Below are 57,100 nucleotides of genomic sequence, written 5' to 3'. Positions count from 1 at the left end.
CTGTGAGAGTAGGACGCCGCCAAGCCATTTAAAAAGATCAGCCATCCGGCTGGTCTTTTTTTGCATAATGCAAAGAAAAATCATTGGATATAAAGGGATTATCAATTATGGAAACTTTTATAAAGACATACACGTATTGAAATTCTTCATCATACATTGTTAAAAGCATCCCCGGTTCTCTTAAACTATTTAAATTAATGTATGCGAACAATGGTTTTTGGGGAGAATGCAGGTATGGAGGTGGAGATGTTGGGGACAACAACAACCAAAACGACGGCAGGGGAAACGTGCGCGGTTTGTGAACAAATAAAAGGGATGGGTATACATTTATATACGACTTTTATTTGTGAGGAATGTGAAAGGGATATGATCAGGACGGATACGAACGATCCCAAGTACCAATATTACTTAAAGCAATTAAGAAAAATCACTAATCCTGAAATATTATCATGAAAAAATAGTATGTGGAGAGTTAAAGAGTCAGAGAAAAAAGAAATGATGTGTTTCTTTAATCTCTGATTCTTTTTTTTGTACTTTAGAAGAATGCTTGGCAACATGCTCCAGTATTTCTGTATGTTCCCTCTAAACAGACTGTTCGGAGACGCATAATTGCCTTTCAGCCGACGCAATATGAGATAAAATTGAACTAATTTGATAAAATGAAAAAATACTATGTTATGAGGGAAGAGAAAAATGAATCAATCACAGACACCGTTGTTCGATGCACTGAGTGCTTTTTATAAAAAAAGCCCAATATCTCTGCATGTCCCAGGGCATAAGAATGGATGGGTGTTTAATAAAAAGGGCCAAGCCTTATACAATCCCCTTCTTGGTATTGATGCCACGGAGATAAGCGGTTTAGATGACCTGCATGCTCCAGAGGGCGCCATTTTACAGTCCGAGCAACTACTCTCTGACCTATATGGGGTAAAGCGGAGTTATTTTTTGGTTAATGGTTCCACCGTAGGCAACATTGCCATGATTCTTGCTACCTGCCGGGAAGGTGATAAGGTCCTTGTCCAAAGAAACTGCCATAAATCAATTTTACATGGATTGATGTTAGCGAATGTACAACCGATCTTTTTACAACCAGCTTATTATGAGAAATGGGGCATTGCTGGCGGTGTGGGATCGGAACTAATTGAAGAAGCCTTGAGTGTACATCCAGATGTAAAAGCCATCATTGTTACCTATCCTAATTATTATGGTCTTGGTGAAGACTTGACGGAAATGGTAAGACTCGCACATCAAAAGGGGATCCCTGTGTTGGTGGACGAGGCACATGGCGCTCATTTTCAGTTAGGAAGCCCGTTTCCTAAGCCAGCAATTTTGGCAGGGGCAGATGCCGTTGTCCATTCAGCGCATAAAACACTGCCGGCTATGACGATGGGGTCATTTCTTCATGTGGATTCATCCTTAGTTGATGTCGATCAAGTATCATTCTATTTACAAATGCTTCAGTCGAGCAGTCCATCTTACCCAATTATGGGATCGCTGGACTTAGCTAGGGCCTACTTAGCCGCTTTTACATCAGAAGATAAAATATCCCTTATTGAAAAGATATCAGACTTCAGGTGGGAATTAGGTGCCCTGCAAACAGTAAGGGTGCTGGAGGCCCCACTAGGCACCTTGGCAGACCCGTTGAAAGTGGTCATTCAATCAACAAATGGTTTAAGCGGGTTTGAGTTACAGCAGCTATGTGAAGCCGAAGGCATTTTTACGGAATTGGCTGACCCTGATAATTTATTAATGATTTTACCCTTATTAAAAATGGGTACCGAATTTCCTTTTTATGAAATCGTTCAAACTATAAAAAGTGCCACTGAAGACAGAACTGGAAACAAGGAATCAAATCTTGGGGTCCTATGGCCTGATGGAAGATCAATGACAGGACTTGAAATGCCATACTCCGCCATGAAGCATAGTAAATCCAAATCTGTAACATTACAGAAAGCAGTGGGTGAGGTATCTGCCGAGATGGTCATTCCTTATCCGCCGGGCATCCCTTTAATTATGTCCGGGGAAATGATTACTCCTGAGCATATATTCAATCTGAGGAGACTGCTAGAACTGGGATCAAGGTTTCATGGAGGTTCCTCCCTCTCAAACGGAGAATTGATCGTTTATGAAAGCGGGCATTAAAATGATATACTACAAACAAAGAACCTTGGAGGTACATCGATGAAACGTGGTATTTTTATAACAATGGAAGGGCCTGAGGGTGCCGGGAAAACAACAATTACCCAAATGCTTGGCAAGGCCCTGCAACAAGAAGGCTATCAAGTCCTATTAACGCGTGAGCCGGGGGGAGTTCCCATTTCGGAGCAAATTAGGGAAGTGATCCTTAATAAAGATAATACAGCCATGGACTCGAGAACAGAGGCTTTATTATACGCAGCAGCAAGGCGTCAGCATTTAGTGGAAGTGGTCATGCCTGAGTTGGAACGAGGGGGAATTGTCCTCTGTGACCGATTCATAGATAGCTCGTTAGCCTATCAGGGTCATGCAAGGGGCTTGGATATAGAAGAAGTTTATAATATCAATAAATTCGCAATTGGAGATATGATGCCAGATGCCACGTTCTTTTTTGATATAGACCCAGAAGAGGGATTGAGACGTATCCAGTCCAATGGGGAACGGGAAGTGAACCGTCTGGATCTTGAAGCCCTCGACTTCCATAAAAAAGTTCGTGAGGGGTATCAGTTCATTATAAATAGATGGAAAGACCGTTTCATTATCGTGGATGCAGGCCGGACAATAGATGAAGTCCTTGAGGAAACGAAAGCCAGCTTGCTGAAATTTTTAGCGAAAGCAGGAAACTAAATATACAGGTTTCCATAATATTCAACCAATACTATTCCAGACAAGGACTAGTTGATATAATGGAGTTAGTAAAAATTCAGAGTAACCGGAGGATGATGAGAATGAAAATGATCATTGCTGTCGTTCAAGACAAGGATAGTCATCGCCTGCTGAATGAATTAGTGGAAAATAATTTCGGAACGACCAAGCTAGCCAGCACTGGCGGGTTTTTAAAATCAGGCAATACGACTTTTATGATTGGCACAGAGGATGAACGTGTTGACAAAGCCATCCAGATCATCAAACAGAATTGTCAGTCGCGATCCCAATTAGTATCACCGGTTTCACCGATGGGCGGGAATGCCGAGTCCTATGTACCTTACCCAGTGGAGATTCAAGTAGGCGGTGCGACCATTTTTGTTCTGCCGGTTGAAAACTTTTTACAATTTTAACGGTTAGTTTTAGGGAGGTTCATTATGAAAATCAACCATGATATCCCTATTAAGCTGGATAAATCGCGTCAGGATGCCAAGCAGTTTCAAACTGGAAATGGCAGATTTCAGCAAATGGTCCAGACACAGGATCAAAAGATGCAAATCCAAACATTAAACCGTTTGATTGGCGATATTGAAGGGGCGGGTCAGCGTTTAGTAAGGTCACGCACTTTTAGGGAATTGGCAAAATATAAAGCATTGGTGAAACGGTTTGTTAAAGAAGCGGTTGAATATGGACTGGAACTGAAGCAATCCACGAGCTGGAACGAATATGGACAGAGCAGGCCGTTGAAAACCGTGGAAACGATAGATGTAAGATTAGTTGAGTTAAGTGAGGAAATTCTTAATAAAGAGAAAAGCTCGCTTGAAATATTGGAAATGATAGGCGAGATTAAAGGTCTTCTGATTAATTTATATACTTAAGTGAGTTGATGGTTTTGGATAAAACATGGCAGGAAATGAGTCAAATTCAGCCGCAGGTAATGACGATGCTGCAAAATAGCATAACGAAGAAAAGGGTGGCTCATGCATATTTATTTGAAGGGGAAAAAGGGACAGGTAAGCAAGAGATAAGCAATGCCTTTGCCAAAAGCTTACTATGTGAAGCCCCGACAACAGGTTATGAGCCATGCGAACTTTGTCGGAATTGCAAACGGATTTCAAGTGGGAATCATCCTGATGTCCATTTGATAGAAAGAGACGGTCTCTCAATAAAGAAAGAGCAAATTAAGGGTCTTCAGGAAGAATTTTCTAAAAAAAGTGTAGAGGCGGATCGGAAGGTTTATATGATTGCCGATGCTGACAAAATGTCGGTGGGGGCAGCCAACAGTCTATTGAAATTTTTAGAAGAACCTTCGGCTGATACTGTAGCAATATTGATGACCGAACAGCTTCAGAGGATTCTGCCGACTATATTATCAAGGTGCCAAGTGATTTCGTTCAAGCCATTATCTCCTGAAAATGTGAAACGGAAGCTGATGGAACAGGATGTAGAACCACAGCTGGCTTCGGTTATTGTACACATAACACAGAATGTGGAAGCTGGAATCGGGCTTAGTCATGATGAATGGTTTGTACAAGCTCAAAAAATAGTGGTAAAATTATATGAAGTGTTAAAACTTAATTCCTTGAAGGCATTGCTGTACCTTCAGACGGATTGGTTCACACACTTTAAAGAAAGAGAACAGGTTGACAGAGGTCTTGATTTGTTACTTCTTATATATAAGGATTTATTATACATTCAGTTGGACAAAAAGGACTTCGTTGTGTTCCAAAATAAACTGAAGGAATTTGAAACTCACGCTCTTCATCTTTCCCCAAGACGCCTTGCTGAACATATGGGTTGCATTTTGGAAGCAAAAAGGAAGCTGATGTCCAACACGAATCCACAGCTGTTGATGGAACAGCTTGTGCTGAATTTGCAGGAGGGATCATGATTTGTATGATGTTGTAGGTGTCCGTTTTAAAAAGGCGGGCAAAATATACTACTTCGATCCGGGTGAATTCGCTATTCCTAAGGACGATTTTGTAATAGTGGAGACTGTCCGCGGTGTTGAATTCGGTAAAGTCGTTACAGCCCGAAAACAAGTAGATGAAAACGATGTTGTCCTGCCATTGAAAAAAGTACTTCGGGTCGCTGATGCAAAGGATAAGCTGATTGTAGACGAGAACAAGGCGGCTGCAGAAGAGGCTTACTCTATATGTTGTCAAAAGGTTGTGGAGCATAAGCTGGATATGAAGCTTGTTGATGTGTCATATACTTTCGACAGAAATAAAGTCGTGTTTTATTTTACAGCGGATGGTCGCGTGGATTTCCGTGATTTAGTCAAAGATTTAGCTGCCATATTCAGAACTCGCATAGAACTGCGCCAAATTGGGGTAAGGGATGAGGCAAAGATGCTTGGTGGCATCGGGCCTTGTGGCAGAATGCTTTGCTGCTCCACATTTCTTGGGGATTTTGAACCGGTTTCCATCAAAATGGCGAAGGATCAGAATTTATCATTAAACCCTACAAAAATCTCAGGTTTATGCGGTCGATTGATGTGCTGTCTGAAATATGAAAATGATGAGTATGAAAGTGCGAAGGAAATGCTTCCTGATTTAGGTGAAATGATTAATACGCCTGGTGGCAAAGGCAAGGTAGTGGGGCTTAATATTCTAGAACGCGTACTTCAGATTGAACTAATCGAGCAAGAAAGAGTATTAGAGTATACTCTAGATGAGATTCTAAAAGAGGGAGCCGTTTCTATTCAAGCCACAGATTATTAAGGTGGTGGGAGAGCGTGGATAAGAAAGATATTTTTGAGTCGGTGACCAATATGGAAACCCAGATAGGCCAATTATATAAGCAGCTTGGAGAATTGAAGCAGAACTTAGCTGAAATCCTTGAGGAAAATCAGTCGCTCAAGCTGGAGAAAGAGCATTTGCGCCATCGGTTGGGCCTTGTGGAAGTCGAAAGTGCGCCTGCTGCAGTAAAGGTCAAACAAAAAGTGAAAAACCGTACCGCAAGTACGGACAAGGTTATGGATATCGGGGAAGGCTATGATAATTTAGCCCGTATCTATCAAGAAGGCTTTCATATTTGTAATCTGCATTTTGGCAGTTTACGAAAAGAAGGGGATTGCCTGTTCTGTTTATCTTTTTTAAACAAGAAGTGATAAAGGAATAATATAAAAGATGTTTCTTTTACGTGATAGATAGACCGTTTACAATATATAGTGATTCGGGGTCTGACGCATACTATGAGTCAGACCCCTTTTTGTACGATAGTAATGTAGAAGCATGGTCCCTAAACATGCTTTTTCGATACATGATTAGGAGGGTAACAGCAATGGTAGAACTTAAAGGCGATGAGCGCCTGGATTATCTATTGGCTGAGAATTTAAGGATCATCCAGAGCCCATCGGTGTTCTCTTTTTCATTAGATGCCGTTTTATTATCAAGGTTCGTAAATGTACCGATCCAAAAAGGGAAAATCGTAGATCTTTGCTCAGGTAATGGGGTCGTACCTTTGCTGCTGAGTACAAGAACGAAAGGAACAATTACCGGTGTTGAAATTCAAGAGCGGTTATATGACATGGCCCAGAGGAGCATGGACTATAATGGCGTATCCTCCCAAATCGAGATGATTCATGGGGATATAAAGGAAATTCCAAAACAGATGGGGTATAGCAAATATGATGTCGTTACTTGCAATCCACCCTATTTCCCGACGCCATCGATCGAGGAAATTAACAAGAATGAGCACTTTGCAATTGCCCGACATGAAATAATGTGTAATCTTGAGGACGTCATGCGTGTTTCAAGCCAGTTGCTGCGTCAAGGTGGGAAGGCTGCATTCGTTCATAGACCGGGCCGTCTGATGGATATCCTGCATTTCATGAGGATGTACAGAATTGAACCGAAGCGACTGCAATTCGTTTATCCTAAGAGTTCAAAAGAAGCGAATACGATTCTTATAGAAGGGATAAAGGACGGCAACCCTGATTTGAAGATTCTTCCTCCACTTGTTGTATATAATGATCAGAATGAGTATAATCCGGAAATCAGAAGGATTCTATATGGAGAGGAATAAGCATTATTTTTATGTTTTGAAATGCAGGGACGGCAGCTATTATGCCGGATATACAAATAATTTGCACCGTAGGGTTGATGCTCATAATAATGGCAGGGGTGCAAAGTATACACGAGGCCGGACCCCGGTTGAACTGATTTATCATGAAATATTCGAAACACGGACATTGGCCATGCAGGCTGAATATAAATTTAAGCAATTAACAAGAAAACAAAAGCAAAAGTGGATGGCAAAGGAGGATACATGATATGTGGCAGCAAAAGAGTTTTGAAAAAGAAGGATTGGAGCCAGCTCTATATCTGGTTCCTACACCAATAGGAAACCTTGAGGATATGAGTTTCCGGGCTTTAAGAATCTTAAAGGAAGCGGATGTCATTGCTGCTGAGGACACGCGAAATACGAAGAAGTTATGCAACTACTTTGAAATTTCGACACCTATCGTCAGTTACCATGAACATAATAAGGAATATAGCGGGAAGCAAATGCTAGAGAGGCTTCGATCTGGAGAGGTCATCGCATTGGTGAGTGATGCTGGCTTGCCGACGATATCCGACCCGGGATATGAACTGGTCAAAGATGCCATTGCCGAACAGTTTAAAGTCATCCCGTTGCCGGGGGCAAATGCTGCATTAACTGCATTGATCGCATCTGGACTGATTCCGCAGCCTTTTTACTTTTATGGCTTTCTACAACGGGGAGCAAAAGAAAAAAAGCAGGAGCTGGAAAAATTAAAAAAAATGGAATCGACTTGGATCGTTTATGAATCGCCACATCGATTGAAAGAAACATTGAAACATATGCATGAAATTTTAGGTGACCGCCGTATAGTATTATGCCGCGAATTAACCAAGAAATTCGAAGAGTTCATTCGAGGGACTGTGAGTGAAGCATTGACGTGGGCGATGGAATCTGAAATTCGCGGTGAGTTCTGTTTAATAATTGAAGGTGGGCAATGGTCGGAAGAGGAACCTGAAGAAGCTTGGTGGATGGCCCTTGATATCGTCGGTCATGTTAATCATTATATAGAAACCAAGCAGTTCACTTCAAAGGATGCAATCAAGCAGGTCGCAAAAGATCGCAATATGCAAAAACGTGATGTATATCAAGCGTATCACATTGATATACAATAATAATAAACATAAAAAAAAACTTCCGATGATCGGAAGTTTTTTTATCATTTATTTAGAAGCAGTGAAGTTTTGTTGAATTTCTTGAATAAGTAATTCTGCACCTTCACGACTAAGGATCAATTTACCATTAGCAAGTGTAAGGTTGTTATCGGAAACTTCACCTGTAACTTGGCAAGTCATGTTTGGTTTGTATTTTTTCAAGATGATGCGCTCATCATCAACATAGATTTCAAGAGCGTCTTTCTCAGCGATACCCAATGTACGACGAAGTTCGATTGGAATAACCACCCGGCCTAACTCATCAACTTTACGAACAATACCTGTAGATTTCATTTTAAAAATTCTCCTCTCAGTTACAATCTAGTACCCTATTTCTATTTTTTTCGCCATTATTCGACAAATTTTTTTATAAATTTATAATACCAGCCATTCCCAAATTCGTCAATGATTTATTTTCATTTTTTTGTAAGAAATAGCATGCCTCTTTTCGTGTAACAAAAAGGCTTTTAAAGAGGAAAAATCGGTTATATCTTTAAAAGTGAAGAAATAGCAGGATACAAAGAACTACTCACTTCACCACATTTCGACAAAGTATGCATATAAAAAACACACTTCACTATTATATGATTAAATATAATTTAGTTTCAAAACAAAAGTTCTGAATTAAGGATAATTTTCTGGAAAAGTTTACGAATATGTGAGTTGTTGCACAAAAAAAGAAATTTAGGTATATTTTGTTGAGGTAAGAGGTAATGCTGTCATAAGGGAAGTTCACTTCCAGTACCCTTATTGTTAAAATGAGATTTACTTATATTTTTTTATTCTATTAACATGATGATTAGATTAGTGATTATTGTCGCGCAGAATTGTATATAGCGTTAAAATAGAGATAATAGCTTAAAATATATTCTTATAGCTTGGGCCAGTCCTATAGCCGGTTTTTCAAATGATGAGGAGGGAACGAAGTGCAAGATAAATTAAAAACATTCTATATCACGACACCCATATATTATCCGAGTGGTAATTTACATATAGGGCACGCGTATACGACAGTGGCAGGGGATGCCATGGCTCGTTATAAAAGGATGCGTGGCTTCGATGTCATGTATTTAACAGGAACTGATGAACATGGTCAAAAAATCCAGCGTAAAGCGGCTGAGGAAGGAGTCACTCCTCAGCAATATGTAGATAATATCGTATCGGGGATTAAAGAGCTCTGGGAAAAGCTTGATATTTCATATGATGATTTCATCAGGACGACGGATGATCGCCATAAAGAGGTCGTAGCCAAGATTTTCAAAAGGCTATTGGACCAGGGTGATATATATTTGGACCAATATGAAGGATTATATTGTACACCATGCGAATCTTTCTTCACGGAACGTCAGGTGGAAGAAAGTAATGGAAATTGTCCTGATTGCGGCAGGCCTGTTGAAAAGGTGAAAGAGGAATCTTATTTCTTTAAGATGAGTAAATATGCGGATCGGTTACTGAAATTTTATGAGGAGAACCCGGATTTCATTCAACCGGAATCGCGCAAAAACGAAATGATCAATAACTTCATCAAGCCTGGATTGGAAGACCTGGCCGTTTCCCGTACTACTTTCGATTGGGGCATCAAGGTGCCGGGAGATCCAAAGCATGTTATTTATGTATGGATTGATGCATTGACCAATTATATAACGGCATTAGGGTATGGAACGGATAATGATTCTAAATACTTGAATTATTGGCCTGCCGATGTACATCTGGTCGGAAAGGAAATCGTTCGTTTCCATACAATATATTGGCCGATCATGTTAATGGCCCTTGACGTGCCGCTTCCAAAGAAAGTCTTTGCCCACGGATGGCTTCTCATGAAAGATGGTAAAATGTCCAAATCAAAAGGGAATGTAGTAGATCCCGTTACATTGATTGATCGTTACGGTTTGGATTCTTTACGCTACTACTTATTGCGTGAAGTACCATTTGGTTCAGATGGAGTATTTACACCGGAAGGGTTTGTGGAACGGATCAATTTTGACCTGGCAAATGATTTAGGGAATTTATTAAATCGAACAGTTGCAATGGTCAATAAGTATTTTGATGGTGTGATTCCAAATTACGGAGGATCCAATGGCGAATTCGAAAAGGCTTTGCTTGAAATGAACCAAGATACGGTAGGTAAGTATGAGGAAGCAATGGAAAACATGGAATTTTCAGTTGCACTAACATCCATTTGGCAACTCGTGAGCAGAACTAATAAATTCATTGATGAGACCCAGCCATGGACTCTTGCTAAAGATGAATCAAGGAAGGAAGACCTTGCTAGTGTCATGGTTCATTTGGCGGAATCATTACGCAGGACGGCAATCCTTTTGAAACCGTTCTTGACGCAAACACCGGAAAAAATCTTTGCTCAGCTTAGCATCAAAGATGATGTGTTAAAATCCTGGGACAGTTTAGCGGAATTCGGTCAAATTCCTGCTGAAACAAAAGTCTTGAAGGGAGAGCCGATCTTCCCTCGTCTGGATATGGAAGAGGAAGTTTTATATATTAAAGATCAAATGCAGGGCGGCGCCCCCAAGGCCGAGGAAAAAGTGGAAGAGACGATTCCCGAAGTTGATGAAATCACTATTGATGACTTTACAAAAGTGGAGCTTCGTGTTGCTCAGGTCATGGAAGTTGAGCCTGTTAAGAAGGCGGATAAGCTTCTTAAACTTCAGCTTGATTTGGGTTATGAGAAACGCCAAGTCGTATCAGGCATTGCACAGCACTATAAACCTGAAGATTTAGTAGGCAAAAAAGTGATATGCGTAACAAATTTGAAACCTGTTAAACTTCGTGGCGAGCTCTCTCAAGGAATGATTTTGGCGGGAAGCCAGGATGGAGTGCTCTCAGTCGCTACAATAGATTCATCGATTCCTAATGGTTCAAAGGTGAAATAAACCGATGAAAACATAAAGGTGTTTCATATGAAACATTTTTATGTTTTTTTCTTTATGCTTTTGGAAAAAGTAATTTAAAACAGGTTTAGTTTTTTGTTCTGCATTTATTTGTTGGGCATATAGGATCCTTTGTAATCTTTTTGTTACCTAAATGTGAAACATAAAACTTTCATTTTTTTATAAAATAGTGCTAGAAAGGAAGAAAAATAATGTTATTTGATACACACGTACATGTTAATGCGGAACAATTCGACGAGGATCTCGAAGACGTAATAGACAGAGCTAAGGAAGCAGGAGTCAATAATATGGTAGTCGTTGGTTTTGACCGGCCTACTATTATAAGGGCAATGGAATTAATAGAAGCTTATGATTTCATGTATGCCGCGGTCGGATGGCATCCTGTGGATGCTATAGATATGACAGAAGAGGACTTACAATGGATCGAGGAATTATCCAATCATCCAAAGGTTGTGGCCATTGGTGAGATGGGCCTGGATTATCATTGGGATAAATCGCCGAAAGATGTTCAAATGGAGGTGTTCAGGAAGCAAATCCGATTGGCAAAAAAGGTGGGTCTGCCCATTATCATCCATAATCGGGAAGCGACCGCGGATATCGTGAACATCCTCAAGGAAGAAGAGGCATCAAGGGTTGGGGGCATCATGCATTGCTTTAGCGGAAGTGCAGAAACGGCTTTGGAATGCATCAATATGAACTTTTATATTTCATTGGGTGGCCCTGTGACCTTCAAGAATGCAAAAAAACCAAAGGAAGTGGCAGCCGCCGTACCATTAGACCGTTTACTGATAGAGACCGATTGTCCATACTTGGCTCCCCATCCTTATAGAGGAAAGCGTAATGAACCTTCGTATGTGAAGCTTGTTGCTGAACAAATTGCAGAAATCAAACAACTCACATTAGAAGAAGTTTCCCAGGCAACAACGGAAAATGCCAAGAAATTATTCGGCATTAACTGACATTTTTTTTTACAATATCCCCCGGGGTTCACTAGCTAAAATTGAATTTTTTTAAGGTTTCTACAAATTTCACTCCAACTATAGGCTTATTATGTCGAGAAGTCACCCTTTCCTTTTCAATATGAAATATGCATAATAGGTAGTAATTTCCTGAATGAGAAGTGAATGGGTTGACAGCTTGATAACTAAGTCTATATAATCACCGGGAGGAAGGAGGAGTTTTTCATTCTATTAAAAACTATGAAAAACCTTATTCCCAAACCTTTTGGGAAGAAGAGAATGGCAATTGCCATTTGCAGTGCTATTCTTGTTTCTACAGCATTGGGAATACTGATATATCAAGGAACAAAGGATACAGTAACAATTATGCTAGACGGAAAAAAAGAGGTAGTGCGTACACACGCGGCTACTGTAAATGATATGTTGGAAGATTTAGAGATTACCGTTAAAGCTGCAGACTATGTCCACCCATCTAGAGCCACCGAGGTTGATGATGATTTAGAGGTGGTTTGGAAGCCTGCACAAAAAATCGTCATGGTACAGGATGGTAAGACGAAGGATGTTTGGTCTACCGCCGATACGGTAGACGAACTTTTAAAAGACCAAAATCTTAGTGTGAAGGAACAGGATAAGATCACCCCTTCGAAAAATACGAAGCTGAAAGCGAATATGGAAGTTGCCATAGACAAAGCCTTTTCACTGAAATTAGTGGTAGGTGGAGACGAAAAGCAGGTATGGTCAACTTCGACTACTGTCGCTGACTTTTTAAAGCAACAAGGAGTAAAACTCAATGATTTGGATCGAGTTGAGCCAGAATTAACCGAAAAAGTTGAAGCTGAGAATACGGTAAACGTAGTTCGAATTGAAAAAGTCACCGATGTAGTGGAAGAACCAGTTGACTTTGCTGTCATAACTAAAAAAGATGACTCTTTATCAAAAGGGAAAGAGAAAATTGTCAAAGAAGGAAAAGACGGACTCATTTCCAAGGAATATGAAGTTATTAAAGAAAATGGCAAAGAGGTTAAAAGAGAATTACTTTCAGAAAAAGTAGTTAATAAAAAGCAGGATAAAGTTGTAACGGTCGGAACCCGAACGACGGTTGCCCAGGCATCACGCGGAGTAACTAACGTTAGTTCCTCAAGTGGAAAAGAAATATACGTATCATCAACAGCTTATACTGCCAGTTGTAAGGGCTGTTCCGGTGTCACGTCCACAGGCGTGGATCTAAAGAGTAATCCGGGTGCGAAAATCATCGCTGTCGATCCAAACCTAATTCCTATGGGCTCTAAAGTATATGTGGATGGCTATGGCTATGCAGTGGCTGCTGACAAAGGCGGAGCAATAAAGGGAAATAGGATTGACGTCTTCTTTTCCTCAAAAAATGATGCCTATCGCTGGGGTGTAAAGAGGGTAAAGGTTCGTGTATTGGACTAATAAGGTTTCTCTCGCAGGAGATGAATTCGTCTCCTGTTTTTTGCGTTTTATTTTCTGTTTGTTGAAAAACCCTATGTAAAACTGTTTTAATAAGATAGACGTCTCACTATTCCATAAGATTTAATATATGCGTGTGAACTTCATAAATGATCTTGACTGGATTCTCTATCCAGAAAATTTTACGGGGGACCGGTTACGTTTATCCAAGAGCTAATCAAAGCGCTTGCGCTTTTCTGTATGGAGGAAACCATGAAAAAGATTAAAGAAATTATTGTTGTAGAAGGAAAAGACGATACGGTAGCGATAAAAAGGGCTGTTAATGCTGATACAATAGAAACCAACGGTTCCGCGGTGAATGAGTCTTGTATTGAGCAGGTGAGGCTTGCCCAAAAGACACGTGGAGCCATCATTTTCACAGACCCTGATTTTCCTGGTCAAAAAATCAGGAATATAATTTCTGAACAAGTAAAAGGCTGTAAACACGCCTTTTTAACGAAGAAAGAAGCCCTTCCTAAGTCAGGTAGAGGAATTGGTGTGGAACACGCTTCTCCTGAGGCAATTCGTAATGCTTTAAAGGACGCCCAATTAATGGATGAAGAGGCTTCAGAAGAGATTTCACAGCAGGATTTAATAGATGCAGGTTTAATCGGGGGATCCGGTGCCAAGGAACGAAGGGAAAAACTTGGATCTATTTTAAAAATCGGGTTTACCAATGGTAAACAGTTATATAAGAGACTAAAAATGTTCCAAATATCAACTGAGGCTTTTGAGAAAGCGATGGTACAGATAATTCAGGAGGAAAAAAATGAATAAGGATATTGCAACCCCTGTCAGAACGAAAGAAATATTAAAGAAATATGGATTCTCCTTTAAAAAGAGCTTAGGCCAGAACTTTTTAATCGATACGAATATCTTGAAACGTATTGTCGAACATGCCAATTTGACAGAGGAAAGCGGCGCCATCGAAATTGGGCCGGGAATCGGGGCATTGACGGAACAACTAGCGAAAAGCAGCAAAAAGGTTGCGGCCTTTGAGATTGATCAGCGTCTGCTGCCCATCTTATCGGATACACTCTCTCCCTATAGCAATGTAAACATCATTCACGGGGATGTTCTCAAGGCTGATGTCAAGAAGGTCATCGAGGAGGAATTTGCTGGCTTTTCGGACCTGATGGTTGTTGCAAATCTGCCATACTATGTCACGACTCCCATCATTTTAAAGCTATTGTCCGAGGACCTGCCGATTAGAGGCATCGTGTGCATGCTGCAAAAGGAAGTAGCCGATCGAATTGCCGCAAAACCTGGGACAAAGGAATACGGTTCTTTATCCATTGCCATTCAATATTATACTGAAGCCGAAACAGTGATGATAGTACCCAAAACGGTATTCATGCCTCAGCCTAATGTTGATTCAGCTGTAATCCGCCTTACAAAGCGCGTGAAGCCGATCGTCGAGGTAATGGATGAGGATTTCTTATTCACTGTGACCCGGGCGAGCTTTGCACAGCGTCGGAAAACGATTCTAAATAACTTAACCAGTCAGCTGCCAGATGGTAAATCGAAAAAAGAACTTATACTTGCTGCTCTCGAAGCCGCGGAAGTGGATCCTTCCAGACGGGGGGAAACACTGAGCATCAAAGAATTTGGCCGCTTAAGTGATGCATTATTGCCGAATTTCAAATAAAGGGAAATGTGAAGGATTCAAGTCGGAATGGGGTCAATCCCAACTTCCGGCTTTTTTTATTTTGAATTTGGCCAACCATGAGGGAACGTATCCGAAAGTGTAATTAATCCCCACTTTTCACCATTCAAGAATGGTTCGCATAACTTAAGAATGAAAATAAACTAGGGCGGGCTGAAAATAAGTCTTCTCATGGGGTGGGGCCATGAATATTCAAATAAACGATATTGTTGGTCGGGTTTCTTATAAATGCGACGTGGTGTTCCGGGTAATTGATATCCGTGATATTGACGGAAGGCGTCAAGCTGTTCTTTATGGGGAAGATATCCGACTGATTGCAGATGCACCTTTTCAAGATTTAATGATCATTAATGATAATGAAAGAAATGATCGACAAAGGTCGAATGAGGTACTTCAAGAACAATCTTACCGCTTATTAACACAAGATCTAGAGCTGCAACAACAAAAAAATGGCTATCAATCCAGTAATGGTTATCGGTACAGCGGTGAATATTTTCAGATACCAGGGAGAGTCCTCCATGTTGATGGGGATGCATCTTACTTAAGGAAATGCATGGATCTATATCAGAAATTCAGTATTCCGGTCAATGGCATCTATTGCAATGAAAAGGAAATGCCCCAAAGAATCGGGGGGCTGTTGGACCATTATCGGCCGGACATTCTTGTTGTCACCGGTCATGATGCCTATTCAAAATCAAAAGGGCCGATATCCGATATTAATGCCTACCGTCACTCAAAGGATTTTGTACAGACGGTTAGAGAAGCGCGAAGGAGGGTTTCTCATTTAGACCAACTGATTATATTTGCCGGGGCTTGTCAGTCGCATTTTGAATCGCTGATCCAAGCGGGGGCAAATTTTGCAAGTTCTCCTTCCCGTGTTAATATACATGCTCTTGATCCGGTATATATCGTCGGAAAGATAAGCTTTACGCCTTTTTCCGATCATATTCATGTATGGGATGTCCTTCGGAATACATTAACTGGAGAGAAGGGGTTGGGGGGAATTGAGACAAAAGGGGTGTTACGGACCGGGTTGCCTTTCAAGCCATTTCAGGAAGAATGAACGAGCTGCATTTTGAAAGAATGCAGCTTGCTTTTAGTGGGTAAGAATTCGGATATCGTCACAGAAAAACTGGTTTTTTGTTGAGTGATGATAGTAGGTAATGTTTTAATTACGAAAATTCGGCTTAATAGATAATGAAATAGTTCGTTTACATAATTTTTCATTTCCCAGGATATAATAAAATTGTTCGCGATTTTGCCGAATTTCAGATAAAAATATATTGACTACATTTTTAAGTGCTGATATAATTTATTATTTTGTTTGCGTATATTTGTAAATTGTGATATACTTAACTTAGTGAGGTGGACCGAAAATGCCAAAAACTCTAGCTGATATTAAAACTGCACTTGATTCAAACCTAGGTAAAAGATTGCTCTTAAAAGCAAACGGTGGAAGAAGAAAGACTGTAGAACGATTCGGAACTTTGGCGGAAACTTATCCGGCTGTTTTTGTAATTGAGCTCGACCAAGATGAAAATGCGTTTGAAAGAGTATCTTACAGCTATGCGGATGTTTTAACGGAAACCGTAGAACTAACATTTTTAAACAAACAACAAGAGATGTAACTTAGACGAGGCAGCGAACAACTTTGTTTGCTGCTTTTTGTTTTGTATAGAATACCTGTGAGCTCCAATAAAGGCTTAAAAAGGATGTAATGAAATAGCGTATGATGCAAACACTAGGCATGTGACGGCATGTGAAAGGGGTTGCTTCGCTTGAGCAGGAAAAAAGGGATTATGTCAAATGATCTTAAAGAGGAATTGGCTAAAGAACTTGGATTTTACGATGTTGTCCAGAAAGAAGGCTGGGGAGGAATCCGGGCCAGGGACGCAGGTAACATGGTAAAACTTGCTATCGAAAAAGCACAACGTCAATTGGTGAACAAAGAGTAAGATCAAACACTTAATTGAATCATGCCGTCATGTTGAAAGAAGCTGGACTCTTTATACAATGTATAGCTCCATTCATTTTTGCTTACATTGTAGTTAAGGAGTCTGGTTTTTTTATGTATCGGTGAATGCTATATGGATATGTAGCAAGTCTTTTGGGTTGCAGGAAGCAGCTGCTCTCCAATGTGCCTACATGTGTCTATTCTCCTCTAAGGGCCGATCTTAGCTTCATTACATTGAAATTACGATGAAAAAACCTTTAGAATATAAACAAATATGATAGAATAGGACAAGAACTTTTAAGAACGTTAAAGTAGGTGGACATATTGAAGCTTATGGAAAAAGCCCCGGCTAAAATTAATTTGGCTTTGGATGTGCTTTTCAAACGGCCTGATGGGTATCATGAGGTGGAAATGATCATGACGACAGTCGACCTTGCCGATAGAATTGAACTAAAGGAAATAAAGGGAAATCATATTCAAATTCTATCCCATAATCGATTTGTTCCGGATGATCATCGGAATTTAGCTTATCAAGCTGCATTTATTCTAAAGGAACGTTTTGGGATCAAAAAAGGTGTTTCCATAACTATAGAGAAAAATATACCTGTAGCCGCAGGACTTGCTGGTGGAAGCAGTGATGCCGCAGCTACCTTGAGAGGCTTAAATAGACTATGGAAGCTTGGTCTTTCCATGGATGAACTTGCGGAAATAGGAGCTGAAATTGGCTCTGATGTTTCATTTTGTGTATATGGAGGAACGGCATTGGCCAGGGGGCGCGGGGAAAAAATCACGCATCTTCCCGCACCGCCAAAATGCTGGGTCATTTTGGCCAAACCGACGATCGGCGTATCGACGGCAGATATATACAAAAGGCTCCAAACTTCAAAAATGGAGCATCCGGATGTACCTGGAATGATTTCGGCTATTATGGAAAACAATTATCACGATGTATGTGAAGGGTTGGGTAATGTTCTGGAACAAGTGACATTGCAGTTATACCCAGAGGTTGCGAACATTAAAGATCAAATGAAGACATTTGGAGCGGATTCGGTCTTGATGAGCGGAAGTGGTCCGACCGTTTTTGGTTTGGTGGAACATGATTCGCGCATGCAAAGAATTTATAATGGACTTCGCGGATTTTGTGATCAAGTCTATGCGGTCCGTTTACTGGGTGATCGAAACAATCTTGAATAGAAACGTACATTAGTGGTATAGTTGCTATATAATATTCGGAATTCACAAAGGGGGTGTCTCAATGAAATTTCGTCGCAGCGAGAGGCTAGTCGATATGACCAATTATTTATTAGAACATCCAGGGGAACTTGTTTCGCTGACTTATTTTGCTGAAAGATATAGTTCGGCAAAGTCTTCGATCAGTGAAGATTTGACAATCATCAAAGATACCTTCGAACAACGCGGGATAGGATCTTTAACAACCGTTCCAGGTGCGGCCGGTGGAGTGAAATATATTGTTTCCATCAAGGAAGAAGAAGCCAGTGCCTTCATTGACGGATTATGCGATACGATCGCTAGTCCAGAAAGGCTACTTCCTGGCGGTTATCTATATATGACAGACATATTAGGACATCCGCAAACCGTGAATAAGGTTGGAAGGATAATCGCTTCAATGTATGCCAAAAAAAACATCTCAGTCATCATGACAATGGCAACCAAAGGGATATCATTAGCATACGCCGTGGCAAATTATTTGAATGTTCCAGTTGTAATTGTAAGTAGGAATAATAAAGTAACGGAAGGTTCAACAGTGAGCATCAATTATGTTTCAGGCTCTTCAAAGAGGATTCAGACTATGGTACTCTCTAAGAGAAGCTTGGTTGAGGGTTCGAATGTATTAATTGTAGACGATTTCATGAAGGCTGGGGGTACCGTTAATGGTATGATCAGTCTATTGGATGAATTTAAGGCAACAGTTGCCGGAATAGCGGTGCTGGTCGAATCCGAACATACGGAAGAGTGCCTTGTCGAGGACTATGTTTCTTTAATCAAGTTGACGCAGGTGGTCGAAAGAGACAAGAAAATTAATGTAAGCCGTGGGAATTATTTTACGAAAAAGGAATAGGGGGAATCATTTAATGAAAACGATACATACTGATGAAGCACCGGCAGCGATCGGACCATATTCACAAGGCGTGATCGTGGATAAGTTATTTTTCAGTTCAGGACAGATCCCACTTACTGCTTCTGGTGAGATGGTGACTGGGGATGTAAAGGAACAAACACACCAGGTCTTTAAGAATCTCCAAGCCGTATTGAAAGAAGCTGGGGCTTCATTGGAAACTGTCATTAAGGCTACAGTATTCATTAAAAGTATGGATGATTTCGGTTCGATTAATGAAATATACGGAGAATATTTTTCTGCTCACAAACCTGCTCGCTCTTGTGTAGAGGTTGCTCGCCTTCCTAAAGATGCACTAGTGGAAATAGAAGTGGTAGCGCTCGTTAAATAAACGGGCGTTTTTTTTATTTTTTAGGAAATTCGTAATGGGTATTTTCCTGTAATATAAGGATGATTTTTAGTGTTTTTGAAAACTAGGCTGAATTTTCTAAAAAAATTACAGATAATAGAAGGAGTTCACGTTTTTTTGTTGAATATGTACTTTAAGTTTTAACAACAACAAAAAGGGATGGTGAGCTTAAATGGAAGTAACTGACGTAAGATTACGCCGTGTGAATACGGATGGTCGTATGAGAGCTATCGCATCAATTACACTGGATAATGAATTTGTGGTTCATGATATTCGTGTGATCGACGGAAACAATGGTTTATTTGTAGCAATGCCAAGTAAACGAACTCCAGATGGAGAATTCCGGGATATCGCTCATCCAATCAATTCCTCGACACGCGGGAAAATTCAAGAAGCTGTCTTGACAGAATATCATCGATTGGGAGAACTTGAAACTGAATTAGAGGAAGCTGGAGCAGGTGCTTCTTAAAATAACCTTACTTTTAAACTTTAAATTTATAATTTGTGCATCTAGAGCCTACTTCATAAGTAGTGCTCTTTTTTATTTATTCATAAACGGGTAAGTTTAGAACTTATTCGCTCATCATACGGAAATTCGCTTTAAGTATCTAAATTGTAAAATTAAGGGGATATCTTTAGAGTTTAAGTACCCATCCTTTTATTTTTTAAACCTTTTTGTCCATCCTGATATTGAAATTCCTGTAAGCGGGATTTGAGGATACCACTTACTCCATCCATCAAAAGAGCTGAAGATGAATTGAATCGTTAATCTGATTTCGGAATGGAAGTTAACAAAGGGTGCAGTACTTCCAGATGGCTTGTACATAGGTCTAACGCGATCATGGCGATGTTTTGGGATAATGGGGCTTGCTGGTGTTATGAAGGGGAGGAGACATGGTTTCTGTATTATGTCGTTAATGAAAATGACATCGACCATGATTTAAAATAATGCTAAAAGGTCCATTAATAACTTTAGTGAGGCTGTCGGAAATCGAACTTTTTTTAACTAATTGGTTGACAATTATATGTACTTTTAATTGTTACCTTGAAAAGAATCACTATTTGAGATAATATTTTTAGTGGATAAAAAGGTGAAAATGGAGGCCTGTTATGAGTAATCGCTATGCAATAATATTGGCCGCTGGGCAAGGTACTAGGATGAAATCTAAGCTTTATAAGGTTTTGCACCCTGTTTGCGGGAAACCAATGGTACAACATGTTATCGATCAAGTCAATCAACTTCAAATAGAAGATATTGTTACAGTCATCGGCCATGGAGCTGAAAAAGTACAAGAACAACTTGGTGATTCATGCAAGTATGCCTTACAAGAACAGCAATTAGGTACGGCACATGCTGTAATGCAAGCGGAAAGCGTTTTATCCGTAAAAAGTGGAACGACTCTTGTTATTTGCGGTGATACGCCTCTGATTAAAGCGGAAACGATGAAAGAGCTTATAGCATTGCATGAGCAAAGTCAGGCGAAAGCAACAATCTTAACAGCATATGCAGATAACCCTGCTGGTTATGGAAGGGTCCTTCGCGGTGAAGGCGGTCTTGTAGAAAAAATCGTCGAGCATAAGGATGCCACTGATGAAGAAAGATATGTTAAGGAAATAAATACCGGTACATATTGCTTCGATAACCAAGCATTATTTAGCGCGCTGAAAAAAGTTTCAAATGAAAATGTCCAGGGAGAATATTACTTACCGGATGTTATTGAAATCTTAAAAGAGGAAGGCGAAGTGGTGACGGCCTTCCAATCAAGTGATTTCGAGGAGACATTGGGTGTAAATGACCGAGTGGCTTTATCGCAGGCGGAGCAAATTTTGCGGAAACGCATCAATGAAACGCATATGAGGAATGGTGTAACGATCATCGATCCGCTAACTACGTTCATTGAAGCGGACGTACAAATCGGACAGGATACAGTCATTAATCCTGGGTCATTCATTAAAGGAAAAAGTATTATCGGGCAGGATTGCTTGATTGGCCCGAATACGGAAATCAGTAATTGTGAAATTGGTGATGGAACGGAAGTCCTCCAATCGGTTGTACACGAAAGCAGTATTGGAAGGTTTGTTAAAATCGGTCCATTCGCACATGTTAGACCTCAATCAGATATTAAGGATTCCGTTAAGATCGGTAATTTTGTCGAAATTAAAAAGACCGTTTTTGGCGAAGGAAGCAAGGCCTCTCACTTGAGTTATATTGGAGATGCAGAGGTTGGGGAGAATGTTAATATAGGCTGCGGATCTATTACCGTGAATTACGACGGGAAAAATAAACATTTGACGAAGATTGAAGACAATGTCTTCATAGGCTGCAATTCTAATCTGGTTGCACCTGTGACGGTAGGAGAAGGGGCATATGTAGCTGCTGGGTCAACCATCACGCAAGATGTACCGCAGGAAGCCCTATCCGTTGCCCGGGCTCGTCAAGTTAACAAAGAAGATTATGTCAAGAATTTGAAATTTAATAAATAACCGACGGAGGTCATCATGTCAAATCAGTATTTAGATCCTAATTTAAAAGTATTCTCTTTAAATTCAAACTTCGATTTAGCTCAGGAAATTGCTGCTGCAATCGGTGTTGAACTTGGAAAATGTAGCGTAACAAGTTTCAGTGACGGTGAAGTTCAGATTAATATTGAAGAAAGTATTCGTGGCTGTGACGTTTACGTAATCCAATCAACAAGCCAACCAGTCAATGAAAATTTAATGGAACTTTTAATTATGATCGATGCTCTTAAACGTGCTTCAGCTAAAACGATCAATATTGTAATGCCATATTACGGTTATGCCCGACAAGATCGTAAAGCGCGTGCGCGTGAACCGATTACAGCTAAACTTGTCGCAAATCTTTTAGAAACGGCTGGTGCCCACCGTGTTATCACTTTAGATCTTCACGCACCACAAATTCAAGGTTTCTTCGATATTCTGATCGATCACCTTGTTGCTGTTCCGATTTTAGCTGATTTCTTCAAGGAAAAAGATTTAAGTGATATCGTCATCGTTTCCCCAGATCATGGTGGTGTAACACGTGCCCGTAAAATGGCAGATCGCCTAAAAGCACCGATTGCCATTATCGATAAGCGCCGTCCAAGACCGAACGTGGCTGAAGTCATGAACATTATTGGTAATATTGAAGGGAAGACAGCAATACTGATTGATGACATCATCGATACTGCAGGCACTATTACACTAGCGGCCAATGCCCTTGTGGAGAATGGTGCTAAAGCAGTGTATGCTTGTTGTACACACCCAGTCCTTTCAGGTCCTGCCATCGAAAGGATTCAAAATTCAACGATCAAGGAATTGGTCGTGACTAACTCGATTGCCCTATCTGAAGATAAGAAAATCGATAAAATTACTGGACTTTCTGTAGCACCTTTGATTGCAGAGGCGATTATTCGTGTGCATGAGGAACAATCAGTCAGCACATTATTCGATTGATAACAAAATTAATCAAAACACGGCGGGCCTTCGGGCTCGCCGTATTTTTGTTTGAAATTTTCGAAAAACATTAAATTCTTAGTTGACAGATATGAATACTAATAATAAAATGGCTATACAAATTCAATTCATATTCATGGAATGAAAACCTGTACTAACGCAAGTGCATATTGGTTAACGCCGATCGGACTACCGAAGGCTCCTTTTCACTTACCATTGAACATTAGGCATCTTTTTGCCCTATTGTCCTATTGGTGAAGAAAAGGAGCCTTTTATTTTTATATAAATAGTTTAAGAAGGGTGTGCAGAATATGAAGAAAAAACGAAAGATATGGCTGCTGTCCATCTTCAGCATCATCATGCTGATAGTAAGTGCATGCGGGCAGGAAAAGAACAGTTCCACAAGTGCTGATGCAAAAGAATCGGATAAGACCATCCGAATCGGTTATCAAAAATTCGGGACATTAAATATTTTAAAATCAAAAGGGGAGCTGGAAACACATTTAAAGAAAGTGGGATATACAGTCGATTGGACTGAATTCCCTGCAGGACCTCAGCTGCTTGAAGCCTTGAATGTCGGCAGCATTGATTTTGGGCACACAGGGGAGGCACCGCCGATATTTGCACAAGCAGCCAATGCTCCGCTTGTCTATATTGCCAATCAGCCGGCAAACCCATCAGGAGAGGCTATAGTTGTACAAAAGGATTCACCCATTAAAAATGTGAAAGATTTAAAGGGAAAGAAGGTTGGCTTGAATAAAGGTTCCAATGTTCATTATTTATTGGTCAAAGCGTTAGAGGAAGCAGGTCTTACTCTTGATGACATTCAGCCCGTCTACTTGCCACCGGCTGATGCGAGGGCTGCTTTTGAAGGAAACCAAATCGATGCCTGGGTAATATGGGATCCATTTTTATCAGCGGCGGAATTGGAACTTGAAACGAAAACGATTCAGGATGGAGAAGGACTGGTGGCGAATCGGGAATTCTTTTTGGCAACTGATTCATTTGCCGAGAACGAAGAGGCTTTGAAGATTATCAAAGAAGAACTGATAAAAGTTGATAAATGGATTGAAGAAAACCCAAGGGACGTCGCTGAGTTTCTATCTCCGGAAATTGGAATGAGTGTGGAGGCATTGGAAAAAACATTAAATAGAAAAGAATATGGACTTGAGGAGATTTCCAATGGGGTTTTGGATGATCAACAAAAGATTGCCGATACGTTTTACAATCTTAAATTAATCCCAAGCAAGATTAATGTTCTGGATGCATCTGCAGATGTTAAAAAAAATTAAGGGGGAAATGAAAATGAAAGTATTTTGGTTTTTACCATCGCATGGGGAAAGTCGCTATTTAGGATCGACAAAGGGAGGGAGGGCAATCACGCTTCCTTATTTAAAACAAATAGCACAGGCGGTTGATCATTTGGGTTTTGAAGGGGCGTTGCTTCCGACGGGACGGTCTTGTGAGGATGCTTGGGTAGTTGGTTCTTCATTGATTTCCGCAACGGAAAGAATGAAATTTTTAGTTGCGATTCGTCCAGGTTTAATGTCGCCAACCTTAGCTGCCAGGATGGCTTCAAGCTTCGACCGGCTGTCGAATGGCCGTCTTTTGATCAATGTTGTAACTGGGGGGGACCCAGTCGAATTGGCAGGTGATGGCGTGTTTCTGAATCATAAGGAACGCTATGAGCAAACAAATGAATTTCTCGATATCTGGAGAAAGGAAATGTCTGGTGAGAGTGTGGACTATGAAGGGGAGCACCTAAAGGTTGAAGGTGGAAATATTCTGTTGTCACCTGTACAAAAACCGTACCCACCGCTCTATTTCGGAGGTTCATCCGATCCAGCCATCGATATATCGGGAAAGCATATTGATGTGTACTTGACTTGGGGTGAGCCGCCGGTGCAAGTGGCTGAAAAAATTGAAAAGGTACGTAAAAAAGCAGCAGAGTACGGACGTGAAGTCAGATTCGGCATTCGCATGCATGTCATTGTAAGGGAAACGGAAGAAGAAGCTTGGCAGGCAGCGGACGAACTCATTAAATATGTGGATGATGAAATGATTGAAAATTCACAAAATATTTTTGAACGATTTGATTCAGTGGGCCAAAAGCGGATGTCGCAACTCCATAACGGAAACAGGGATTCGCTTGAAATCAGCCCTAACCTTTGGGCAGGAGTAGGTCTAGTGCGCGGGGGAGCCGGTACGGCACTGGTAGGGAGTGCAGAAAATGTTGCTGCCAGAATGAAGGAATATGAAGAAATCGGAATAGAATCCTTTGTTTTATCTGGATACCCTCATCTTGAAGAAGCATACAGAGTTGCGGAATTATTATTCCCTTTACTCCCTGTTGAACGGCTGGAAAGTCCTGTTTCAAAAGCTACGAGCCCATTTGGGGAAATACTGGCAAATGACCACTACCCTACAAAAGGAAGTGAAAATGAAGATGCAGAAAAAATTAAACAAAAAGTTCAATAGGTTCCAACTCATATCTTGGCTTGTGCCCATTCTCCTTTTGGTAACTTGGCAGCTGCTGTCCTTGTGGGGGATTTTGTCGGATCGGATATTGCCTGCCCCGACTGAAGTGTTTCAAGCAGGTGTTGCTTTATTGGAGACAGGTGAACTCATAGATTATATCGGCATCAGTGCTCAGCGTGCCTTCATCGGCTTTTTAATAGGCGGGATCATTGGTTTTGTACTAGGTTTATTAAATGGATTATCATCCATTGCTGAAACCTTATTCGATACCTCGCTTCAGATGTTGCGTAACATTCCGCATTTAGCTTTAATACCGCTGGTGATTTTATGGTTTGGTATAGAAGAAGAAGCGAAAATTTTCCTTGTCGCTTTAGGGGTTCTTTTTCCTATCTATCTAAATACATTTCATGGAGTGAAATCGGTGGATAAGGGATTGATCGAAGCAGCGAGGGTTTATGGGTTAAGTGGTTTTTCTTTATTCTGGAATGTTATTCTCCCTGCCGCCTTTCCATCCATTTTGGTGGGTATCCGCTTCTCTCTTGGAATCATGTGGGTCACATTAATTGTCGCAGAAACAATATCCGCTAATTCCGGAATTGGATATATGGCTATGAATGCCCGGGAATTCATGAGGATGGATATTGTTGTTCTTAGTATTCTCTTATATGCATTATTGGGGAAAATATCGGACGTTGCGGCCAAAATAATCGAAAAAAGATGCTTAAAGTGGCATCCATCATACCAATGAGGAGGTCATTAATATGAAAAATGGAAATTCGTTGGAGTTGCAGGGTATAAGAAAGGATTTTGGGGAGTTTGAAGTATTAAAGGGGATGGACCTCACATTTAAAAAAGGGGAATTCGTAGCCATTGTCGGTAAGAGTGGATGTGGAAAGAGCACCTTGCTTCGTCTTGTGGCAGGACTGGAAAAGCCGACGGGCGGGCAGATACTGGTGAATGGAAAGCCATTGAAAGGATTAAATAAATCTTCACGTACGATGTTTCAGGATGGAAGGCTTTTTCCTTGGAAAAAAATCCTTGGAAATATTGGTATAGGCTTGAAAGGGGATTGGAAGCCAAATGCCATGGAATTACTGGAGCAAGTGGGCCTTGCAGATCGAGCAAGTGATTGGCCGTCCGTTTTATCCGGTGGGCAAAAGCAAAGGGTTGCATTAGCGAGGGCATTGGTGAACCAACCTGACATTCTCCTCTTGGATGAGCCGTTAGGGGCATTGGATGCTTTGACGAGAATTGGCATGCAAAGGCTCATTGAAGAACTATGGAGGAAAAGGGACTTTACTGCCTTGCTTGTTACACATGATGTTGAAGAAGCCGTAATGCTAGCCGACCGAGTCATATTAATCGAAGAAGGCAAAGTCGTCATGAATAAGGAAATCAATCTGCCTAGACCACGGAAAAAGGATAGTATTCAATATTCATCACTAGCAGCACAAATCCTTAACCGAGTGATGCAAGTTGAGGGAGAAATGGAAAAAAAGGCGGTTCACGCTTGAATTAGAGAAAAAAGATTTTGCGGCGAATACCTATGTTTACCATATGTTTATCCCCTTCTTGGTCCCTTCGGATTTTACCTTTCATGTTTAATGATTCGCCATTTAGGGAAATGTTAAATATAGAGAAACTTGCAATTCATATTCAGGAAGGCGGAGGATGTATGAGTAATATATTAGCTGCAAAAGAACGTACGGATTCAAAACACTCTAATTTAAGGAATTTGAGGGAAAACGGCGAGATCCCTGCGATAGTATATGGCAATAAAAATGACAGTACGTCCATTTCAGTCAATAATATCGAGCTTCAAAAGACAATCAAGGAAATAGGCCGTAATGGAATCATTTCTTTGGAATTGGAGGGTGCGAGTTATAAAGTCATGCTCTCTGACTATCAAAAGGATCCAATAAAGAACTCCATTTATCATGCAGACTTTTTAATTGTAGATATGTCCGCTCAATTACAAGCGCAAGTTCGCATTAACCTTGTCGGTGTTTGTAAAGGCGTGAAAGACGGTGGGGTCCTTCAGCAGTCACTTCATGAAGTCACGGTTACGGCTAAACCTAATGACATTCCTGACTCCATCGATGTTGACGTTACCGAACTTCAGGTAGGGGATACAATCTACATATCCGATATCCAAACGAATAAGCAAGTTACAATAGACAATGATGGTGAAGAAGTTGTTGCATCCGTTTTGGCTCCTCGTCAGGAAGAGGAAATCAGTACAGGTGAACAGCAGGATGGCGGTATCCCTGAAAATGAAGAAGGCAGGGAAACCAAGGCATCACCAGAGTCATGATGCCGGGATTAAACAAGTGAATCGTGATATAATAGGCGTAGCTCTTAACGAGTTACGTCTTTTCAATCTCTGGATGCATCAATTTAAACCGGACCATTTTTTGTAATGGATTCCTTTAATTAGGATTTTTCCTAATTAGTTCTCCTGTCGCTTGCAGGCCAGCTTGAAATTAGGGTACTATTTTTCTAAGGCCAAAGATCTTGGAAAAACTTCGTCCCAGCGTAACTCCCTAAATAACCGTAATGACGGAGTGTGAATCATGAAAATTATTGTAGGGTTAGGGAACCCAGGTAAACAGTATGAAAAAACCCGGCATAACGTCGGATTTGAAGTAATAGATGAGTTATCCAAAAGATGGTCGATTCCCCTTGATCAAGCAAAACATAAGGGAATATATGGTGCAGGAATGGTAAAGGGAGAAAAAGTTTTATTGCTTAAACCATTAACCTACATGAATTTGTCAGGAGAATCCATTTCGGCTGTCATGCATTTCTTTAAGGTGGATATCGCGGATGTGGTCATTATATATGATGACCTTGATTTGCCTCCAGGGAAGCTTCGCCTTCGTCAAAAAGGTAGTGCAGGAGGTCATAATGGGATAAAATCTTCAATTGCCCATTTGGGTACGCAAGAATTCAATCGAATCAGAATAGGCATTGGCCGCCCGATTGGCCGCATTCCGGTATCTGATTATGTATTGGGGCGTTTTTCGCCTGAAGAATGGGATCATGTCGGGGCAACGATCGAAAAAAGCGCAGCTTCTTGTGAAGCCTGGATGGAAAAGCCATTTATACAGGTCATGAACGAATATAACCAATAAGCAGAGAGTAGATATAAGTAAAGAATAATACTTCCTGTTTCGCTGAATAAAACCCCTCTACTTTTGTACATACTAACACTATTACTAAAATAGGGGGTTACCAAATGGCTCTCCATTATCGATGCCGACATTGCGGAACTAAGCTGGGCTCAATCGAGGCACACTCACTGAGTACGGAGCAGTTAGGTTTTAATCAACTTACCGATGAAGAGCGACAAGAGATGATCGTTTATGATTCTGAAGGGGATATGCATGTAAGGGCGATATGTGAAGATTGCCATGAATCGCTGCAAAGAAACCCTGATTTATATGAAAACGATTATATTATTCATTAGCGGGAGAGGGCTTTGGACAAAATCCAAAGCATTTTTCCGTTTGTCTGGAATACCAGGGCACATAAAATTGCCGTTAATAAAGAGGACGCTTGGTGAAATGGCCAAGTTCAAATAAAAGGTTTCAAATGGTTTTTCGCACGTTATAGAGAGGGGGGAAAGAAAATGAATGGATTGCAGAACTTGTTCTCCAAACAAGATGATGTTCATTCGTTAATAGCCGGCATCGATGAAGGACTTAAGGAGCAGATCGTCTCTGGTCTGACAGGTTCCTCGAGATCACTATTGCTGGCTTCCGTATATGAAAAGACGAATAGGCCTATTTTATTAGTTACCCATAATTTATTGCAAGCACAAAAATTCCATGAGGACTTATCCAGTTTCATTCCCGAGGAAGAATTATATATATATCCAGCCAATGAATTGATTGCGGCTGATTTGAGTGTTGCCAGCCCGGAATTAAGGGCCCAACGTGTAGAGGCATTGAACTTTTGGGCGGAGGGAAAGAAAGGGATTGTCATTGCGCCAATTCCTGGGGTGCGTCGTGTGCTTCCTCCAAAGGATATTTGGAAGAGGCATCAGCTTATCTTTAATTTAGGGGAAGACATCGAGCTTGAACCAACGCTTAATAAATTCATTGCCATGGGTTATAACCGGTCTGAAATGGTTGCTTCTCCAGGTGAATTCAGTATCAGGGGCGGTATAATCGATATTTATCCGATCACCGAACCTAATCCAATACGAATTGAATTATTCGATACCGAAATAGATTCAATAAGGACCTTTTCAAGCGAAGATCAGCGATCCATAGAGAAACTCAAGAAAGTGACGATTGGTCCCGTCAGTGAGGCTTTGCTAGAGACGGAGCATATCGAAAGAATCATAACAAGGCTCGAGAGCGGATTAAGTAAAAGCTTGAAGAAACTTAAAGACGAGAAAACCAAGGAACAGCTGGTTCAAACGATCAGTTATGAACTTGAACAGCTGAAAATGGGGAATATACCCGACAAAATCTTTAAATACTTAAGTTTAGCGTATGAAGATCCAGCTAGTTTAATAGATTATTTACCGGTAAATGGTTTGGTTTTCTTGGATGAAATCAGTAGAATCCAGGAAATCAATGATTCTTTGGAAAAAGAAGAGGCTGGGTGGTACACGGATCTTTTAAGTCAGGGACAAATTATCCATGACATCAAATTAGCCCATCCCATGCAGGAATTAATAATGAAATCCAGCAGGCCGTTTGTATACCTTTCATTGTTTTTACGGCATGTACCGCATACGAATCCTCAGAATATCCTGAATTTTGCCAGTAAACAAATGCAAAATTTCCATGGACAGATGAATGTATTCAAAGCTGAACTGGAACGTTGGAGAAAAGGGAAATATACAGTCGTCATACTTGGACAGGATGAAGAACGGGTAAAAAAGCTGCATTCGGTTTTAGCCGATTATGATATAGAGGCCGCAGAACTGTTTAATGCGGACAGCATTCTTCCAGGTAAAGTACAGATTTTACGCGGCAGTCTAAATAGTGGCTTTGAATTACCTATGCAAAAATTCAGTATCATTACGGAAACGGAATTGTTTAATAAGAAGTCAAAGAAATCAATACGGAGACAGAAACTATCGAATGCGGAGCGAATCAAGAGTTATTCCGAACTGAAGATCGGTGACTATGTCGTTCATGTTAACCACGGTATCGGTAAATACTTGGGCATTGAAACTCTTACGATAAATGGGGTCCATAAAGATTACCTGAATATTCGTTATCAAGCGGATGACAAATTGTATGTTCCTGTCGACCAAATTGATCTTGTCCAAAAATATGTCGGTTCTGAAGGAAAAGAACCGAAGCTTTATAAGCTAGGCGGAACGGAATGGAAACGTGTCAAAAGTAAGGTTCAATCATCCGTTGAGAACATTGCCGATGATTTAATCAAGTTATACGCAGAAAGGGAAGCGGCAAAGGGCTATGCCTTTTCACCTGATGGTGATATGCAGAGAGAATTCGAAACATCATTCGCTTATAACGAAACGGAAGATCAATTACGTTCCATAGTCGAAATCAAAAAGGATATGGAACGTGAACGGCCAATGGATCGTTTATTATGCGGCGATGTTGGATATGGGAAGACAGAGGTGGCGATCCGGGCCGCTTTTAAAGCCATAATGGATGGCAAGCAGGTAGCATTTCTTGTTCCGACCACAATCCTCGCCCAGCAGCATTATGAAACATTAAGGGAGCGTTTTCAGGATTATCCCATTTCGATTGGTCATATGAGCCGTTTCCGGACTAAAAAACAGCAAACGGAGACGATAAAAGGATTGAAGGCCGGCACGGTGGATATTGTGGTTGGCACACATAGGATTTTATCCAAAGATATCGTGTACCGCGATTTGGGATTGCTTATCATTGATGAAGAACAGCGCTTTGGCGTTACACATAAGGAAAAGATTAAACGGTTAAAAACTAATGTGGATGTACTGACTTTGACTGCGACGCCGATTCCGAGGACCCTTCATATGTCCATGTTGGGCGTGAGGGACCTGTCCGTAATCGAAACACCGCCTGAAAACAGGTTCCCGATCCAAACTTATGTCATGGAGTATAATGGCTCGTTGGTAACGGAAGCCATAGAACGGGAATTGGCCAGGGGGGGTCAGGTTTATTTCCTTTACAATCGGGTAGAGGATATAGCAAGAAAAGCAGAAGAAATTTCCATGCTGGTGCCCGATGCCCGTGTCACCTATGCTCATGGGCAAATGACAGAGCAAGAACTGGAGGCCGTCATGTTCGGCTTTTTAGAAGGCGAATATGATGTTTTGGTAAGTACAACCATTATAGAGACGGGTGTTGATATCCCGAATGTCAATACGCTTATAGTGAATGAAGCGGATAGAATGGGACTTTCACAGCTCTATCAGCTGCGTGGCCGTGTAGGGCGATCCAACCGTGTGGCATATGCATTCTTCACTTATAGGAAAGATAAAGTGTTGACGGAAGTGGCAGAAAAACGCCTTCAATCCATTAAGGAATTTACAGAATTGGGTTCAGGGTTCAAAATCGCAATGCGTGATTTATCCATCAGGGGAGCTGGAAACATTCTAGGGGCTCAACAACATGGCTTCATCGATTCAGTTGGTTTTGATCTGTATTCACAAATGTTGAAAGAAGCTGTAGATGCGAAACGTAATGACCAACCAGCCGAAGAAAAGAACACCCTGGAAATTGACGTTGAAGTGGATGCTTACATCCCTGATGCCTACATAATGGATGGACATCAGAAAATAGAAATGTATAAAAGGTTCAGAGGGATTGCTTCGCTTGAAGAAGTGGAAGAATTACAGGATGAAATGATCGATCGTTTCGGAGAATACCCAGAAGAAGTTTCCTATTTATTCATGATTGCCGAAATGAAGGTATATGCTGAAAAGGCCGGAATTGAAAGCATTAAACAATTAAAGCAGGAAATCAGCATTCTCCTTAGGGAAAAGGTCAGCAGCGATGTGGATGGACAAAAGGTGTTCGAGCTGGGATCGAAGTATGGCCGTATGGTTGGCTTTGGCATGGACGGCAATCGAATGAAGCTGGTCCTGCACATAAAAGGTGTAGAACAAAGCAAATGGCTTAATATCTTATTTGAGATGGCCAAGGGTTTACAGTATGTAAAAAAAGAGACGCAAGCCACTAAAAACTAAAATTGAATGATTGTCCTCTTGAGAAATTTTTTTAGGTACCATGGTAAAAAAATGCAACAAAAAGAAAAATTTTTTCAAAGTGCATAGAACTTACCATTAGAAAAATACTAAGTACAATAGCTGGTGATGATTTTGCTACAAAATGAGGATTTATCAAATCAATTAGATGAAAGTGAGGCAACATTAGATGAAAGCAACTGGTATCGTTCGCCGAATTGATGATTTAGGAAGAGTCGTCATCCCGAAAGAAATCCGCAGGACCCTCCGTATTCGTGAAGGAGATCCACTGGAAATATTTGTGGATAGAGATGGAGAAGTCATCCTAAAGAAATACTCACCTATCAGTGAATTAGGCGATTTTGCAAGGGAATATGCAGAAGCACTTTATGATAGCCTTGGAAACCCAGTTATGATTTGTGACAGGGATACTTACATTGCAGTTGCAGGCGGCTCCAAGAAAGAATACTTAAATAAAAGCGTTAGTGAACTAGTGGAAAAAATCATGGAAGAAAGAAATCCTGTTTTGGAGTCTCCAAACGGACAAATTTCATTCGTTGATTCCAATGATGAAGAGGTCCAATCTTATACTGCAGCTCCGATCATTGCGAGTGGCGACCCGATTGGTGCCGTCTTGATTTTCTCTAAAGATAGTACCATTGGTGAAGTGGAACAGAAATCGGTTGAAACAGCAGCAAGTTTCCTAGCTAGACAAATGGAACAGTAACCTTGGACATGCCATTATAATTTTTAAGGTGGAAAGGGCAGCAATCGCGCTGTCCTTTTTGCTCTTTCTAAAAGGCTAACCGGATGGGGGCAGACATAAAGAGGCGGAGAATATTCTTCGAGGTGAATATGGAAGCTAATTAACAGTATGGCTGGAATTGAAAAACAACCATTGGAATTATGCTATAATAACTACCACATATGAGTGAAAAGGGGAAAAAGAATGGCTGAAAAGCCTTATAAAACTTCAAATGAACTTTTTCGAGGTGCGCTGATTTTGAGCGCAGCAGCGATTATCGTAAAAGTATTGAGCGCGGCCTATCGCATACCATATCAGAACATTGCGGGTGACATCGGGTTTTATATCTATCAACAGGTTTATCCCTTCTACGGTGTTGCCTTTACATTATCAACACTCGGCTTTCCGGTTGTCATATCCAAACTTATTGCAGAACGGGAGTCTTCCAAAAATAACTTTGCGGTCAAGGACATTTTAGTGACTTCATTCGTCGTCTTAAGTTCGATAGGAGTCATGATGTTTGCTGCACTATTCGTTGGAGCTGATTTGATTGCAGGATGGATGAAGGATCCGCATTTAGCCGGTTTGCTGAGAATCGTTGCCTATTCCTATCTATTAATGCCGATTTCATCTGTTTTAAGAGGCTATTTTCAAGGAATAAATGACATGCTGCCGACTGCAAGTTCGCAGGTCGCTGAACAATGCATCCGTGTGTTGACGATACTGGTTCTTTCCACAATTTTCGTGTACCAGGGCTACTCTCCTTATGTGGTCGGCGAGGGGGCAGTCCTCGGTTCGATAACCGGCGGCATAACTGGCCTGGTCCTGCTTATTGCTTTCGTTATTTTAAGAGAAGAATGGAAGCTTTTTTTACGAATGAGAATCAAACCGGTACATTTCATCAAAATTTCCAAAGCCCTGATTTTCCAAGGGTTGGCCTTTTGCATAACTGGCTTGATCCTTATCTTGTTTCAGTTTGTCGATTCACTGCACCTGTATTCCCTATTGAGGGAAACGGGAATGGGGGAAAAGGAAGCCAAGGAATGGAAAGGGGTATATGATCGAGGACAGCCGTTGCTTCAGCTAGGTACAGTCGTGGCTAATTCTTTTGCATTGGCGCTTGTACCTATAATATCCGGATTCGTTCAGAGGAAAAGTGAGCATGAATTATTGAATAAAATCAAATTGGCGCTTCGTGTAAGTGCGACGATAGGACTCGCTGCCGCGATTGGCCTGGTGGTGACGATGAAGCCTGTCAATCATATGCTGTTCATGGACACCAAAGGGACGATTACTTTAGCAATTTTCTCTTTATCGATTTTATTCACATCCGTCATAATGGCAGAAGCAGCAGTGATTCAAAGTTTAGGCTATTCGTTCATACCGGTGATCATTACGCTTGTGGGGGTGGGCAGCAAGTGGGCTTTGAATCTTGTTCTAGTGCCCCATTACAAGATCGCGGGAGCAGCCTTGGCAACAGTGCTTGCTTTCATGCTCATGACTGTATTATTTTATGTGGTATTGAGAGTACATATTAAAAAGACATTAATTGAAAAGAAGCACGTGATAATAATCTTGAAGAGTACGGTTTACATGGGTACGGCGGTTGTTTTATTCAATGGCTTATTCGAATTGATGTCCTCAGGCGATAGCCGGTTGTTAGCTACGATCCAAGCTTTGATCGGTGTAGGAATCGGTGCAGCCGTTTTTGTGATGACCGCCCTACGTGCAGGCTTATTTAGTGAAGAAGAACTTTCACTAATACCTGCAGGTTCAAAGCTTAAACGATTTATAATAACGAATAGGAGTATACGAAATCATGAATGAGATTACGATAATAGGCCTTGGTGCAGGCGATTTAGATCAGCTTCCTCTAGGGATTTATAAAAAATTGATACAAACAGAACAATGTTTCGTCAGAACGATTGATCATCCGGTAATCGGGGATTTGAAAAGGGAAGGAATAAATTTCACGGCGTTTGACGGGATATATGAAAAGCACGACCAATTTGAAGCTGTATATGAAGAAATTGCCGGAACATTATTACAAGAGGCTTCGAACCGTTCCGTTCTATACGCAGTTCCGGGGCATCCCATGGTTGCGGAAAAAACGGTGCAGCTTTTGCTCGAAAAGGGTCCGGCTCTTGGAATAGCCATTAAGCTGGAAGGCGGGCAAAGTTTCCTTGATCCCTTGTTTCAGGCTGTTAGAATCGACCCGATTGAAGGGTTTCAGCTATTGGATGGAACAGATCTTTCACCAGATGATTTGCACATTACCCAGCATATGATAATCGGACAGGTATATGACGCATTTAGTGCATCCAATGTGAAGCTGACCTTAATGGAAAAGCTACCGGATGACTACGAGGTATATATCGTTACAGCGGCAGGAAGCAGTCAGGAAAAAGTGACAAAATGTGCTCTCTTCGAACTCGACCGTCAGATGGAGTTAAGTAACTTGACGAGTGTTTATGTCCCTCCTGTTAGCGAAGAAGCTTTACGATATAGGGAGTTTTCTAAGCTGCGGCAGGTCATTGCAGAACTTAGAGGTCCTGACGGATGTCCTTGGGATAAGAAACAAACTCATGAAAGCTTGAAGAAATATCTAATAGAAGAGGCATATGAGCTGATTGATTCCATCGATGAAGAGGACGATGAGGGCATGATTGGTGAACTTGGGGATGTGCTGCTTCAGGTGATGCTTCATTCACAAATCGGTGAAGATGAGGGGATGTTCACGATAGATGATGTGATTGAAGGCATTACGGCAAAAATGATTCGACGCCACCCTCATGTATTTGGAGATGTTGAAGTGAACGGCGAGGAAGATGTATTAGTGAACTGGCAGAAAATCAAAGAAGATGAAAAAGGGAGCGAAACAAAAGCACCGCAATCCATACTGGATGGTATTGAGAAATCGCTGCCAAACTTACTTCGGGCCGAAGAGTATCAAAAAAGGGCTGCCAAGGTTGGATTTGATTGGGATGAGGTTTCCGAAGCCTGGAAAAAGGTAAGGGAAGAAGTGCAGGAATTGGAAGAGGAAATATTAAGCCCGAACAGGGATGTCGAAAGAATAAAATCAGAGCTGGGCGACCTCTTTTTTGCGCTTGTCAACATTTCACGTTATTATGACATACAAGCGGAAGAAGCCGTCTACAAAGCAAACCAGAAATTCCACCAGCGTTTTACATATATAGAAGAGTGCATTCAAAGGGCAAACAAAAAATTTGAGGATTATACATTGGAAGAACTGGATTCATATTGGGATGAAGCAAAAGCTAAAGGACTTTAATTAAGGGAGAGATTTGAATGTCGATGAGATTGGATAAATTCCTAAAAGTTTCAAGGTTGATCAAGCGCCGTACACTTGCGAAGGAGGTTGCGGATAAAGGGAGAATCACGATTAACGGGCAACAGGCCAAAGCAAGTTCGAATGTGAAAGATGGCGATGAGTTGACTGTAAGGTTCGGTCAAAAGCTTGTTACGGTCCGTGTCGATAAAATTCAAGAAACGACGAAAAAAGAAGCGGCTGCAGATATGTATACCATCGTAAAGGAAGAAAAGCTAGCGGAGGAGTAAGGACAGGCTTGGTTCTAATTCCACTCTTACGGACATACACTTGTACAAAATCCGTGGTACTGTGAGGGATGAAAAAATGAGCCAATATATTGATCCGAATGCTGGTTACACAAAAGGAACGACCCAAGAGCATGATGTAACGATGAAAGGCCGCCGTTTACTTGATATTACCGGTGTCAAACAAGTTGAAAGTTTCGATAATGAAGAATTTCTGCTCGAAACGTCAATGGGTTTCTTATCTATCCGGGGCCAAAACTTGCAAATGAAGAATTTAGACGTTGATAAAGGCATCGTTTCCATTAAGGGAAAGATTTTCGACCTTGTTTATTTAGATGAGCAATCAGGGGAGAAAGCTAAAGGCTTCTTTGGCAAATTGTTCAAATGACCTTAACGATCCAATTTTATACGTTGCTTGCGATGATAGGCATGGGCAGTGGCTTTGGAGCTGCCCTGGATACGTATAGCCGGTTCCTGAATCGTTCAGAAAGGAAAAGGTGGATTGTATTCATCCATGACTTCCTTTTCTGGATCATTCAGGGTCTCCTTATTTTTTATGTTTTGTTTTTAGTGAATGAGGGAGAGTTTCGCCTCTATTTATTTTTGGCCTTATTATGCGGTTTTTCAGCATATCAAGCACTTTTCAAAGGTTTCTATCAACGTTTATTAGAGTTTTTGATCATACTTGTGATAAAGTTGGCGAGATTTATAGCGAATTCGGTTCACATGCTGATATTTCTACCGGTAAAATGGGTATTAGTATCTGTATTGGCCATCATCATCGGGATAGGTAAGTTCGTTTTGGTATTATTAAAATGGGCGGGAAAAATACTTCTCTTTATTTTGACTATATTCTGGAGACCATTAAAATGGATTCTGACTTATATATGGAATTTATTGCCGGTTTTTGTTACGAAAAACGTCGGGAAGTTTTATAATAAAGGAAAAGGGATTTTATTGAAAATAAAGAATTCTATATTTAGAACGCTAAATGGATGGAGAAATAAAAAGAAATGAGGAGCGATAAAAAATGAGTAGCCTGCGTAAAAGGAAAGTGGCAAAAATGGAAAATCCCTACGTCGCTCAACAAGAGAAAAAAGTACAAACCGTAGAAAAAAAGAAGCGTGGTCTAATGCGTAGATTAACCCTTTACTCAGTTTTCGCCGCTGTCTTTTTGATTTTTGCCGTTTCCACCCTCATAACGCAAAATGTTGCACTGGATGAGAAAGTTAAACAAAAGGAAGAATTGAAGGGAAAGTTAGCTGAATTGAAAAAAGACGAGACCCTTCTTAAAGAAGAAATCGTAAAGCTTAATGACGACGACTATATAGCAAAAATAGCCAGACGGGATTATTTCTTATCTGAAAAAGGTGAAATCATTTTTACCCTTCCAAAAGGGAAGGAAGATAGTGACTAATATTGACACTGTTTTTTTACTTTCGTTATAATATAGTGTGAAGAGATTTTTTTAACATTTCTAAGGAGGAACATTTTTTTTATGTCAATCGAAGTAGGCAGCAAGTTACAAGGTAAAGTAACAGGCATAACTAATTTTGGTGCATTTGTAGAGCTACCTCAAGGTTCAACCGGTCTTGTCCATATCAGTGAAGTGGCTGATAACTATGTCAAGGATATCAATGATCATTTAAAAGTGGGCGATACAGTTGAGGTGAAAGTCATCAACGTTAAAGATGGCAAGATTGGCTTGTCCATAAAAAAAGCGATAGACCGTCCTGAAGTTGAGCAAAAACCTGCATACACACCACGTCCGCGCCAAGGAAGAGGGAATGACAGCCGTTCCAAAGACTTCCGCTCGAAAGGTAATGGTTTCCAACCTAAAGAAAACTTTGAGCAAAAAATGGCTAAATTCTTAAAAGATAGCGAAGACCGCTTAACGACCCTTAAACGTAGCACCGAAACGAAACGGGGAGGTCGAGGAGGAAGACGCGGATAAAACTGCTGCTGAAAATAATAGTTTAGCAACTTTTCCTGTGAAATTATTCATAGTGTAGATAAAGGCAAGCTTGCTGGCTTGTCTTCTTTTAATTATCAACGACATAAAAAAAGCGCCTCTGTACACTTACCGATATAAGTGTGCAGAGGCGCTTTTGATATATGATGACCCGTACGGGATTCGAACCCGTGTTACCGCCGTGAAAGGGCGGTGTCTTAACCGCTTGACCAACGGGCCGTGATTTTCATGAGAAAAGATAGCGGCAGAGGGGATCGAACCCCCGACCTCACGGGTATGAACCGTACGCTCTAGCCAGCTGAGCTACGCCGCCATAATGGTAAGTGCTACTGAAGCACAAGTTATATCTTACAGTCGTGAAGAAAAAATGTCAACAAAAAAAATAAAGTTTGTCGGTTTCCATTTCCTGATTATTTATTCGTGTTATTTTCCGCAAAAATAACCTAAAAACTTTGCTTTTCTTCAAAAAAAAAAGAACACCTGTTTTCGTATTGAAAAAAAAGGTACAAAAACCTGTATACAAATGATTGTTCAAGAAGAATTTCGTCGAACGTTTTTCTTATCCGCTTATAAAATTCTGACAAAAAAATAGACAAGCCCTCTATATAATAAAAACCACTAATACGAATGGGGTGTTGAAATGGAAAAAGTAGAAAGACCTATGATGGAACCTCTTGGAGATGTTCAATTAAAAGAAGCGAAGGAAGGGGCCATCAATTGGATCCAACAACTGCAAATGAAGTCGGAAGACATATTCATAAAAAAAGGTATCTCTTTAGCAATTATCGGTTTTTTATTAGGACGGGCTTTGATTCTTTCGCAGCTTGCACCATTTGGACTTCCGTTTTTCGCAGCCGTTTTCCTCATGAGGCGTGATAGGGCTCCACTGGCTTTATTCGGATTGATTGCAGGTGGGCTGACCGTTCACTATTCGAATAGTTTAGTCATCTTTGCATCGGCGTTCCTGCTCCTGTTATTTCATAAGATCAAGAGGCCCGCCGTGGAAGGACAATTCAAGACAATGTCGATGTACGTCTTTGCTTCACTATTCCTGGTCAACCTGGCCGAGCAATATCTGGTATTTCGAACGATTCAGCTGTACGACTTGATGATGATAGGGGTAGAGGCGGGACTCGCAATGATTTTAACCTTAATCTTCATACAATCAATCCCGATGCTGACCATTCGGACAAAGTCCCAATCATTAAAGACGGAGGAAATCGTCAGCATCATCATCCTGCTGGCTTCGGTGATGACCGGAACCATCGGCTGGATGATATACGATTTATCACTCGACCATATATTCTCGCGATACCTGGTCCTCCTCTTCGGGCTGGCGGGAGGGGCCGCCATAGGCTCCACTGTAGGTGTAGTTACTGGATTGATATTCAGCTTGGCAAGTATTGCAAGTCTTTATCAAATGAGCCTTCTCGCATTTTCAGGGCTTCTGGGAGGTTTGTTGAAGGAGGGAAGGAAGATAGGGGTTGCTAGCGGCCTCTTGATTGCTACATTACTGATAGGTTTATATGGTGAAGGCACCAATAATATTATGGTGACCCTTTATGAATCACTTATAGCTGTAGCCCTATTTATATTGACACCGTCATCCATAATCAACAAAATAGCGAAACATATACCGGGAACAGTCGAGAATTCTGATGAACAGCAGCAGTATGCCCGAAAAGTGAGGGATGTCACCGCTCAAAGGGTGGAGCAATTCTCACATGTATTTGAGGCGCTCTCAAATAGCTTTTCCCAAGTGGATGAAAGGGGGAGATTGGAGGAAGATGAGAAAGAATTCGACTACTTCTTAAGTAATGTAACGGAAAAGACGTGCCAGCTTTGTTTTAAGAAGGAACAATGCTGGTCCAAGAACTTTAATACAACCTATGACGGCATGCAGGAAATTATGCTTCAATTAAGTGAAAATAATGGTCAGCTCCCCCAAAAAACGTCGAAAGAATGGGGGAAATATTGTAGCCGCGGGCCTCAGGTCATTGGGGCGATAGCACAGGAACTTACTTATTTTGAAGCTAACCAAAAATTAAAAAGGCAGGTGAAGGAAAGTCGGAAACTAGTGGCGGATCAACTGCGGGGCGTTTCGGCAGTAATGGATGATTTTGCGAAAGAAATTCAAAGGGAAAGGAAGAATCATCATGTACATGAAGAATCCATTTTGGAAGCCATCCAGGATTTTGGCCTGCACATAGGTCATGTTGAAATATACAGTCTAGAACAAGGAAATGTTGATATAGAGATGAGTGTCCCATACTGCCAGGGCAGAGGGGAATGTGAAAAGTTGATTGCACCCATGCTTTCTGACATTTTAGGTGAAACGATAGTCGTTCATTCAGAAGAGTGTGCAACATATCCAAACGGGCAATGTGAGGTGATATTTAGGTCAGCAAAAAAATTCACGGTCGAAACGGGTGTGGCTCATGCTGCCAAGGGGGGAGGGCTTGTATCAGGAGATAGTTATACGACCATGGAAATTGGCTGCGGCAAATTTGCGATAGCCATCAGTGATGGAATGGGAAATGGGGAAAGGGCCCATTTTGAAAGTACAGAGACATTGAAGCTGCTACAAAAATTTTTACAATCGGGAATAGAAGAAAAAATAGCCATTAAATCCGTAAACTCCGTATTATCTCTACGCACTACCGATGAAATATTTTCGACTCTTGATTTGGCAATGATTGATCTTCAGGACGCAAGGGCTAAGTTTTTAAAAATCTGTTCGATACCGAGTTTCATTAAAAGGGGGGATAGGATAATAAAAATTGAATCAAGTAACCTTCCTATGGGAATCATCCAGGATTTCGATGTTGATGTTGTATCAGAAGAGCTGAAGGCAGGGGACATATTAATCATGATGAGCGATGGTGTGTTCGATGGCCCCTCACATGTCGAAAATATCGAGTTCTGGCTTAAACGAAAAATCAAGGAAATGGAAACAGACGATCCACAGGAAATCTCTGATTTAATATTGGAAGAGGTCATCCGAACAAAAGGGATCATAGATGATGACATGACAGTGGTTACATCGAAAATTAAGCATAACACACCGAAATGGGCATCCATTCCCGTTTCTCCAAAACGTAAAAAGGCCCAGTAGGGGCCGTTTATATAAATAAAATAAATAAAACCAAAATGAGGTGGAGAAATGGAAGACGGATAAAAGGTAAAGGGTTGAACTCTTTTCAATCACTTCACTCCATGATGTGACTTGATGCGATGTCCTTGGCGTATAATTTCCCCTTTTTTAGTCAATTATGGTAACAAATTGATAGGAAGGGAGAGCAAAACATGAAAGCAGGAACATTAAGACAGATTTTGCTTATAACCGACGGATGTTCAAATCATGGTGAAGAACCGTCTGCCATGGCTGAATTAGCAAGGGAGCAAGGCATAACCATCAATGTCATAGGTGTCATGGAAAATGATGTGATAGATGAAAAGGGGCTTAAGGAAATTGAGAAGATTGCTGGTTCTGGAGGTGGCGTAAGTCAAATAGTCTATGCTCAGCAGTTGTCCCAAACCGTCCAAATGGTGACTCAAAAGGCAATGACTCAAACTATACAGGGAGTTATCAATCGTGAACTTCAACAAATACTTGGAGATTCAAAAACGATGGAGGATCTTCCGCCTGATAAACGAGGAGAAGTGATGGAGGTGGTCGATGAGCTTGGGGAAACAAGCAAGCTCGAAGTACTGATTCTTGTTGATACAAGTGCAAGCATGAAACATAAACTGCCTAAAGTAAAAGATTCCTTATTAGATCTTTCCCTTAGTATGAATGCAAGAATGGGTGACAGCCGTTTTTCCGTATTCGTATTTCCTGGGAAAAGAAATGATGTTGAAAAGTTGCTAGATTGGACCCCGAACCTTGAAGCCTTGACGGCAACTTTTCCTAAGCTTAGTACAGGGGGACTCACTCCGACAGGTCCGGCCATTCGTGAAGCTTTGACATACTTCAATAAAAAACGTTCATTGAGGGGATTGTTATCACATGATGATGAACAATACTTTGAGGAATCAATGTAAACTCCTGCCTGGCAGTTTGGTCACTGGAAAATGGAATAAAAATCAGTACAAAATAATTAAGGAATTGGGGTGTGGAGCGAACGGGATCGTCTATTTGGTTGAAAGCGGAAATCGTCATTATGCTTTAAAGCTCAGTGATAATGGGACGTCCATTATTTCGGAGATGAATATCCTAAAATCCTTTTCAAAGGTCCAGGGGTCTACCCTTGGGCCTTCCTTTTTGGAAGCGGATGATTTCATGAAAACAGGAAAGCAGCTCCCTTTTTATGTCATGGAATATATCCACGGACACGATTTTTTGCGTTTCATCGATAAAAAAGGGTCATCATGGATTGGAGTCTTAATGCTTCAGCTTTTAACAAGCTTGTCTGCCTTGCATACCAATGGATGGGTGTTCGGGGATTTAAAACCTGAGAATTTGATCGTGACTTCACCAGCCTATAAGGTACGGTGCGTGGATGTTGGCGGAACCACCTTAATCGGGCGATCTGTTAAAGAATTCACTGAGTTCTTTGACAGGGGTTACTGGGGACTTGGATCAAGAAAGGCCGATCCGCAATATGACTTGTTCGCTGTGGCGATGATTATAATCAATTCGGCCTATCCTGGACGTTTCCACAAGAAAGGGGAGGGGTATAGACAGCTTAACGACCTGATTAAGCAGAAAAAGGAATTGAACCCGTATAGGAAGATGCTAGATAAAGCACTCCACGGGCAGTATGATTCAGCCCTCCAAATGCGGGAGGATTTGGTCACGGTTCTAAGTAAGCAAAATCATTCGAAGAAAAAGGGCCAGACTCAGGCAGCGGCGGGTCAGCCGCAAACAATACAACCTGCAACGAGACAAGCAAGAAGGTCCCAAAACCATTCAAAAAAGAAAAGTGGCGGATTTTTTGAAACTTTTTTGCTGGTTGCCATCATATCGATGCTCTATGTTCTATACATATATGAACAGTTGTTATGATATAGTTATTAGGTGAATGCCATGGAATAGTTGAAACCATTTCATGATTGAATCGTATAAAACTAATGCCTGTTCATAAAGAAGGAAGATTGTATGTTAAAGGAAAAAGTTCTGAGCACCATTTATAGAAACGAATTGATTAAGGAACACTCGAAGTTGCTAATAGGCGTTTCCGGAGGACCAGACTCATTGGTGCTTCTCCATATCCTTAAGGAAATTCAACCTCTTTTTCATTACGAGATGATCGTTGCAAGTGTTGACCATATGTTTCGAGGGGAAGAATCCTATGAGGATTACAAATATGTCGAGCATATTTGTGAACGGTGGGGCATTACATTCGAGGGGAAAAGGATCGATGTTCCTGCCCGGATGGAGCAGACGGGGGAAAGTTCACAAATAACGTCAAGAAAGTTGCGTTTTGCTTTCTATGAAGAAATGATGGATAAGCATCAAGCCTCCACGCTTGTCCTGGGGCATCATGGAGATGATCAAATAGAAACGATGCTCATGCGTTTAACAAGAGGGGCGACAGGTAAGGCAAGAGCAGGAATTCCTATAAAGAGACGGTTCCATACCGGGAATCTGATCAGGCCTTTTCTTGAGATCACGAAAAGCCAAATAATCGAATATGCGGGCCTTCATAATATTGAACCAAGGTTTGATCCGAGCAATGAAACGGGTGTCTATGCAAGAAATCGTTTTAGACATGAAATCCTTCCATTTTTAAAGAAAGAAAATAGAAAGGTTCATGAGCATTTTCAACGATTCAGTGAAGAGCTTTATGAAGATGAAGAGTTTTTTTTGAACATGGTTTCAAGCAAAATGTCCGAGGTTTGGATCCAACAGGATAAAGATCAAGCGGTTATTCAGATTGATAAGGTTCTCGCGATGCCTAAACCTTTACAAAGAAGGGCGATTCAACTAATATTAAACTATCTTTATTTGGAGAGACCTTCATCGCTTTCGGCATTACATATTGACCAACTTTTAGTTTTGTTTTTGAATCCTCAACCATCTGCAGAATTGCATCTTCCGGAGGGCCTTATTGCGGAAAAATCATATCAAATTTGCACTTTTAGATTTTTTCGGCAAAAAAGCCTTAAATATTCCCTTAATTTACAAATTCCCGGTGAGACTATTCTTCCGAATGGATATAAGATTAAAGCGCACTATATAAAAGAAGAAATTCCGGTACTTAGAGGAAATCATTCTTTTATTCTTCCCGAATCAGCTGTTCAGTTTCCTCTTACAGTCCGAACCAGGAATGAAGGCGAAAGGATGGCCGTCAAGGGATTGGGTGGAACTAAAAAGTTAAAGGATATTTTTATCAATGAAAAGATCCCGATGCTAGAAAGAAATGTGTGGCCGGTCATCATCGATCAAACGGGAACGGCCATTTGGCTACCTGGTTTAAAGAAATCGAATATTGAGCCGGATATAATTTCTGATGAAAAATCTTTAATCTACTTAGAATATAAAAAAGCTTAATTCTTCTTGGGGGGCAATTAATTACAATGACCATGCAAAACGACATTGAAAAGGTTTTAATATCGGAGGAAGAACTTCAAAAAAAAATCAGGGAATTGGGTGCGCAGCTTGAAGCTGATTACCAAGGTAAGTTCCCGTTGGCCATCGGAGTGCTGAAAGGCGCCATGCCATTTATGTCAGATCTACTGAAACGTGTGGATACACATCTTGAAATGGACTTTATGGATGTTTCAAGCTATGGTAACTCCACTGTATCTTCCGGTGAAGTGAAAATCATCAAAGATCTTGATACATCGGTTGAAGGCCGGGATATTTTAATCATCGAAGATATTATCGACAGCGGTTTGACTCTTAGCTATCTTGCGGAACTTTTCCGTTATCGAAAAGCAAAATCAATTAAAATCGTTACCTTATTGGATAAACCAACAGGCAGGAAAGCGGATATCACTCCGGATTATGCCGGGTTCATCGTTCCGGATGCATTTGTTGTCGGATATGGTCTTGATTTTGCGGAAAAGTATCGTAATCTCCCGTATATTGGCATATTGAAGCCTGAAATTTACTCGAATTAATCGTACCTGTTTGAAAGAAAAGACCAGATAAAAACAGCGGTGTTAAATTATTGTAATTCATTAATTTTGTATGATAGTATTTACTATAGTTTGTTTACCCGTGGGAGGAGGTAAGGGATGAATCGGATCTTCCGTAATACCATATTTTATTTACTGATCTTTTTGGTCATCATTGGGATTGTAAGCATTTTTAATAATAACAATGAACCAACGGAGAAAATGACCCAAGATGAATTCTATAAGCATTTGGAGAATGGGGATGTTACTGCACTGACGATGCAGCCCGAAAGCAGTGTATTTGAAATCACAGGAAAGCTCAAAGGTTATGAGGAAAACAAATTCTTTGTGACGTACGTGCCTTTCAGTGAATATTCTCAAAGTAGAATCAATGATGCCGTAACCAAATTGGATAAGGACATCATCACTGTTGAACCTCCAGAAAAAACAAGTGGCTGGGTGACATTTTTCACTTCCATCATTCCATTTGTAATCATTTTTATCCTCTTCTTCTTTTTACTTAACCAAGCTCAGGGCGGCGGTGGTGGCCGCGTCATGAACTTCGGGAAAAGTAAGGCGAAATTGTATAATGATGATAAGAAAAAAGTACGCTTCAATGATGTTGCCGGAGCGGACGAAGAAAAGCAGGAACTTGTCGAGGTTGTTGAATTCTTGAAAGATCCTCGCAAATATGCCGAGCTTGGAGCCCGTATTCCTAAAGGGGTACTTTTAGTTGGGCCTCCTGGTACAGGTAAAACTTTACTTGCACGAGCAGTGGCTGGTGAAGCCGGAACTCCTTTCTTCTCAATCAGTGGTTCTGATTTTGTTGAAATGTTTGTGGGCGTCGGTGCATCCCGTGTTCGTGATTTGTTTGAAAATGCTAAGAAGAATGCACCATGTATCATCTTTATCGATGAAATTGATGCAGTCGGACGTCAACGTGGCGCAGGTCTTGGTGGCGGTCACGATGAACGTGAACAGACATTGAACCAACTACTGGTGGAAATGGATGGTTTCGGTGGTAATGAAGGAATCATAATCATCGCCGCGACTAACCGTGCTGATGTATTGGATCCAGCTTTATTGCGTCCAGGACGTTTTGACCGTCAAATAACGGTAGGCCGCCCTGATGTTAAGGGCCGTGAAGAAGTTCTGAAGGTGCATGCACGTAATAAACCATTAGCAGAAACAGTCGATTTGAAAGCGATCGCTCAGCGTACTCCAGGATTTTCTGGTGCAGATCTTGAAAACTTACTGAATGAAGCGGCGCTTGTAGCTGCTCGTCAAGATAAGAAGAAGATCGACATGTCCGATTTGGATGAAGCTTCGGATCGCGTTATCGCTGGACCTGCCAAGAAAAACCGTGTCATTTCCAAAAAGGAAAGAAATATCGTAGCGTGGCATGAAGCAGGCCATACCATTATTGGATTGGTTCTGGATGATGCCGAAGTCGTTCATAAAGTTACGATTGTCCCTCGTGGTCAAGCTGGCGGTTATGCAGTTATGCTGCCGAAAGAAGATCGTTTCTTCATGACGGAACCTGAGCTTAAAGATAAAATCGTAGGTCTATTGGGTGGTCGTGTAGCCGAAGAAGTTACATTCGGAGAAGTGAGTACAGGTGCGCATAACGACTTCCAACGTGCAACGGGCATAGCTCGGAGCATGGTTATGGAATATGGCATGAGTAAACTCGGACCACTTCAATTTGGTAATTCACAAGGTCAGGTCTTCCTAGGCCGAGATTTCAACAATGATCAAAACTATTCAGATGCAATAGCATATGAAATTGATCTTGAAATTCAACGTATCATCAAGGAAGCTTACGAAAGATGTAAGACGATTCTTACTGAAAATCGTGAAAAACTTGATTTGGTTGCAAAAACCTTGCTTGAAGTGGAAACACTTGATGCTGAACAAATCAAAAGTTTATTCCATAATGGTAAATTGCCAGAACGGGATTATACAGCCCTTAATGGGAATTTAACCACTGATGAGAATGTCAAGGTGAACATCAATACGAAGAAGGAAGAAAAAGAGGCCCTATTAGATCCATTGGATAAGAGAGGACCTGAGGACCTTGAAATAACGGAGGAAGGATTGAATACTCCTCCAATCAAAGAAGGTGCGCCTCAAGATCAGCCGCTTTCCTTCCCGAACGAAGATGACAATAAAAAGTCTTAAGTTGACTGAATTCAAAAGGGTATTTCCGCCTCGGAAATACCCTTTTCTTCACTCTTGAATTAAATATGATGAAGTTTCTGGGATACCTTTCGAAAAGTGCGACTAATAGCGTGGTAAAATAACAGTGTGGTATGATGTTGGAGAATAATTTACCGGAGTGATGAAACGATGATTTTTGTATTGGATGTTGGGAATACGAATACTGTATTGGGCGTATACGATGAAGATATTTTAAAATATCATTGGCGAATTGAGACTAACCGTCACAAGACAGAAGATGAGTATGGAATGGTCATAAAGTCTTTGCTGCAACATGAAGGTCTTTCGTTTGATCAATTTGATGGAATCATCATTTCTTCGGTAGTTCCACCAATTATGTTTGCGCTTGAACGCATGTGCAAAAAATACTTTGGAATTAAACCGCTTATAGTTGGACCTGGAATAAAAACTGGATTGAATATTAAATACGAGAATCCCCGTGAGGTGGGTGCGGACCGAATCGTTAATGCCGTCGCAGGCATCCAGGAATATGGAAGTCCTCTCATTATCGTGGACTTTGGCACGGCAACTACATATTGCTATATAAATGAGGATAAACAATACATGGGCGGAGCCATTGCTCCGGGTATAAATATTTCTACTGAAGCACTTTATTCAAAGGCAGCCAAACTTCCAAGAATAGAAATCAGTCGGCCAGAAGGGATTATTGGGAAAAATACGGTGTCCGCCATGCAGGCTGGTATTTTGTATGGGTATGTTGGACAGGTAGAAGGAATCGTTAATCGAATTAAGGAGCAAAGTAATCTAGAACCGACGGTAATAGCAACAGGTGGATTGGCTACCTTAATTGCCAATGAGTCTACTGTGATTGACGTAGTGGAGCCATTTTTGACTTTGAAGGGGTTGCAGTTGATTTATAAACGTAATCGTGAGCAAGTGAAGAAGTAATACAAAGCATGAAAGGAGCAAAATAAATGAAGGATTATCTAATAAAGGCGTTAGGTTATGAGGGACAGGTTCGGGCATATGCTGTTTCAACAACAGACACGGTAGGAGAAGCTCAGCGGCGCCATTATACATGGCCTACTGCTTCAGCTGCCCTTGGACGGGCGATGACGGCAGGCGTTATGATGGGTGGAATGTTAAAAGGTGAAGAAAAGCTGACGATTAAAATCGAGGGCGGTGGACCGATTGGTTCCATCCTGGTCGACAGCAATGCAAAGGGAGAAGTCCGAGGATATGTCACTCACCCGCAAACTCACTTTGATTTGAATGAGCAAGGAAAGCTTGATGTAAGGAAAGCGGTGGGTACCGATGGATTGTTGACTGTTGTCAAAGATATCGGTCTTCGTGATTACTTTTCAGGTCAGGTACCGCTTGTATCGGGAGAATTAGGTGAAGATTTCACATATTACTTTGTTACTTCCGAACAGGTGCCTTCATCTGTGGGGGTTGGGGTCCTAGTTAATCCGGATAATTCAATCCTTGCAGCGGGTGGATTCATCATCCAGTTGATGCCGGGTACATCCGAAGATACGATTACAAAAATCGAAAATCGGCTAAGCACGATAACTCCTGTTTCTAAGATGATTCAAAGCGGCATGACTCCTGAAGAAATCCTAACTGAAATTTTAGGTGAGGGCAATGTGAATATACTAGAAAAAATGGATGTCCAATTCTCCTGTCAATGTTCTAAGGAAAGAATTGCAAATGCATTGATTAGCCTAGGGCAAGCTGAGATTCGGGATATCATTGATACAGATGGACAAGCGGAAGCACATTGTCATTTTTGTAATCAGACCTACCAATTCTCGAAGGAAGAACTCGAGGAACTAGAAGCGGAAACCAAAAAATAATATACGGGGGATAAGGGTTTGCCAAAACAAAAGCTTCGGGCGATTATTGCTGCCCTTGCCTTGTTGAACCTATTGACTATCATTATCTTTGTCATAAAACCACTAATCATTTCAAAATCCGTCATCGGGGAAGAAACGGCCGCAAAGGTTGGATCCAAGGATATTTCCCGGGACGCATGGATTAATGAGCTCGAAAAAAGATATGGGGAAGATGTACTTGAGGAAATGGTCGATAAAGAGGTCGTGAAACAGGCAGCTGAAAAATACAAAGTGAAAATTTCGGATGAAGAGCTTGATCGGGAACTTAAAATGATGAAAACGATGTATGGGACTGCCGGTCAGAACCTTAATAAAAGTAACGATCAACTGAGGCAGGAAATTCAGTCGAGTCTCCTCCTCGAGAAGCTCCTCACCAAGGACGTTTCGGTCTCCGAAACGGCAATGCGGAATCATTATGATAATAATAAGGATATCTACAGAATCCCTACTGCTTTCCATATTTCTCATATTACCTCGTCTACAAAAAAGCAAGCGGACCAAATCGTACGTGAACTGGAGAAAGGCGTCTCCTTTGATGTCTTAGCGATGGAAAAGTCCCTTGATGAATTCACTGCCAATCAAGGAGGCGACATGGGTTATATATCACAGGATAACGAGCAAGTCTCCAAGGAATACATTACCGCTGCCGAGAATTTGAAGGTGAAAAAGTGGAGTGATCCGATTCAAACGGAAGAAGGCTGGGCAATTATCTATCTGCATGAAAGAATAGAGGGCAAGCAGTATGAATATGATGAAGTTAAAGACAAGATTCACCGCCAAATAGCTCTTGAACAGATTCAGGCACCGGTCTCAGGGAAAATTTTCTGGGACGAATTTGATGTAGAATGGTTTTATGGATTGAAAGAAAAAAAGTAGGTCAATGGTTGTGTGAGAAAATTTAGAATATAGTATATAATCATTGACAATGAACAATAAAAACTGGTAACTTTAAATTTATAAAACCAATAAACATACTCGGTATTTGAAATGATAAGGAGTGGAGAAAATGGCACGTATAGCTAATTCTGTAATCGATTTAATTGGACAAACACCTATTGTGAAGTTAAACAAGCTTCAAAATGAAAACAGTGCAGATATCTATCTGAAACTTGAGTATTTTAACCCAGGCAGTAGTGTAAAAGACCGTATCGCCCTTGCGATGATCGAAGCGGCAGAAAAAAATGGTACCCTTAAGCCAGGTGATACGATCATTGAACCTACAAGCGGGAATACTGGAATAGGACTTGCGATGGTAGCAGCGGCAAAGGGCTATAAATCAATTCTGGTTATGCCGGAGACGATGAGCTTGGAACGCCGTAACTTGCTTCGTGCTTATGGCGCAGAATTAGTTCTTACTCCCGGACCTGAGGGAATGAAGGGTGCAATCGCAAAGGCGACTGAGCTGTCTAAAGAAAAAGGTTATTTCATTCCACAGCAATTCGAGAATGTAGCCAACCCTGAAGTTCATCGGAATACTACAGGACCTGAAATCGTTGAAGCATTTGGTGATGAAGGTCTGGATGCATTCGTTGCCGGAATCGGTACTGGCGGAACCATAACAGGTGCTGGTGAAGTGCTGCGTGAAAAATACCCTGACATTAAGATTTACGCTGTTGAGCCTGCGGACTCTCCAGTATTATCGGGTGGGACTCCAGGACCTCATAAAATCCAAGGAATCGGTGCAGGCTTCGTCCCGAGTATTTTGAATACAGATCTCTATGACGAAATCATTCAAGTCAATACAGAGGAATCTTTTGACTATGCCCGCCGTGCAGCAAAAGAGGAAGGAATCCTTGGTGGAATTTCTTCTGGTGGTGCAATTGCAGCTGCCATTAAAGTGGCTGACAAACTGGGAAAAGGTAAAAAGGTACTTGCTATCATACCAAGTAATGGTGAACGCTACTTAAGTACGCCATTATATAACTTTGAGTAAGACAAGACACTAAAAACTAGAAGCGAAGTTCCTTAGGGGCTTTGCTTTTCTTTTTGTAGTAAAGTCTGCAGAAGCGTTCCATATCTTCATGGAACTTGCGCTATGCCTATGTAAATGGGTAAACTCGTATATATAGATTTCTTTAGGTGAAGGAGAACGTTGGATGTCATTAGCTGGAGCGTCAAAAATAAAATGCGGTTCATTTGATTTGGATTACAGCAATAAAACCTTAATTATGGGGATTTTGAATGTTACGCCAGACTCCTTTTCGGATGGCGGGAAATATAATCGGATAGATGCCGCTTTGAAGCATGCCGAACGGATGGTCAACGACGGAGCGGATATATTGGATGTAGGCGGAGAGTCCACCCGTCCTAACTATGAGAGGATATCGGATGAAGAGGAAATAGAGAGAGTCGCCCCGATTATTGAAGCTATATCCCGTAATATTGAGGTACCAATATCGGTCGATACGTATAAATCAAGAGTAGCCGAGGCGGCGGTAAAAGCAGGAGCACATATATTAAATGACATTTGGGGAGGTAAGGCCGATTCCTTGATGTCAAAGGTTGCTGCGGAATATAAGGTGCCGATTATCTTGATGCATAACAGGGATAATATGAGTTATGGACATTTTGTTCGTGATGTACTTCAAGATTTATTCGAAAGCATCATGTTGGTAAAGGATGCGGGAGTCAAGGATGAAAACATCATTCTCGATCCGGGAATTGGCTTTGCGAAAGATTTAAAGTTAAATTTGGAAATGATGAGGAATCTTGATAAGCTTGTATCATTAGGATATCCTGTACTGCTAGCCACATCAAGAAAGTCCATGATTGGACATGTTCTGGACCTGCCGCCTAGTGAGCGGATGGAAGGAACAGCCGCCACGATCTGCCATGGCATTCAACAAGGCTGTCAAATGGTTCGTGTACATGATGTGAAGGAAATGGCACGGACTGCAAAGATGATGGATGCTCTATTAGGAAAAGGTGAATGAAATGGATAAGATATATGTGAATAAAATGGAGTTTTACGGTTATCATGGAGTTTTTCCGGAAGAAACGAAGCTTGGTCAGCGGTTTAAAGTGGATTTAATCGTCCATACTGACTTAGCCAAGGCTGGGGAAAGTGACAACCTTGAAGACTCAATCAACTATGGTGAGTTATATGAAGTGTGTAAAGGTGTTGTTGAGGGAAAACCTTTTAAGTTAGTGGAAGCTGTTGCTGAAAAAATTGCCTCTGAACTACTTAATGAATATTCTTCCATTGAGACATGCACCGTGAAGGTTTATAAACCAGATCCTCCAATAGCAGGTCACTATGATTCGGTTGCTATAGAGATTGTAAGGGGACGCTGATTGTGGTAAATATCGCTTACCTTTCAATAGGGTCGAACTTAGGGGATCGCCTTGAAACATTCCAAAGGGCTTTCCAATTATTGTCTGAAAATCCGCATATCAAGTTGGTTGCATGCTCTTCTTTATATGAAACAGACCCGCTAGGATATGAAGATCAGGACTGTTTTTTAAATGCTGTCCTTAAAGTGAATACCGATTTGGAACCCGAAAAATTACTTCACGCTTGTATGGAAATTGAACAAGAATTAGGGAGAAAAAGGGAAATTAGGTGGGGTCCCCGTACTTTAGACCTTGACATTTTGTTATATAATCATGAAAATATTGAGACGGAGATTCTTTCAGTCCCGCACCCTCGTATGCACGAGAGGGCTTTTGTTATCGTGCCTTTAATGGAAGTGGACCCTGATATATCACTTCCGCTAATGCATGCACCTTTGAGCGACCTGCTTGAACAGATTTCGGATAAAGAAGGAGTTCGATTATGGAAGGTGAAAAATGGGGAAGGCGTATTCGCGCTTTTCGAAAGTTAAAGGGTTATACCCAGGAAGGGTTTGCGAGAGAAATAGGCGTTTCCGTTTCCTTGTTAGGAGAAGTCGAACGAGGGAACCGCATCCCTTCAGAAGCATTTTTACTGGAAGTGGCGGAAGTTCTTCATGTTTCCATTGAGGAGCTTCAGCCGCCTGAGGATAAATGAAAGAATGTTATAGGAGGCACACCGTGTTAAAAATAGGCAATATAGAAATGAAGAATCCGGTAGTGCTAGCACCGATGGCGGGAGTCTGTAACTCGGCATTCCGCTTGACCGTCAAGGAATTTGGTGCTGGCCTTGTTTGTGCGGAGATGGTCAGTGACAAGGGAATCGTTTTACAAAATGCTAGAACGATGAATATGCTTTATATAGATGAAAGAGAAAAGCCGTTAAGTTTGCAAATCTTTGGCGGAGAAAAGAAATCTTTGGTCGAAGCAGCACAATTTGTAGATAAAAATACAAATGCTGACATCATTGATATCAACATGGGCTGCCCTGTTCCTAAAATCACTAAATGTGATGCGGGTGCAAAGTGGCTTCTCGATCCAAACAAAATTTATGAGATGGTTTCAGCGGTGGTTGATGCTGTTGAAAAGCCGGTAACGGTGAAAATGCGCATAGGCTGGGATGATGAGCACGTTTTTGCGATTCAAAATGCCCAGGCTGTTGAACGCGCAGGTGGTAAAGCTGTTTCCATGCATGGCAGAACACGAGTTCAAATGTATGAAGGAAAAGCTAACTGGGACATCATCCGTGAAGTGAAGAAATCAATTAATATTCCCCTTATCGGTAACGGTGATGTGGAAACTCCACAGGATGCGGAAAGAATGCTGAAGGAAACGGGTGTTGATGGAGTCATGATCGGCCGTGCAGCTCTAGGTAACCCGTGGATGATATACCGTACTGTAAAATATCTAGAAACCGGTCAACTGATGGATGAACCGTCCGTTCGTGAAAAGATGGACGTTTGCGTGCTTCATATGGATCGTCTAATTGCGTTGAAAAATGAAAATGTTGCTGTTCGTGAAATGCGTAAGCATGCTTCTTGGTATTTAAAAGGTGTTAAAGGGAATGCTAAGGCTCGTAAAGGGATTAATGATTGTGAAACAAGGGAAGATGTTGTTAGCCTTCTATATGGACTTGTTGATGATATAGAAGCGAAGCAACAAAATATCCAAATGGTCTGATGTTTGACATTACCTTCCTATTTTCCTATAATACGCTTATCTTAAACTGCCAGTAATCCTGGCAGTTTTTATATGTACATAAACAATGTTTTAAGATAAAAAGCTGTTGAATTCCTTTACTTTATGTAAGAATAAATATGTATGCAAAAGAATTTCTGATTAATTATATAATGCATTTATTAATAAAGATGGAGATGATTTTCGTGAGTCATGAAGAATTGAATGACCAACTGCAGGTAAGGCGCGATAAAATGCAGGCCATGATGGATAATGGACAAGACCCTTTCGGGAGCAGATTCGAGCGCACACATAACACTCAGGAGATAGTCAGTGCTTATGGTGAATTAGAAAAAGAAGATCTTGAAGAAAAAGAAATTGAAGTTACGATCGCTGGCCGTGTCATGACGAAGCGTGGAAAAGGGAAAGCGGGATTTGCCCATATCCAGGATATTAGCGGTCAAATCCAAATCTACGTCCGTTTAGATAACATAGGAGAAGATTCTTACCAAATTTTCAACCAAACGGATCTTGGCGATATCGTAGGGGTAACTGGCGTTATTTTCAAAACGAAAGTCGGGGAACTTTCCATTAAAGCTAAAGAATATGTGTTCCTTGCTAAAGCGCTTCGTCCGTTGCCTGATAAATTTCATGGCCTAAAGGATGTTGAAGAGCGTTACCGGAAGCGTTATGTCGATTTAATTACAAATGAGGAAAGCAAAAACACATTGATCATGCGCAGTCGTATTGTACAAGCCATGAGACGGTATTTGGACGATCATGGATACCTTGAAGTGGAAACGCCTCTACTGCACTCTGTTGCTGGTGGAGCTGCAGCACGCCCTTTCCTTACTCACCATAATGCCTTGGATATGCCATTGAATTTAAGGATTGCCATCGAACTTCATCTAAAACGCTTAATCGTCGGCGGATTGGAGAAAGTTTATGAAATTGGCCGGGTTTTCAGAAATGAAGGAGTATCCACAAGACACAATCCTGAATTCACATTGATCGAATTATACGAGGCATATGCGGATTACCAAGATATCATGAGTTTAACGGAAAACCTGATTGCCCATATCGCTCAAGAAGTTCTGGGGACGACTACCATCCAGTATGGGGAGTATGAGATAGAGTTAAAGCCGGAATGGAAACGACTTCACATGGTTGATGCTGTAAAAGAATATACTGGTGTGGACTTCTGGACTCAAATGAGTAAAGAAGAAGCCCAGCAGCTTGCTAAAGAAAATGGGATTGAAGTTAAGGAATCCATGGAGTTCGGCCATATCGTAAATGAATTCTTTGAACAAAGGGTAGAAGATAAGTTGATTCAACCTACATTCATCTATGGCCATCCAGTGGAAATCTCTCCTTTAGCAAAGAAAAATCCGGAAGATTCCCGTTTCACAGATCGTTTTGAGTTATTTATTGTAGGTAGGGAGCATGCGAATGCCTTCACGGAACTAAACGACCCTATTGATCAACGTCAACGCTTTGAAGCTCAATTAAAAGAACGAGAGCAAGGTAATGATGAAGCCCATGAAATGGATGAAGATTTCTTGGAGGCGTTAGAATATGGAATGCCGCCAACTGGCGGACTTGGAATTGGTGTTGACCGTTTGGTTATGCTATTGACCAATTCTCCGTCTATACGTGACGTCCTGTTATTCCCGTTGATGAGACATCGCTAATATAAGCAAAATGAATATTGATTGCAGGCCGAATTCGGATGGCTGGGATCATTGGGCGCAGCTCATGATCCTGGTATGTCCCATTCGGTTTTTTGTTTTTTTATTATAATTTCATGTCTTTTAATAGAATGGATTCTAGGGCTTGAAAGAAAAACAACATTATCTCAAAAAAACTTTAAAAAAGGTATTGCGCACTTAACGTAATGGTGTTATATTTATATCTGTCGTTACGAACGAGTTGCAAACAGATTACAAACTTTTAAAAAGTTTTAAAAAAGTTGTTGACTTGCAGTAATGAAAATGTTATTATAAATAAGCTGTTCCGAAAGATATTGCTCTTTGAAAACTGAACAAAACAAAGCGCCAACGTTAAATTTTAAGTGAGCACACAC

Annotated in this window: 58 protein-coding genes and 2 tRNA genes; 57 read left to right on the top strand and 3 right to left on the bottom strand. The window is 41.0% G+C overall.

The window, feature by feature from the left end:
- Nucleotides 1-234 precede the first annotated feature (234 nt).
- From FNK51_RS11390 to rsmI, 11 genes are all read left to right on the top strand, one after another.
- Entirely contained in the window at nt 235-453 is a 219-nt protein-coding gene (locus FNK51_RS11390) for a sigma factor G inhibitor Gin (RefSeq protein WP_141993387.1), read from the top strand.
- 240 nt (nt 454-693) lie between these two features.
- Nucleotides 694-2,142, top strand: a complete 1,449-nt coding sequence (locus FNK51_RS11385) for an aminotransferase class I/II-fold pyridoxal phosphate-dependent enzyme (RefSeq protein WP_141993386.1) — start codon at nt 694-696, stop codon at nt 2,140-2,142.
- Nucleotides 2,143-2,181: 39 nt separating this feature from the next.
- Complete coding sequence (gene tmk / locus FNK51_RS11380; protein ID WP_098372648.1) at nt 2,182-2,823, top strand: dTMP kinase; 642 nt, start codon at nt 2,182-2,184, stop codon at nt 2,821-2,823.
- Between the two features lie 101 nt (nt 2,824-2,924).
- On the top strand, nt 2,925-3,254 hold the full coding sequence (locus tag FNK51_RS11375) for a cyclic-di-AMP receptor (protein WP_063235895.1): 330 nt from the start codon (nt 2,925-2,927) through the stop codon (nt 3,252-3,254).
- Nucleotides 3,255-3,278: 24 nt separating this feature from the next.
- Nucleotides 3,279-3,719 carry a DUF327 family protein gene (locus FNK51_RS11370; RefSeq protein ID WP_141993385.1) on the top strand — a complete coding sequence of 147 codons (441 nt, stop codon included), beginning with the start codon at nt 3,279-3,281 and terminating at the stop codon, nt 3,717-3,719.
- Between the two features lie 8 nt (nt 3,720-3,727).
- Nucleotides 3,728-4,732: a DNA polymerase III subunit delta' gene (gene holB, locus FNK51_RS11365; RefSeq protein ID WP_141993384.1), complete on the top strand. Its 1,005-nt coding sequence runs from the start codon at nt 3,728-3,730 to the stop codon at nt 4,730-4,732.
- A 1-nt stretch (nt 4,733) separates the two neighbouring features.
- The gene (locus FNK51_RS11360; protein WP_061440314.1) at nt 4,734-5,564 is read left to right on the top strand and encodes a PSP1 domain-containing protein; all 831 of its coding nucleotides are present in this window, start codon (nt 4,734-4,736) and stop codon (nt 5,562-5,564) included.
- 50 nt (nt 5,565-5,614) lie between these two features.
- Nucleotides 5,615-5,953 (top strand): DNA replication initiation control protein YabA, encoded by a 339-nt coding sequence (gene yabA / locus FNK51_RS11355; protein ID WP_370662572.1) that lies wholly within the window; start codon nt 5,615-5,617, stop codon nt 5,951-5,953.
- Between the two features lie 173 nt (nt 5,954-6,126).
- A complete protein-coding gene (locus FNK51_RS11350) occupies nt 6,127-6,870 on the top strand; it encodes a tRNA1(Val) (adenine(37)-N6)-methyltransferase (RefSeq protein WP_098372650.1) in 744 nt (247 codons plus the stop codon).
- The gene (locus FNK51_RS11345; RefSeq protein WP_141993383.1) at nt 6,857-7,117 is read left to right on the top strand and encodes a GIY-YIG nuclease family protein; all 261 of its coding nucleotides are present in this window, start codon (nt 6,857-6,859) and stop codon (nt 7,115-7,117) included. Before FNK51_RS11350 ends, FNK51_RS11345 begins: the two co-directional genes overlap by 14 nt.
- 1 nt (nt 7,118) lies before the next feature.
- The gene (gene rsmI, locus FNK51_RS11340) at nt 7,119-8,000 is read left to right on the top strand and encodes a 16S rRNA (cytidine(1402)-2'-O)-methyltransferase (RefSeq protein ID WP_098372651.1); all 882 of its coding nucleotides are present in this window, start codon (nt 7,119-7,121) and stop codon (nt 7,998-8,000) included.
- 48 nt (nt 8,001-8,048) lie between these two features.
- Here rsmI and FNK51_RS11335 read toward each other — a convergent pair whose 3' ends face one another.
- Nucleotides 8,049-8,333: a transition state genes transcriptional regulator AbrB gene (locus FNK51_RS11335; protein WP_048689982.1), complete on the bottom strand. Its 285-nt coding sequence runs from the start codon at nt 8,331-8,333 to the stop codon at nt 8,049-8,051.
- 632 nt (nt 8,334-8,965) lie between these two features.
- On the opposite strand from FNK51_RS11335, the gene metG reads away from it, so the two are divergent.
- The 30 genes from metG (at nt 8,966) to FNK51_RS11185 (ending at nt 38,851) form a co-directional block, all read left to right on the top strand.
- Nucleotides 8,966-10,927 (top strand): methionine--tRNA ligase, encoded by a 1,962-nt coding sequence (gene metG, locus FNK51_RS11330; protein WP_141993382.1) that lies wholly within the window; start codon nt 8,966-8,968, stop codon nt 10,925-10,927.
- 209 nt (nt 10,928-11,136) lie between these two features.
- Nucleotides 11,137-11,904, top strand: a complete 768-nt coding sequence (locus FNK51_RS11325) for a TatD family hydrolase (RefSeq protein ID WP_141993381.1) — start codon at nt 11,137-11,139, stop codon at nt 11,902-11,904.
- Nucleotides 11,905-12,183: 279 nt separating this feature from the next.
- Complete coding sequence (locus FNK51_RS11320) at nt 12,184-13,338, top strand: G5 and 3D domain-containing protein (RefSeq protein WP_286178645.1); 1,155 nt, start codon at nt 12,184-12,186, stop codon at nt 13,336-13,338.
- 249 nt (nt 13,339-13,587) lie between these two features.
- Nucleotides 13,588-14,151, top strand: coding sequence for a ribonuclease M5 (gene rnmV, locus FNK51_RS11315; RefSeq protein ID WP_096340998.1), 564 nt, complete (start codon nt 13,588-13,590; stop codon nt 14,149-14,151).
- A complete protein-coding gene (gene rsmA / locus FNK51_RS11310) occupies nt 14,144-15,022 on the top strand; it encodes a 16S rRNA (adenine(1518)-N(6)/adenine(1519)-N(6))-dimethyltransferase RsmA (protein ID WP_098372655.1) in 879 nt (292 codons plus the stop codon). The genes rnmV and rsmA overlap by 8 nt, the downstream gene beginning before the upstream one ends.
- Nucleotides 15,023-15,224: 202 nt before the next feature.
- Nucleotides 15,225-16,103, top strand: a complete 879-nt coding sequence (gene yabG, locus FNK51_RS11305) for a sporulation peptidase YabG (RefSeq protein ID WP_098372656.1) — start codon at nt 15,225-15,227, stop codon at nt 16,101-16,103.
- Between the two features lie 313 nt (nt 16,104-16,416).
- Nucleotides 16,417-16,668 carry a biofilm formation stimulator Veg gene (veg, locus tag FNK51_RS11300; protein WP_034316343.1) on the top strand — a complete coding sequence of 84 codons (252 nt, stop codon included), beginning with the start codon at nt 16,417-16,419 and terminating at the stop codon, nt 16,666-16,668.
- A gap of 150 nt (nt 16,669-16,818) precedes the next feature.
- Nucleotides 16,819-16,995 (top strand): small, acid-soluble spore protein, alpha/beta type, encoded by a 177-nt coding sequence (locus FNK51_RS11295; RefSeq protein ID WP_034316340.1) that lies wholly within the window; start codon nt 16,819-16,821, stop codon nt 16,993-16,995.
- Between the two features lie 323 nt (nt 16,996-17,318).
- Entirely contained in the window at nt 17,319-18,188 is an 870-nt protein-coding gene (gene ispE / locus FNK51_RS11290; RefSeq protein ID WP_098372657.1) for a 4-(cytidine 5'-diphospho)-2-C-methyl-D-erythritol kinase, read from the top strand.
- 61 nt (nt 18,189-18,249) lie between these two features.
- Nucleotides 18,250-19,074: a pur operon repressor gene (gene purR / locus FNK51_RS11285; protein WP_098372658.1), complete on the top strand. Its 825-nt coding sequence runs from the start codon at nt 18,250-18,252 to the stop codon at nt 19,072-19,074.
- Between the two features lie 13 nt (nt 19,075-19,087).
- Complete coding sequence (locus FNK51_RS11280; RefSeq protein ID WP_053537019.1) at nt 19,088-19,462, top strand: RidA family protein; 375 nt, start codon at nt 19,088-19,090, stop codon at nt 19,460-19,462.
- 190 nt (nt 19,463-19,652) lie between these two features.
- Complete coding sequence (gene spoVG, locus FNK51_RS11275; protein WP_034316332.1) at nt 19,653-19,949, top strand: septation regulator SpoVG; 297 nt, start codon at nt 19,653-19,655, stop codon at nt 19,947-19,949.
- A 641-nt stretch (nt 19,950-20,590) separates the two neighbouring features.
- On the top strand, nt 20,591-21,964 hold the full coding sequence (glmU, locus tag FNK51_RS11270) for a bifunctional UDP-N-acetylglucosamine diphosphorylase/glucosamine-1-phosphate N-acetyltransferase GlmU (RefSeq protein WP_141993379.1): 1,374 nt from the start codon (nt 20,591-20,593) through the stop codon (nt 21,962-21,964).
- A 15-nt stretch (nt 21,965-21,979) separates the two neighbouring features.
- Nucleotides 21,980-22,933, top strand: a complete 954-nt coding sequence (locus FNK51_RS11265) for a ribose-phosphate diphosphokinase (RefSeq protein ID WP_057276495.1) — start codon at nt 21,980-21,982, stop codon at nt 22,931-22,933.
- Nucleotides 22,934-23,244: 311 nt separating this feature from the next.
- Nucleotides 23,245-24,225, top strand: coding sequence for a sulfonate ABC transporter substrate-binding protein (locus FNK51_RS11260; RefSeq protein ID WP_141993378.1), 981 nt, complete (start codon nt 23,245-23,247; stop codon nt 24,223-24,225).
- A 13-nt stretch (nt 24,226-24,238) separates the two neighbouring features.
- The gene (gene ssuD / locus FNK51_RS11255; RefSeq protein ID WP_141993377.1) at nt 24,239-25,411 is read left to right on the top strand and encodes an FMNH2-dependent alkanesulfonate monooxygenase; all 1,173 of its coding nucleotides are present in this window, start codon (nt 24,239-24,241) and stop codon (nt 25,409-25,411) included.
- The gene (ssuC, locus tag FNK51_RS11250; RefSeq protein WP_098372661.1) at nt 25,374-26,159 is read left to right on the top strand and encodes an aliphatic sulfonate ABC transporter permease SsuC; all 786 of its coding nucleotides are present in this window, start codon (nt 25,374-25,376) and stop codon (nt 26,157-26,159) included. The genes ssuD and ssuC overlap by 38 nt, the downstream gene beginning before the upstream one ends.
- Nucleotides 26,160-26,172: 13 nt before the next feature.
- Complete coding sequence (locus FNK51_RS11245) at nt 26,173-26,925, top strand: ATP-binding cassette domain-containing protein (protein WP_141993376.1); 753 nt, start codon at nt 26,173-26,175, stop codon at nt 26,923-26,925.
- A gap of 161 nt (nt 26,926-27,086) precedes the next feature.
- Complete coding sequence (locus FNK51_RS11240) at nt 27,087-27,725, top strand: 50S ribosomal protein L25/general stress protein Ctc (RefSeq protein ID WP_141993375.1); 639 nt, start codon at nt 27,087-27,089, stop codon at nt 27,723-27,725.
- A gap of 259 nt (nt 27,726-27,984) precedes the next feature.
- Nucleotides 27,985-28,545: an aminoacyl-tRNA hydrolase gene (pth, locus tag FNK51_RS11235; protein ID WP_098372664.1), complete on the top strand. Its 561-nt coding sequence runs from the start codon at nt 27,985-27,987 to the stop codon at nt 28,543-28,545.
- 104 nt (nt 28,546-28,649) lie between these two features.
- Nucleotides 28,650-28,880 (top strand): anti-sigma-F factor Fin, encoded by a 231-nt coding sequence (fin, locus tag FNK51_RS11230; protein ID WP_034316319.1) that lies wholly within the window; start codon nt 28,650-28,652, stop codon nt 28,878-28,880.
- 162 nt (nt 28,881-29,042) lie between these two features.
- The gene (mfd, locus tag FNK51_RS11225; protein ID WP_141993374.1) at nt 29,043-32,579 is read left to right on the top strand and encodes a transcription-repair coupling factor; all 3,537 of its coding nucleotides are present in this window, start codon (nt 29,043-29,045) and stop codon (nt 32,577-32,579) included.
- 187 nt (nt 32,580-32,766) lie between these two features.
- The gene (gene spoVT / locus FNK51_RS11220; RefSeq protein WP_063235918.1) at nt 32,767-33,303 is read left to right on the top strand and encodes a stage V sporulation protein T; all 537 of its coding nucleotides are present in this window, start codon (nt 32,767-32,769) and stop codon (nt 33,301-33,303) included.
- Between the two features lie 222 nt (nt 33,304-33,525).
- On the top strand, nt 33,526-35,148 hold the full coding sequence (locus FNK51_RS11215) for a putative polysaccharide biosynthesis protein (RefSeq protein WP_141993373.1): 1,623 nt from the start codon (nt 33,526-33,528) through the stop codon (nt 35,146-35,148).
- On the top strand, nt 35,141-36,613 hold the full coding sequence (yabN, locus tag FNK51_RS11210; RefSeq protein ID WP_141993372.1) for a bifunctional methyltransferase/pyrophosphohydrolase YabN: 1,473 nt from the start codon (nt 35,141-35,143) through the stop codon (nt 36,611-36,613). The genes FNK51_RS11215 and yabN overlap by 8 nt, the downstream gene beginning before the upstream one ends.
- Nucleotides 36,614-36,636: 23 nt before the next feature.
- Entirely contained in the window at nt 36,637-36,900 is a 264-nt protein-coding gene (locus FNK51_RS11205) for an RNA-binding S4 domain-containing protein (RefSeq protein WP_034316386.1), read from the top strand.
- A gap of 76 nt (nt 36,901-36,976) precedes the next feature.
- Nucleotides 36,977-37,285: a sporulation protein YabP gene (gene yabP / locus FNK51_RS11200; RefSeq protein WP_034316308.1), complete on the top strand. Its 309-nt coding sequence runs from the start codon at nt 36,977-36,979 to the stop codon at nt 37,283-37,285.
- On the top strand, nt 37,282-37,914 hold the full coding sequence (yabQ, locus tag FNK51_RS11195; protein ID WP_141993371.1) for a spore cortex biosynthesis protein YabQ: 633 nt from the start codon (nt 37,282-37,284) through the stop codon (nt 37,912-37,914). Before yabP ends, yabQ begins: the two co-directional genes overlap by 4 nt.
- 13 nt (nt 37,915-37,927) lie before the next feature.
- The gene (locus tag FNK51_RS11190; RefSeq protein WP_076372966.1) at nt 37,928-38,314 is read left to right on the top strand and encodes an FtsB family cell division protein; all 387 of its coding nucleotides are present in this window, start codon (nt 37,928-37,930) and stop codon (nt 38,312-38,314) included.
- An 81-nt stretch (nt 38,315-38,395) separates the two neighbouring features.
- The gene (locus FNK51_RS11185) at nt 38,396-38,851 is read left to right on the top strand and encodes a S1 domain-containing RNA-binding protein (protein WP_034316303.1); all 456 of its coding nucleotides are present in this window, start codon (nt 38,396-38,398) and stop codon (nt 38,849-38,851) included.
- 165 nt (nt 38,852-39,016) lie between these two features.
- On the opposite strand, the gene FNK51_RS11180 is transcribed toward FNK51_RS11185, so the two are convergent.
- Both FNK51_RS11180 and FNK51_RS11175 read right to left on the bottom strand, forming a co-directional pair.
- Nucleotides 39,017-39,088, bottom strand: a tRNA-Glu gene (locus tag FNK51_RS11180).
- Nucleotides 39,089-39,108: 20 nt separating this feature from the next.
- Nucleotides 39,109-39,182: transfer RNA gene (locus FNK51_RS11175), tRNA-Met, on the bottom strand.
- 327 nt (nt 39,183-39,509) lie between these two features.
- Between FNK51_RS11175 and spoIIE the strand changes: the two genes are divergently transcribed.
- The 16 genes from spoIIE to lysS all read left to right on the top strand — a co-directional run bounded on the left by spoIIE (nt 39,510) and on the right by lysS (nt 56,708).
- Nucleotides 39,510-41,984 (top strand): stage II sporulation protein E, encoded by a 2,475-nt coding sequence (gene spoIIE, locus FNK51_RS11170; protein WP_098372670.1) that lies wholly within the window; start codon nt 39,510-39,512, stop codon nt 41,982-41,984.
- 191 nt (nt 41,985-42,175) lie between these two features.
- Nucleotides 42,176-42,913 (top strand): VWA domain-containing protein, encoded by a 738-nt coding sequence (locus FNK51_RS11165; protein WP_141993370.1) that lies wholly within the window; start codon nt 42,176-42,178, stop codon nt 42,911-42,913.
- On the top strand, nt 42,882-43,877 hold the full coding sequence (locus tag FNK51_RS11160; protein ID WP_141993388.1) for a protein kinase domain-containing protein: 996 nt from the start codon (nt 42,882-42,884) through the stop codon (nt 43,875-43,877). Before FNK51_RS11165 ends, FNK51_RS11160 begins: the two co-directional genes overlap by 32 nt.
- 93 nt (nt 43,878-43,970) lie before the next feature.
- Entirely contained in the window at nt 43,971-45,365 is a 1,395-nt protein-coding gene (tilS, locus tag FNK51_RS11155; RefSeq protein WP_098372671.1) for a tRNA lysidine(34) synthetase TilS, read from the top strand.
- Between the two features lie 32 nt (nt 45,366-45,397).
- On the top strand, nt 45,398-45,937 hold the full coding sequence (gene hpt, locus FNK51_RS11150; protein WP_076373001.1) for a hypoxanthine phosphoribosyltransferase: 540 nt from the start codon (nt 45,398-45,400) through the stop codon (nt 45,935-45,937).
- A 117-nt stretch (nt 45,938-46,054) separates the two neighbouring features.
- The gene (ftsH, locus tag FNK51_RS11145; protein ID WP_141993369.1) at nt 46,055-48,115 is read left to right on the top strand and encodes an ATP-dependent zinc metalloprotease FtsH; all 2,061 of its coding nucleotides are present in this window, start codon (nt 46,055-46,057) and stop codon (nt 48,113-48,115) included.
- 168 nt (nt 48,116-48,283) lie between these two features.
- The gene (locus tag FNK51_RS11140) at nt 48,284-49,063 is read left to right on the top strand and encodes a type III pantothenate kinase (RefSeq protein ID WP_098372673.1); all 780 of its coding nucleotides are present in this window, start codon (nt 48,284-48,286) and stop codon (nt 49,061-49,063) included.
- Between the two features lie 26 nt (nt 49,064-49,089).
- Nucleotides 49,090-49,971, top strand: coding sequence for an Hsp33 family molecular chaperone HslO (hslO, locus tag FNK51_RS11135; RefSeq protein WP_098372674.1), 882 nt, complete (start codon nt 49,090-49,092; stop codon nt 49,969-49,971).
- Between the two features lie 18 nt (nt 49,972-49,989).
- Nucleotides 49,990-50,886, top strand: coding sequence for a peptidyl-prolyl cis-trans isomerase (locus FNK51_RS11130; protein WP_098372675.1), 897 nt, complete (start codon nt 49,990-49,992; stop codon nt 50,884-50,886).
- 130 nt (nt 50,887-51,016) lie between these two features.
- A complete protein-coding gene (gene cysK, locus FNK51_RS11125; RefSeq protein WP_076372979.1) occupies nt 51,017-51,943 on the top strand; it encodes a cysteine synthase A in 927 nt (308 codons plus the stop codon).
- A gap of 163 nt (nt 51,944-52,106) precedes the next feature.
- Nucleotides 52,107-52,943 carry a dihydropteroate synthase gene (gene folP, locus FNK51_RS11120; RefSeq protein WP_098372676.1) on the top strand — a complete coding sequence of 279 codons (837 nt, stop codon included), beginning with the start codon at nt 52,107-52,109 and terminating at the stop codon, nt 52,941-52,943.
- A gap of 1 nt (nt 52,944) precedes the next feature.
- The gene (gene folB / locus FNK51_RS11115) at nt 52,945-53,304 is read left to right on the top strand and encodes a dihydroneopterin aldolase (protein WP_141993368.1); all 360 of its coding nucleotides are present in this window, start codon (nt 52,945-52,947) and stop codon (nt 53,302-53,304) included.
- A 2-nt stretch (nt 53,305-53,306) separates the two neighbouring features.
- On the top strand, nt 53,307-53,834 hold the full coding sequence (gene folK, locus FNK51_RS11110) for a 2-amino-4-hydroxy-6-hydroxymethyldihydropteridine diphosphokinase (RefSeq protein ID WP_141993367.1): 528 nt from the start codon (nt 53,307-53,309) through the stop codon (nt 53,832-53,834).
- Entirely contained in the window at nt 53,786-53,998 is a 213-nt protein-coding gene (locus tag FNK51_RS11105; RefSeq protein ID WP_098372679.1) for a helix-turn-helix domain-containing protein, read from the top strand. Before folK ends, FNK51_RS11105 begins: the two co-directional genes overlap by 49 nt.
- A 23-nt stretch (nt 53,999-54,021) precedes the next feature.
- The gene (dusB, locus tag FNK51_RS11100; RefSeq protein ID WP_098372680.1) at nt 54,022-55,020 is read left to right on the top strand and encodes a tRNA dihydrouridine synthase DusB; all 999 of its coding nucleotides are present in this window, start codon (nt 54,022-54,024) and stop codon (nt 55,018-55,020) included.
- 188 nt (nt 55,021-55,208) lie between these two features.
- On the top strand, nt 55,209-56,708 hold the full coding sequence (lysS, locus tag FNK51_RS11095; protein ID WP_179891136.1) for a lysine--tRNA ligase: 1,500 nt from the start codon (nt 55,209-55,211) through the stop codon (nt 56,706-56,708).
- Nucleotides 56,709-57,100: the final 392 nt, after the last annotated feature.

Source organism: Bacillus sp. B4EP4a (assembly GCF_006680105.1).
Taxonomy (GTDB): domain Bacteria; phylum Bacillota; class Bacilli; order Bacillales; family DSM-1321; genus Peribacillus; species Peribacillus simplex_E.
The sequence above is the reverse complement of the archived record's forward strand: the minus strand, read 5'-3'. Positions and strand labels throughout refer to the sequence as shown.

Bases quoted from the DNA above. Each gene is read 5' to 3' on its own strand.
- ssuC (WP_098372661.1), top strand. From the start codon at position 25,374: ATGAAGATGCAGAAAAAATTAAACAAAAAGTTCAATAGGTTCCAACTC.
- yabN (WP_141993372.1), top strand. From the start codon at position 35,141: ATGAATGAGATTACGATAATAGGCCTTGGTGCAGGCGATTTAGATCAG.
- FNK51_RS11165 (WP_141993370.1), top strand. From the start codon at position 42,176: ATGAAAGCAGGAACATTAAGACAGATTTTGCTTATAACCGACGGATGT.
- ftsH (WP_141993369.1), top strand. From the start codon at position 46,055: ATGAATCGGATCTTCCGTAATACCATATTTTATTTACTGATCTTTTTG.
- spoVT (WP_063235918.1), top strand. From the start codon at position 32,767: ATGAAAGCAACTGGTATCGTTCGCCGAATTGATGATTTAGGAAGAGTC.
- FNK51_RS11105 (WP_098372679.1), top strand. From the start codon at position 53,786: ATGGAAGGTGAAAAATGGGGAAGGCGTATTCGCGCTTTTCGAAAGTTA.
- FNK51_RS11260 (WP_141993378.1), top strand. From the start codon at position 23,245: ATGAAGAAAAAACGAAAGATATGGCTGCTGTCCATCTTCAGCATCATC.
- FNK51_RS11390 (WP_141993387.1), top strand. From the start codon at position 235: ATGGAGGTGGAGATGTTGGGGACAACAACAACCAAAACGACGGCAGGG.
- FNK51_RS11375 (WP_063235895.1), top strand. From the start codon at position 2,925: ATGAAAATGATCATTGCTGTCGTTCAAGACAAGGATAGTCATCGCCTG.
- pth (WP_098372664.1), top strand. From the start codon at position 27,985: ATGAAAATTATTGTAGGGTTAGGGAACCCAGGTAAACAGTATGAAAAA.
- purR (WP_098372658.1), top strand. From the start codon at position 18,250: ATGAAATTTCGTCGCAGCGAGAGGCTAGTCGATATGACCAATTATTTA.
- folP (WP_098372676.1), top strand. From the start codon at position 52,107: ATGTCATTAGCTGGAGCGTCAAAAATAAAATGCGGTTCATTTGATTTG.
- FNK51_RS11215 (WP_141993373.1), top strand. From the start codon at position 33,526: ATGGCTGAAAAGCCTTATAAAACTTCAAATGAACTTTTTCGAGGTGCG.
- FNK51_RS11160 (WP_141993388.1), top strand. From the start codon at position 42,882: ATGATGAACAATACTTTGAGGAATCAATGTAAACTCCTGCCTGGCAGT.
- folB (WP_141993368.1), top strand. From the start codon at position 52,945: ATGGATAAGATATATGTGAATAAAATGGAGTTTTACGGTTATCATGGA.
- FNK51_RS11185 (WP_034316303.1), top strand. From the start codon at position 38,396: ATGTCAATCGAAGTAGGCAGCAAGTTACAAGGTAAAGTAACAGGCATA.
- holB (WP_141993384.1), top strand. From the start codon at position 3,728: ATGGTTTTGGATAAAACATGGCAGGAAATGAGTCAAATTCAGCCGCAG.
- FNK51_RS11345 (WP_141993383.1), top strand. From the start codon at position 6,857: ATGGAGAGGAATAAGCATTATTTTTATGTTTTGAAATGCAGGGACGGC.
- yabG (WP_098372656.1), top strand. From the start codon at position 15,225: ATGAATATTCAAATAAACGATATTGTTGGTCGGGTTTCTTATAAATGC.
- FNK51_RS11325 (WP_141993381.1), top strand. From the start codon at position 11,137: ATGTTATTTGATACACACGTACATGTTAATGCGGAACAATTCGACGAG.
- FNK51_RS11350 (WP_098372650.1), top strand. From the start codon at position 6,127: ATGGTAGAACTTAAAGGCGATGAGCGCCTGGATTATCTATTGGCTGAG.
- tmk (WP_098372648.1), top strand. From the start codon at position 2,182: ATGAAACGTGGTATTTTTATAACAATGGAAGGGCCTGAGGGTGCCGGG.
- spoVG (WP_034316332.1), top strand. From the start codon at position 19,653: ATGGAAGTAACTGACGTAAGATTACGCCGTGTGAATACGGATGGTCGT.
- rnmV (WP_096340998.1), top strand. From the start codon at position 13,588: ATGAAAAAGATTAAAGAAATTATTGTTGTAGAAGGAAAAGACGATACG.
- FNK51_RS11240 (WP_141993375.1), top strand. From the start codon at position 27,087: ATGAGTAATATATTAGCTGCAAAAGAACGTACGGATTCAAAACACTCT.
- FNK51_RS11335 (WP_048689982.1), bottom strand. From the start codon at position 8,333: ATGAAATCTACAGGTATTGTTCGTAAAGTTGATGAGTTAGGCCGGGTG.
- fin (WP_034316319.1), top strand. From the start codon at position 28,650: ATGGCTCTCCATTATCGATGCCGACATTGCGGAACTAAGCTGGGCTCA.
- yabA (WP_370662572.1), top strand. From the start codon at position 5,615: ATGGAAACCCAGATAGGCCAATTATATAAGCAGCTTGGAGAATTGAAG.
- FNK51_RS11280 (WP_053537019.1), top strand. From the start codon at position 19,088: ATGAAAACGATACATACTGATGAAGCACCGGCAGCGATCGGACCATAT.
- mfd (WP_141993374.1), top strand. From the start codon at position 29,043: ATGAATGGATTGCAGAACTTGTTCTCCAAACAAGATGATGTTCATTCG.
- yabQ (WP_141993371.1), top strand. From the start codon at position 37,282: ATGACCTTAACGATCCAATTTTATACGTTGCTTGCGATGATAGGCATG.
- FNK51_RS11140 (WP_098372673.1), top strand. From the start codon at position 48,284: ATGATTTTTGTATTGGATGTTGGGAATACGAATACTGTATTGGGCGTA.
- rsmA (WP_098372655.1), top strand. From the start codon at position 14,144: ATGAATAAGGATATTGCAACCCCTGTCAGAACGAAAGAAATATTAAAG.
- lysS (WP_179891136.1), top strand. From the start codon at position 55,209: ATGGAGATGATTTTCGTGAGTCATGAAGAATTGAATGACCAACTGCAG.
- ssuD (WP_141993377.1), top strand. From the start codon at position 24,239: ATGAAAGTATTTTGGTTTTTACCATCGCATGGGGAAAGTCGCTATTTA.
- tilS (WP_098372671.1), top strand. From the start codon at position 43,971: ATGTTAAAGGAAAAAGTTCTGAGCACCATTTATAGAAACGAATTGATT.
- glmU (WP_141993379.1), top strand. From the start codon at position 20,591: ATGAGTAATCGCTATGCAATAATATTGGCCGCTGGGCAAGGTACTAGG.
- FNK51_RS11205 (WP_034316386.1), top strand. From the start codon at position 36,637: ATGAGATTGGATAAATTCCTAAAAGTTTCAAGGTTGATCAAGCGCCGT.
- hpt (WP_076373001.1), top strand. From the start codon at position 45,398: ATGCAAAACGACATTGAAAAGGTTTTAATATCGGAGGAAGAACTTCAA.
- hslO (WP_098372674.1), top strand. From the start codon at position 49,090: ATGAAGGATTATCTAATAAAGGCGTTAGGTTATGAGGGACAGGTTCGG.
- FNK51_RS11370 (WP_141993385.1), top strand. From the start codon at position 3,279: ATGAAAATCAACCATGATATCCCTATTAAGCTGGATAAATCGCGTCAG.
- FNK51_RS11265 (WP_057276495.1), top strand. From the start codon at position 21,980: ATGTCAAATCAGTATTTAGATCCTAATTTAAAAGTATTCTCTTTAAAT.
- FNK51_RS11320 (WP_286178645.1), top strand. From the start codon at position 12,184: ATGGCAATTGCCATTTGCAGTGCTATTCTTGTTTCTACAGCATTGGGA.
- cysK (WP_076372979.1), top strand. From the start codon at position 51,017: ATGGCACGTATAGCTAATTCTGTAATCGATTTAATTGGACAAACACCT.
- rsmI (WP_098372651.1), top strand. From the start codon at position 7,119: ATGTGGCAGCAAAAGAGTTTTGAAAAAGAAGGATTGGAGCCAGCTCTA.
- veg (WP_034316343.1), top strand. From the start codon at position 16,417: ATGCCAAAAACTCTAGCTGATATTAAAACTGCACTTGATTCAAACCTA.
- FNK51_RS11385 (WP_141993386.1), top strand. From the start codon at position 694: ATGAATCAATCACAGACACCGTTGTTCGATGCACTGAGTGCTTTTTAT.
- FNK51_RS11245 (WP_141993376.1), top strand. From the start codon at position 26,173: ATGAAAAATGGAAATTCGTTGGAGTTGCAGGGTATAAGAAAGGATTTT.
- FNK51_RS11190 (WP_076372966.1), top strand. From the start codon at position 37,928: ATGAGTAGCCTGCGTAAAAGGAAAGTGGCAAAAATGGAAAATCCCTAC.
- spoIIE (WP_098372670.1), top strand. From the start codon at position 39,510: ATGGAAAAAGTAGAAAGACCTATGATGGAACCTCTTGGAGATGTTCAA.
- yabP (WP_034316308.1), top strand. From the start codon at position 36,977: ATGAGCCAATATATTGATCCGAATGCTGGTTACACAAAAGGAACGACC.